Below are 41,987 nucleotides of genomic sequence, written 5' to 3'. Positions count from 1 at the left end.
GCGGGGGGCGGGTGAGGATCGGGGGGACCGGTCGGGTGCCTGGGAGTGGTGGAGGATGGCTGAGCAGCTCGGGGAGTCGCGGGCGGCGTTGTCCTCGCGCCTGAACCGGCTGCGGGCGGCGGTGCTGGGGGCCAATGACGGTGTGGTGTCGACGGCCGGGATCGTGACCGGGGTGGCGGGTGCGACCGGCTCGCGGTCGGCGCTGCTCGCGGCGGGGGTGGCCGGGCTGTCGGCGGGGGCGATGTCGATGGCGGCCGGCGAGTACGTGTCGGTCAGCACCCAACGGGACACCGAGCGGGCCGCGTTGGCGAAGGAGCGGCGGGAGCTGGCGGAGGACCCGGAGGGGGAGCTCGACGAGCTGACCGACTACTACCGGGGCAGCGGGCTGGCGGACGAGCTGGCCCGGGACGTGGCGGTGGCGCTGACCGAGCGGGATGCGCTCGCGGCCCACGCGCAGACCGAACTCGGCATCGACCCCGAGGCGTTGACCAACCCCTGGGAGGCGGCGCTGGCGAGTGCGGCCGCGTTCACGCTGGGCGCGCTGGTGCCGCTGCTGGCGGTGCTGCTGCCGCCGGAGTCGTGGCGGCTGTCGGTGACGGTGGTGGCGGTGGTGGCCGCGCTCTCCCTGTCGGGTTGGGCGGGTGCCCGGATGGGCGGGGCCGGCCCGGCCCGGGCGGTGGGGCGCAACGTGGCGGGTGGGCTGCTGGCGATGGCGGTGACGTACAGCGGCGGTGTGCTGCTGGACCACTTCACGGGATGACGGTCATACCGAGTGACGGTCGTACCGGGTGACGGTCGCACGGGTGCCGGAGCCGTCCGGCTCGACAGGCGGGGGCACGAGGCCTGTGTTTGTGTGGCTGCAAACCGCTTGGGAAAGGTGAATTGCCGTGACCATGCCCCCGTTCGGCTCGAACGATCCGTTCTCCGACCTGCTCAGCCGGTTCTTCGGGATGAGCCCGCTGGCCTCCCCGCCCGCCGTGCAGCGGGTGCCGATCGGGCGGCTGCTCAGCGAGTCCTCGCAGGAACTGCTTGCGCTGGCCGCGCGGCGTGCGGCGGAGGACGGCTCCCGGGACCTGGACACCGCGCACCTGGCCTGGGCGGCCACCCGGGTGGAGCCCTCGCGCCGGATGCTGGAGCGGGCGGGCATCGACCCGGACCGGCTGTCCGGCGACCTGGAGCACGCCCTGCCGTCCGGCAACCCGGACGCGGTCGACGGACAGCCGGCCCTCACCCCCTCCGCCAAGCGCGCGCTGCTCGCCGCGCACGCCCGCTCGCAGGAGGTCGGTGCCTCGTACATCGGGCCGGAGCACATCCTGGGTGCCCTGCTGGACCAGGAGCGTTCGGGCGCGGGTACGGCGCTGCGCAACGCGGCGCCCTCGCAGGAGGCGTTGAAGTCGGTGCTGGAGGGGCGCGGCACCGGCGGCGAGCGCAGCAGCACGGGGGCGCACCCGAGCGAGACGCCGACGCTGGACGAGTACGGCCGCGACCTCACCGAGGAGGCGCGCTCGGGCCGGCTGGACCCGGTGGTCGGGCGGGCGGAGGAGATCGAGCAGACCGTCGAGATCCTCTCCCGGCGCACCAAGAACAACCCGGTGCTGATCGGCGAGCCGGGCGTCGGCAAGACCGCGATCATCGAGGGCCTGGCCCAGCGGATCGTCTCCGGGGACGTGCCGCAGAGCCTCAGGGAGAAGCGGGTGGTCACCCTCGACCTGACCGCGCTGGTGGCCGGCTCCAAGTACCGGGGCGAGTTCGAGGAGCGGCTGAAGAACGTGATCGACGAGGTCACGGCGGCCGAGAAGAGCGTGATCCTGTTCCTGGACGAGCTGCACACCGTGGTCGGCGCCGGCGGTGGCGGCGAGGGCTCGATGGACGCCGGCAACATCCTCAAACCGGCGCTCGCGCGCGGCGAGTTGAGCGTGGTCGGCGCGACGACGCTGGACGAGTACCGCAAGCACGTGGAGAAGGACGCCGCGCTGGAACGCCGCTTCCAGCCGGTACTGGTGCCCGAGCCGAGCGTCGAGGAGACCATCGAGATCCTGCAGGGGCTGCGCGACGCGTACGAGGCGCACCACCAGGTGCGGTTCACCGACCAGGCGTTGGACGCGGCGGCGCGGCTCTCCGACCGCTACGTCAGCGACCGCTTCCTGCCCGACAAGGCGATCGACCTGCTGGACCAGGCCGGTGCGCGGGTGCGGCTGCGCAGCCTGAGCGGGTCCACCGAGGCGACCGGGGTGCAGGACCGGATCACCAAGCTGAAGCGGGAGCTGGACGAGGCCGTCACGGACGAGGAGTTCGTCCGGGCCGCCAACCTGAAGACCGAGCTGCGGCGGACCGAGGACGAGCTGGCGGCGATCGCCGAGTCCCGCGAGGAGGTCGTCGACGTGACGGCCGACGACATCGCGCAGGTGCTCTCCTCCCGGACCGGCATCCCGGTCGCGGAGCTGAACGCGACCGAGAAGGAGCGGCTGCTCAAGCTGGAGGAGCACCTGCACGAGAAGGTGATCGGCCAGGAGGAGGCCGTCACCGCCGTCGCCCAGGCGGTGCGCCGCGGCCGGGCCGGGATGGGCGACCCGGAGCGGCCCACCGGGTCCTTCCTCTTCCTCGGGCCGACCGGCGTCGGCAAGACCGAGCTGGCGAAGGCACTGGCGGCGCTGCTGTTCGGCGACCCGGACCGGACGATCCGCTTCGACATGAGCGAGTTCCAGGAGAAGCACACCGTCTCCCGGCTGGTCGGCTCCCCGCCCGGGTACGTCGGCTACGACGAGGCGGGGCAGCTGACCGAGGCGGTACGCCGCAAGCCGTACAGCGTGCTGCTCTTCGACGAGGTGGAGAAGGCGCACCCGGACGTCTTCAACCTGCTGCTCCAGGTGCTGGACGACGGGCGGCTGACCGACTCCCAGGGGCGTACGGTCGACTTCCGCAACACCGTGGTGATCATGACCAGCAACCTCGGCTCGCAGCGGATCCTCGACCACTCGGGAAATGTCGACCAGATCCGGGACGACCTGATGCGCGACCTGCGCCAACAGTTCCGGCCGGAGTTCCTCAACCGGATCGACGAGGTGATCGTCTTCCACGCGCTCACCCGGAAGGACCTGCTGTCGGTGGTGGACCTGCTGCTGGACCGCAGCCGGCGGCGGCTGCGGGCCCAGGACGTCCGGCTGGACGTCACCGAGGCGGCCAAGGAGTTCCTGGTCAACCGCGGCTACCAGCCGGAGTTCGGGGCCCGGCCGCTGCGCCGGACGATCCAGTCGGAGCTGGACAACCGGATCTCCAACCTGCTGCTGGACGGTTCCGTGCGGGAGGGGGACACGCTGATCGCGGACGTGAGCGACGGCGAGCTGGTGGTGACGCTGGCGCGGCCGGAGGCGTCGGCGACCTTCGAGGAGGCGGAGGAGAAGGCGGGGGCTGCTGCGGGCGCGGAGCGCTGACCGGGACGGGGGCCTTCGGGCTGGGGCTCGGGCTTCCGGCTTCGGACTCCGGCTCGGATGCGGGCGGGCGCGGATTCGGGCGGTTTCGGGTGCGGGCGTACTCCGGCGGGAGTACGCCCGAACGCCACTGGTGGAGGACGCGTGAGGGCGGGGCGCGGGTCTAGCTTGTGGGCATGATGCCGCCCACCTCGCAGCCGCCGGAGCCGTCCCGGGAGGGGCCCGCCGTGCCGGGGCCGCCCGCGTCGGGGCGCCCGCCGTGGGCGTGGGTGGCCGGGGCGGGCGTGCCGCTGGGGCAGGCGGCGGTGGTCGCGGTGGTCCAGGTGGTCGGTTCGACGTTCGCCGCGCACAACCAGCACGGCCGGGCCCCGCTGGACGCCTTCGGCTACCTCCTGCTGCTGCTCGGGCCGGCCCTGCTGGTGCTGCGCCGCCGGCGTCCGGTCGCGGTGGTGGCCGGCACCTCGCTGGTCACCGCCGGGTACCTGGCCGCCGGGTACCCGTACGGGCCGGCCTTCGTGAGCTGGCTGATCGCCTGCTGCGCCGCGATCGGCGCCGGGCACCGACGGGCGGCCTGGGCCGGGCTGGCCGGGGTCTACCTGGTGCACGTGCTGGCCACCTTCGTGCTGCCCGCCGACTGGCAGCGCGCCGCCCCGCCGTCCGGCTCCGCCTGGCTGCCGGAACTCGGGCTGCTGGCCTGGCTGTTGCTGGTGGTGGCGGGGGCCGAGCTGGTGCGGTTCCGGCGGGAGCGGATCGCCGCCCACCGGGCCTACCGGCAGCAGCTGGAGGAGCGCCGGGCCAACGAGGAACGGCTCAGGATGGCCCGGGAGTTGCACGACATCCTGGCCCACAGCCTGTCGCTGATCAACATCCAGGCGGGGGTCGCGCTCGCCCTGCTGGACCGGCGGCCGGCGGAGGCCCGCACCGCGCTGGTCACCATCAAGTCGACCAGCAAGGAGGCGCTCGGCGAGGTCCGCCAGGTACTCGCGACGCTGCGCGGGCCCGGGGCGGCGCCGCGCGGGCCGGCTCCCGGGCTGGACCGGCTGGACGAACTCACCGAGCAGGCCGACCGGGTGGGCCTGGAGGCGGAGGTGCACGAGCGCGGCGAGCGGCGCGCGCTGTCCGCCACCGTCGACCTCACCGCCTTCCGGATCGTCCAGGAGGCGCTGACCAACGTGGTCCGGCACTCGGCGGCCCGGCAGGCGGTCGTGGTGCTGGACTGGACGGACCCGGCGGTGCTGGTCGTCCGGGTCGAGGACCCGGGCCCTGCCGTGCTCGGCGACGCCGGCGGGTCGGGCAGCGGGCTGGTCGGGATGCGCGAACGCGCGGCCGCGTTCGGTGGCACCATCACGGCGGGGCCGCTGCCCGACGGCGGCTTCCGGGTCCGGGCGGAGCTGCCGACACCGAAGGCGGAGAGTGAGTGATTCGGGTACTGCTGGCGGATGACCAACTGCTGGTCCGGGCAGGCTTCCGGGCCCTGCTGGACCTCCAGGACGACCTCACGGTGGTCGGCGAGGCGGACGACGGGGAGGCGGCGCTGCAACTGGCCCGCGACCTGGTGCCGGACGTGGTGCTGATGGACGTCCGGATGCCGCGGATGGACGGTCTGGAGGCGACCAGGAGGATCGCCGAGGACCCGGCGCTGTCCTCCGTACGGGTGGTCGTGCTGACCACCTTCGAGCTGGACGAGTACGTCTTCGAGGCGCTGCGCTCGGGGGCGGCGGGCTTCCTGGTCAAGGACACCGAACCGGCCGACCTGCTGCGGGCGATCCGGGTCGCGGTGGCGGGGGACGCGCTGCTCTCGCCGGGGGTGACCAGGCGGCTGATCGGCGAGTTCGCGGCCCGCTCGAAGGCGCCCGAGGCGGGGCCGGAGGGGCGGCTCCGGGACCTCTCGATGCTGACCGAGCGGGAGCGCGAGGTGCTGGCGCTGGTCGGGATGGGGTTGTCCAACGAGGAGATCGCCCGGCGGCTGGTGGTCAGCCCGCTGACGGCGAAGACGCACGTCAGCCGGGCGATGGTGAAGCTCGGCGCGCGGGACCGGGCGCAGCTGGTGGTGCTGGCGTACGAGTCGGGGCTGGTGCGGCCGGGTTGGCTGGGCTGAGCCCGCCCGGCGCGGCCCGGCCCGGCGGGGCTGCGTCGGCCGCCGGTGCCGGCGTCGGCCGTCGGCGCCGCTACTTCCGAGGCGGCGTGTCGCGGGGCGTTCGTACTCTCCGGGGAGTATCCCAACTGCCGCTGCTGGTAGGACGCGTGATGAGACTCCGGTGCGGGACGCTCGGGACATCTCGGGAACCGCCCGAGGTCCTGGAGGCCCACCACCGAGGAGTTGAACCACCATGTACACGCAGCTGGCCGATTGGCACGGGCCCGGCCCCTGGATCCTGCTGGTCCCCCTGATCTGGATCGCCGTGGTCTTCCTGGTGATCGTGGTGCTGCGCCGGACGCTCTGGCGGCGGCGCGGCTGCGGCCTCGGGTACGGAGCCGGCCCGGCCGAGGAGCACCCGCTGGCCGTCCTCGGCCGCCGCTACGCGGAGGGCGATATCGACGCCGAGGAGTACCGGGCCAAGCGGGCCGTGCTCAGTGAGCCATCCCGGGACGACAGCCGAGGAGGTGGCGGTGGACGGTGACCACCGTGATCCGGAGGGTCACTCCGTGGCCTGCGGGAACACCTCGCGCAGCAGCGGGTCCGGCAGGCCACGCTTGCGCCACTCGCGCGGGTAGCCCAGTGAGACCTCCTCGAAGGGGACACCGTCGTAGCTGGTCCTGCGGGGGATGTGCAGGTGGCCGTAGATCATCGCCGCGGTGTTGAAACGGCGGTGCCAGTCGGCGGTCAGCTCGGTGCCGCACCACTGGGCGAACTCGGGGTACCAGAGGATCTCGGTGGGGTTGCGGACCAGCGGGTAGTGGTTGACCAGGACGAGCGGGACGTCCGGGTCGCAGGCCGCCAGCCGCTCCTCGGTCAGTCGGACGCGCTCGCGGCACCAGGAGTCGCGGTCCGGGAACGGGTCCGGGTGGAGCATCCGCTCGTCCGCGCAGACGACGCCGCTCTCGTAGGCGGCCGCCAGGGACTCCTCCTTGGTGGTCGTGCCCGGCGCACGGAAGGAGTAGTCGTACAGGAGGAAGAGCGGAGCGATACGGACCGGTCCGTCGGGGCCCTCCCAGATCGGGTACGGGTCCTCGGGGGTCAGCACGCCGAGGGCGCGACAGCGCTCCACCAGGTGCTCGTAGCGGGCCACACCGCGCAGCTGGACCGGGTCCTCGGGGTGGGTCCACAGCTCGTGGTTGCCGGGCACCCACACCACGCGGTCGAAGCGATCCGCGAGCAGGCGGAGGGCCCACTCGATGCTGGTGGTGTGTTCGGCGACGTCACCGGCGACGAGCAGCCAGTCGTCGGGGTGGGTGGGCTGCAGCTTCTCCACCAGGTCGCGGTTCTCCTGGTAGGAGATGTGCAGGTCGCTCACCGCGAGCAGCCGTCCGCCCGTCGGGGCGAGCCGTGCCGACTGTGCGTCGCTGCGGTTCTCCGTAGTCACTCCTGCCCCCTGAGGTCATCCGGCCGATGGGCCCCACCCTACGTGGCGGGTCGAGGGAGCGGGGCGGGTTGCCGGGATCAGTTGTTCCAGGCCCCGGGCGGGAGTTGAGGACGGCTCAGGAGCCGAAGTCCATGAGCACGCCGTGAGAGGTGGCGGTGGTGACGGCGAGGATCGCCAGCGAGGCGATGCCGAGCACCAGGCCGAGGACGGCGCGGCCGCGTCGGCCGGTGCCGCGGACCAGGGCCAGGGTGGCCAGGGTGATGGCGATCGGGCCCAGGACGATGTTGAAGAGCAGCAGGCCCGGGAGGCCGAGGAGGAAGGAGGCGATGGCCAGGCCGTCGGCTTCGGTGGTGTTCCGGGAGGTGTTCCGGACGGTGGTCTGGCGGGTGGTGACGGTGCTCATGGCGGTGTGGGTCCTCTCGTGTCGTGGAGTGGACGCGGGCGTGGTCCGGGGGAGCGTCCGGGTCAGCGGTGGCGCAGGCGGGAGATGCCCTCGCGGGCGCCGAAGGCGAGCAGCCAGGCGGTGATGGCGGCGGAGGCGGCGAGGAAGACCGGGAGGGAGGTGTGGGCGGCGGTGCCGATCAGGACGCCCATGGCGATCAGGGCGGAGAGCAGGATCACGGCTGACTCCTTCGGCTGAGGCTGGAGCTGGAGTTGGGGCTGACGCTGGAGTCGGGGCTGAAACCGAGGCAGTGGCTGCGGCGGGGGCAGCGGCTGCGCCGGTTTCGGTTGACAAGTGTTTACCGACTTCGGTCCCACTGTACGCCCGGCTGGCCAAGTTCGGCAAACGACTGTTTACTGAATGGCGTGAGTCACACCGTTGGGGCCAGACAGGCCCAGAAGCAGCAGAGTCGGCGGGCCTTGCTGGACGCGGGGTTGCACCTGCTGGCCGATCAGAACCTGGCCAGCCTGGGCGTCCGCGAGGTCACCCGGGAGGCCGGGCTCTCCCCGGCCGCGTTCTACCGGCACTTCCCGGACCTCGCCGCCCTCGGCGTCGCACTGGTCGAGGAGTCGCTGGCCAGCCTGCACGTCATGATCCGCTCGGTGCTCGCCGAGGCCGGCGGCGCCGAGGAGGTGATCGACCGCGCGGTGGACGTGATCGAACAGCACGTCCGCGAACACCGCTCGCACGTGCGGTTCCTGTCGCGGGAGCGGCACGGCGGGGTCCGGCAGGTGCGTGAGGCGATCGATGCCGAACTCGGCCGCTTCGCCACCGAGGTGGGGGCCGCGCTGGCGCTGCAGCCGGTGTCGCGGGGGTGGAGCGAGCGGGACCTGCGGATGCTCGCCGAGCTGTACGTGGATCGCATGGTGTCGACGGCCTCCGCCTTCCTGGAGGCGCAGGAGTCCGGCCCGGCCCGGGAGCGCGGGATCGCCGACGCCGCGCGCTTTCAGCTGCGCCTGATCAGCCTGGGTCGGCGCCACTGGCAAGGGAGTTGACCCGGGCCCACCCGGCGGGGCGGTGAGTGGCGGCTGGTGGTCGGCCAGGGTGGCCGGCCATGGTGATCGGCCATGCCGATCGGGATGGTTTCTTGGTCTTGCTTTGACTCTTGACAGTGGGTCATGTCCGCGACAGTTTTGGTGGACCCCCACACCGAGAGGTCTCTCATGAAGAAGCCGCTCATCGGCGTGCTCGCCACGGCCCTGATCGCAGGCGCCACCGCCCTTGCCGGAGCCTCCCCCGTCCAGGCCGCCCCCACGGCCACCGTCACCTTCGCCGGGACGGTCGGGCTCAGCAACTGCTCCGGCTCGCTGGTGCGGATGCCCGGCTCGGCCGCGAGCGACCCGGCGCTCGTGCTCTCCAACGGCCACTGCCTGGAGTCCGGCATGCCCGGCCCCGGCGAGGTGGTCCTCAACCAGCCCTCCAGTCGGACCTTCACCCTGCTCAGCGCCACCGGTGGCCGGCTCGCCACCCTGCGCGCGACCAAGGTGGTCTACGGCGCGATGACCGACACCGACGTGTCGATCTACCAGCTGAACACCAGTTACTCCTCGATCCAGTCGCGGTACGGGATCGCCCCGCTGACCGTCGCCGCCGGCCACCCCGTCCAGGGCACCTCGATCAAGGTCGTCTCCGGCTACTGGAAGAAGATCTACTCCTGCTCGATCGACGGCTTCGCCTACCGGCTGAAAGAGGGCGACTGGACCTTCAAGGACTCGGTCCGCTACACCTCCGGCTGCGACGTGATCGGCGGCACCTCCGGCTCTCCGGTGGTCGACGCCTCGTCCGGCCAGGTGGTCGCCGTCAACAACACGATCAACGAGAGCGGCGAGCGCTGCACCCTGGACAACCCCTGCGAGGTGGACCAGAGCGGCGCAGTGACGGTGCATCAGGGAATCGGCTACGCCCAGGAGACGTACGGGATCCCGGCCTGCTTCGCCGCCGGCAACCGGTTCGACCTCACCCTCCCCGGCTGCACCCTGCCCCGCCCCTAGCCGCGCACCCCGTAAGCCAGGAACCCGGCCAGCCAGGAACCCGGCCAGCCAGAACCCTGCTCCTAGCCGCGCACCCCGCCGGCAGGGCAAGGAAACCCCATTGACCAGCACGTCTCCCCCGATGGGCCATCCGCCGACGGCGGGTGGCCCATTCGGTCGTCCACCGGGCGGCCGTCGCACCGTTCGCACCGCAGAGTCGTCCTGACAGGCGGCATTCATGTCCGTTGACCAGATGGAGAGTTGATGACCACCACAGTGAGAAGGCTGCTGGTTTCCGCCCTGCTGATACCGCTGCTCGCGTTCGGCGGCCTGGTGTCCCCGGCGCTGGCCGCCGACGCCCAGGGTGCCCAGGGGGCCGGGGCCGCCCACGGCCGGAGCCCCGCCGACGACCCGAACGCCGACATCAAGGACCGCCTGGCGGCGATCCCCGGGGTCACCATCACCGAGGAGAAGCCGACCACCACCGGTCACCGCTACTTCATCGCCACCTACACCCAGCCGATCGACCACCTCCGTCCCTGGCTGGGCACCTTCCAGCAGCGCTTCAGCGTGCTGCACCGCGGCTACGACCGCCCGACCGTCTTCTACACCAACGGCTACACCCTGGGCACCAACCCGTCCCGCACCGAGCCCACCCGGCTGGTGGACGGCAACCAGGTCTCCATCGAGTACCGCTACTTCACCCCCTCCCGCCCCGAGCCGGCGGACTGGTCCAAGGCCGGCATCCGTCAGGGAGCCGCCGACTCGCACCGGCTGGTGACCGCGCTCAAGCGGATCTACGACCAGGAGTGGCTCTCCACCGGCGCCAGCAAGGGCGGCATGTCCTCCACCTTCTACCGCCGCTTCTACCCCGACGACGTGGCCGGCACGATCGCCTACGTCGCGCCGAACAACACCGATGTCAACGACTACGCGGCCTACAGCCACTTCTTCAGCACCGTCGGCACGCCCGAGTGCCGGACCCGGCTGAGCGACGCCCAGCGCGAGCTGCTGGTGCGCCGCGACCGCCTGGAGGCCCGCTACGTCGCCGACAACAAGGCGGCCGGTTCGACCTTCAACACCGTCGGCACCCCGGACCGCGCGTACGAGGCCGGCGTGCTGGACGTGGTCTGGGCGTTCTGGCAGTACAGCCTGGAGGCGGACTGCGCCAAGGTCCCGGTGGCCGCCACCGCGACCGACGACGAGCTGTACGCCTGGTTCGACGCCCAGTCGGGCATCACCGGCAACAGCGACCAGTCGCTGGCGAAGTACACCGCGTACTACTACCAGGCCGCCACCGAGCTGGGCGCGCCGTTCTTCGACGTCTCGTACCTGAAGGACCTGCTGCACTACGACTACAAGGAGCTCTACTCGGCCCGCACCTACGTGCCGAAGGAGATCCCGACCGTCTTCAACCCGTACGCGATGTCCGACATCGACCGCTGGGTGAAGCGCGAGGGCGAGCGGATCATGTACGTCTACGGCGGCAACGACCCGTGGGGTGCCAAGCCGTTCCGCCTCGGGCGGGGCAGTGAGGACAGCTACGTCTACACCGTGCCCGGCGGCAACCACGGCTCCAACATCGGCAAGCTGCCGGCCGCGCAGTCCGCGGAGGCCACCGCCAAGGTGCTGGAGTGGGCCGGTCTGGGCGACCAGGACTCCGCCCGCTCGCTCGCCAAGTCGCCGCACCTGATCCCGGACTTCGGACCGCTGGACGTCGAGGGCCAGCGGCTGGAGCAGGAGCACCGCCCGCTGTAACACCTGAGCGACCAGGGCCACCCAGGACAGGAGGCCGCCCCGCTGCCCGGGGCGGCCTCCTGTCGTCGTCGGCGGTTGTCGGAGGGGCGTCGGACCCCTCCCCGAAGCACTGAATCAGTGCTTCAATGCTTCCATGGCCTACCGACGCACGCCCGCCGTACAAGCCCGCCTGGACGCCCAGCGCGAGGCGGTACTGCAGTCGGCGGTCATGCTGCTCGCCGAACGGGGCTACGGCGGCTGCACGATGGCCGCGGTGGCGGACCGCGCCGGGATCGCCACCGGCAGCGTCTACCAGCACTTCGCCAACAAGGCCGAGCTGTCGGTGCAGTTGTTCCGCCGGGTGGTCACCCGCGAGATCGAGGCGGTGAACGAGGCGCTCGCCCAGCGGGACACCCCGCAGCAGCGGATCGCCGCCGTGGTCGAGACCTTCGCCGCCCGCGCCCTGCGCGCACGCCGGTTGGCGTACGCGCTGCTGGTCGAGCCGGCCGACGCGGTGGTGGACGGCGAGCGCCTGGTGTTCCGGCGGGCGTTCCGGGATGTGATAGCCACCGAGATCGCCGCCGCCGTGGCGAGCGGCGAACTGCCCGAGCAGGACCCGGTGCTGACCGCCGCGGCGCTGGTCGGCGCGGTCGGCGAGGCCCTGGCCGGCCCGCTCGCGGCAGCCCCCCACAGCGGCAACCAGTACAGCGACAACCAGTACAGCGGCAACCAGCACAGCGACAACACCACGGTGGTCCCCGCCTTGGTCTCCTTCACCCTGCGTGCCCTGGGAGGACGCGATGACAGCGACGCATGAGGTCACCAACCAGGTGCCACTGCCGTACGGGCACGACACCGCCGCCGACCCCACCCTGCTCGCCGCCCTGGACCGGGCCGGCGCCGGTTGGGCCGAGCCCGAACTGCGCGAGCTGGGCCGGCTGGCCGGCTCCGAGCAGGCCGCCGACTGGGGCCGGCTGGCCAACGAGAACCCGCCCGTGCTGCGCACCCACGACCGTTTCGGGCACCGCGTCGACGAGGTCGAGTTCCACCCGGCCTGGCACGAACTGATGCGCACCGCCGTCTCGTACGGCCTGCACGCCGCGCCCTGGCGCGACGAGCGGCCCGGTGCCCACTCCGCCCGCGCCGCCAAGTTCCTCGTCTGGGGCCAGGTCGAGGCGGGCCACACCTGCCCGATCTCGATGACCTACGCCGCCGTCCCGGCGCTGCGCGCGAACCCCGCCCTGGCAAGCGAGTTGGAGCCGCTGCTGGTCGCGCGGGAGTACGACTACGGGCTGCGCGAGCCGCGCACCAAGCGCGGGCTGATCGCCGGCATGTCGATGACCGAGAAGCAGGGCGGCTCGGACGTCCGTACCAACACCACCACCGCGGTCCCGCAGCCGGACGGCACCTACCGGATCACCGGCCACAAGTGGTTCACCTCGGCGCCGATGTCCGACCTGTTCCTGACGCTCGCCCAGGCGCCCGGTGGCCTCAGCTGCTTCGTGCTGCCGCGGGTCCTCCCGGACGGCAGCCGCAACCGCCTCCAGCTGATGCGGCTCAAGGACAAGCTCGGCAACAGGTCCAACGCCTCCGCCGAGCTGGAGTACGACGACGCGGTCGGCTGGCTGGTCGGCGAGGAGGGCCGCGGGGTGCCGACCATCATCGAGATGGTCAACATGACCCGCCTGGACTGCACCACCGGCGCCGCCTCCGGCATGCGGTACGGCGCCACCCGGGCCGTCCACCACGCCCTGCACCGGCGGGCGTTCGGCAAGGCGCTGGTCGACCAGCCGCTGATGCGCAACGTGCTCGCCGACCTGGTGGTGGAGTCCGAGGCGGCCACCATCGTCGCGATGCGGCTCGCCCACTCCACCGACCTCGCCCTGGCCGGGGACGGAACCGAGGCGCTGGTCCGGCGGCTGGGCCTGGCGGTGGCCAAGTACTGGGTGTGCAAGCGGGGGCCGGCGCACTCCGCCGAGGCGCTGGAGTGCCTGGGCGGCAACGGCTACGTGGAGGAGTCCGGGATGCCCCGGCTCTACCGCGAGGCGCCGCTGGTGTCGATCTGGGAGGGTTCCGGCAACGTCGCCGCCCTGGACGCGCTGCGCGCCATGGCCAAGAGCCCGGAGAGCGTCGAGGCCTTCCTCGGCGAACTCGACGCCGCCGCGGGCGCGGACCGCCGGCTGGACGCGGCCGTCGCCGCGCTGCGCAAGGACCTCACCGACCCGACCGACCTGGAGTTCCGCACCCGCCGGCTGGTCGAGTCGATGGCGCTGGCCTTCCAGGGCTCGCTGCTGGTCCGGTACGGCAGCCCGGCGGTGGCGGACGCGTTCTGCGCGAGCCGGCTGGGCGGCGACCACGGCGCGGCCTTCGGCACCCTGCCGGCCGGGGTCGACACCGAGGCGATCATCGACCGCGCCCGGCCGGTGCCGGCGTGAGCGAAACCCGGGAGGTCCGTGCGTTCTGGCAGGCCCTGGGCCTGCCCGGACTGGTCGACGTGCACACCCACTTCATGCCGAAGAACGTCCTCGACAAGGTGTGGGCGTACTTCGACGCGGCCGGCCCGCTGATCGACCGGCCCTGGCCGATCACCTACCGCGAGGCCGAGGCCGAACGCGTGCGGCGGCTGCGGGAGTTCGGCGTCCGGGCGTTCACGTCCATGCTCTACCCGCACAAGCCGGGCATGGCCGCCTGGCTGAACGCCTGGGCCGTCGACTTCGCCGCCCGCACCCCGGACTGCCTGCACACCGCGACCTTCTTCCCCGAACCCGGGGCGGCCGGCTACGTCGCCCGGGCGATCGAGGACGGCGCCCGGGTGTTCAAGGCGCACCTGCAGGTCGGCGGCTACGACCCGACGGATCCGCAGCTGGACGAGGTCTGGGGGATGCTCGCCGAGACCGGCACCCCGGTGGTCAGCCACTGCGGATCCGGGCCGGTGGCGGGCAAGTTCACCGGCCCCGGCCCGATCGGGGAGGTGCTGGACCGGCACCCGGGGCTGGTCCTGGTGGTCGCCCACCTCGGCATGTCCGAGTACCGCGAATTCCTCGACCTCGCCGAGCGCCACCCGTCCGTCCGACTGGACACCACCATGGCGTTCACCGACTTCGTCGAGGGCGAGGACCCGTTCCCGCGCGAGGAACTGCCGCGACTGCGCGGGCTGCAGGACCGCATCCTGCTCGGCAGCGACTTCCCGAACATCCCGTACCGCTACGTCCACCAGCTGGAGGTACTGGCCGGGCTGGGGCTGGGGGAGGAGTGGCTGCGGGCGGTCTGCCACGACAACGGCGCCGGGCTCTTCGCGCTCGACCCTGCCTTCGGGCTCGACCCGGCTTTCGGGCACGATTCGGCAGGCTGATCACCGCACCACGTGATCACCGCGCCAGCTGATCACCGCACCGCCCGCAGTACCCCCAGTGCGTCGGCGTGCAGCCCGGGCGCGGCAGCGAGGAAGCTGTCGGAGCCGGCCGTCCAGGCCGCCCCGGCGGCGTCCGTCACCGCCGCGCCCGCCTCGCTCGCGATCAGCGCGCCGGGCAGCAGGTTGCCCGCGTCCGGGCCGTACTCCCAGAACAGCGCCAGGTGCCCGGAGCCGACCTGCGCGACCTGAAGCGCCGTCGGGCCGAGGTTGCGCACCGCCAGGACCGCGCCCGCCATGGCGGACAGCGACTCGCCGGCCCGGCGCAGCGCCACCGGGTCCCCGGCCACGCCCGGCGGCTGGCTGGTGGCGGCGACGGTGATCGCCAGGTCGCGCGCCAGCGGTGCGACGGCCCGCCCGTCCAGTTCGGCCCCGCCGCCCAGCACCGCCCGGTAGGTCCGCCCGCCGTCCAGCTCCGGGGCGTGCACCACGGCGAGCACCGCGGCGCCGTCCCGCACCAGCGTGGCGGTGACCGCCCAGTGCGGTTGGCCGAGCAGGTACTGCACCGCGCCGTCGGTCGCGTCGCACAGCCACCACTCGCCCTCGGCGGGCACCGCACCGTCGAACTCCTCCGGCACCCAGCCGGCCTGCGGGCGCAGCGCGGTCAGCCGCTCCCGCAGTTCGGCGGCGGCCGGGCCGTCCAGCTCCGCGAAGCGCACCCCCGCCTCCGCGAGGGTCCGCGCCGTGGTGGGCTCGGTGGACCGGCGCGCCGCCAGCTCCGCGCCGACCGCGCGCACCGCGGCCTCCACACCCTCCGCCAGCGCCCACAGCTCGGCCGTCTCGCCCTTCTCGCTCGGCTCGTTCGTCTTGCTCAGCTCGTTCGTCTCGTTCGTCTCGTTCGTCTCGTTCGTCTTGTTCGTCATGGCGACCCTCCTCGCTCCGGAGGGCCGGTCCGCTCCGGCCCCGCAGGACAAGGTGTACCGTCAGTGCGGCCGAACAGGACGCTCCAGCAGCCGGAAACGACGGAGATCGGACAGCATGGACCTCGCCACGACCGATCCGGACAGCGTGCTGGACGCCCTCGACCGCCGTCTGGTCTGCGCCCTCCAGGTGGACGGACGGGCCGAGCCCGGTCGGATCGCCGAGGTGCTGGGCGTCTCCGCCCGCACCGTCACCCGCCGGCTGGCCCGGATGCGGCAGGCCGGCGTGCTGCGGGTGGTGCGGATGCCCGACGTCGAGGACGCCGCGGTGGGCGCGCTGCTGCTGCGGGTCCGGGTGCTGAGCGGCCGGGTCGACGCCATCGCGCAGGCGCTGGCCGAGCGCCCCGACGTCCCCTTCGTCGACGTGATGCTCGGTGGTCACGAGGTCGGCGCCGTGATGCTGACCGACGCCGGGGCCCGCGACCGGCTGCTGTACGGGCAGTTGCCCGCGACAGGCGCCGTCACCGAGACCACCACCCACGCCGTGCTGCACGCCTTCGCCGACGCCGGGCAGTGGCGGGCCGGCCGGCTGACCGAGGAGGAGGCCGCCGCGCTCGCCCGGCCCGCCGTCCCGCGCCCCGCCGTGCCCCCGGTACTGGACACCCTCGACCGCGCGCTGCTGGACCGGCTGGGCGAGGACGCCCGGCAGTCCCACGCCGTCCTGGCCGCGGCCGTCGGCGCGCCCGAGTCGACCGTACGGCGCCGGCTGCAGCGGTTGGACGGGCTCGGGCTGCTGCGCACCCACGTCACCGTCGACCCCGGGCTGCTCGGCATGGCCGTGGACGCCAACCTCTGGCTGGACGTGCCGCCCGGCCGCCTCGCCGAGGTCGGCGCGGCGCTGGCCCGCCACCCGCAGGTGCACGGCGTGTTCGCCACCAGCGGCCCGACCAACCTGCTGGCCACCCTGTTCTGCGCGGACCACGGCGAGCTGTACCGCTTCCTCACCGACACCCTCGGCCCGCTCGGGGCCGCCCGCGTCGAGACCACGATCACCGCCCGCGCGGTGAAGCGGGCGGGCGTCCTGCTCCGGCAGCCGCCGCGGAGGCCGTAGACCGCGGACCGGAGATCGGAGACCCGAGACCGTAGGCGGTGCGCCGTTACCTGCGGGGTAATCGACGCCCGCCGCCCCGCCGGGCAGGGTGGAGGCACCCGGTGCGGCCGCCACGGCCCCGGGGCCCCACCCCCGAACAGGAGGCGATCCGCCATGTCCGCCCACGCGAACACCCTGACCCCCGCCCGGCCGGGCTCGGCCCTCTCGCCGTGGACGGTGCGCGGCGCGCTCACCCTGGACGCCCTGGTCACCGGCGGCAACGGCCTGGCCTACCTGGCCTTCGCCGGCCCGCTCGGCGACCTGCTCGGCATCGGCCGGGGCACCCTGCTCGACCTCGGGCTCCTCCTCACCGGCTACGCCCTCGCGGTCGGCGCGCTGGCCGCCCGGCGGCAGCCGTCGCGGCTCGGGGTGCGGGCCGTGATCGACGTCAACCTCGGGTGGGTGGTGCTCAGCCTGACCGCGATGGAGCTGTGGCTGCGGCCGACCACCGCCGGGTTCGTCTGGATCCCGCTGCAGGCTGCGGCGGTGGCCCTGTTCGCCGTCCTGCAGTTCACCGCCCTGCGCCGGAGCGAGCGGGGCGAGCGGAGTGACCGGGTCGGCCCCGACACGCCCTAGCGTTCCGGCCCCACCGCGGACTGCAGGAACCGCACCGTCTCCGGGTCGGCCGGGAGGAAGGTCTCCATGGCCAGCTCGGAGACGGTCACGTCCAGCGGCGTGTTGAAGGTCGCGATGGTGGAGAGGAAGGAGAGGATCCGCCCCTCGTGCCGGATCCGCATCGGCAGCGCGAACGGGAAACCCTCCTCGCCCGGGCCGTCCGCCGGGTCGTCGGCCGGCTCGGGGTAGCCGCGGACCTCCTCGTACAGCCGCCGCAGCGGCTCGGAGCGGACCAGCTCCAGCTGCTGCTCCATCCGTTCCAGCAGGTGTCGGCGCCACTGCCGCAGGTTGACGATGCGTGGCGCCAGCCCGTCCGGGTGGAGGGTGACCCGGATCGCGTTGAGCGGCGGCTGCAGCAGGTGCGGGGCGACGCCGTCCAGGAGCAGGCCGAGCGAGCGGTTGGCCGCCAGCACCCGGAAGCTCCCGTCGACGACGACCGCCGGGTACGGGTCGTGGGCGGCGAGCAGCCGCTCCATGCCGCCGCGCAGCGCGTCCATCGAGGGGTCGTCCAACGGGGTCTCGGGGTAGTGCGGGGCGTAGCCGGCGGCGAGCAGCAGCGTGTTGCGCTCGCGCACCGGGACGTCCAGTTGCTCGGCCAGCCGCAGCACCAGTTCCCGGCTCGGGCGGGAGCGGCCGTTCTCGACGAAGCTGAGGTGGCGGGCCGAGGAGTCCGCTCGCAGGGCCAGTTGCAGTTGGCTGAGCTGTCGTCGTTCCCGCCAACCGCGCAGCAGTGGTCCGACGCCGGTTCCCGTCGGGCTGCCCATGCCCGCCATGATCGTCATGGCCCAGGACGGTACTCGAACGAGCCCGGTCGGCGGGAGGGGGCGTGGGGACCGGGGGATACCGGGCGATCGGGGGGATGCCGGGGGCGGATCAGACGCCGGTGCTGGAACCCGGCCGGACGACCATCAGCACCACGACCACGGCCCACAGCAGGTTGAACACCCCGGCCGTCATCGGCAGCAGGCGCAGGCCGCCGACGGCCTTGGTGCGCCGCTCGTCCGCCGGGTCGAGGTCGAGCGCGTCCACGGCGGCCTGCTGGCCGGGCAGGACGAAGAGCAGCAGCGAGAGCGCGGCGATCGCGGTCAGCACCATCGAGACGATCAGCCAGGACTGACCGATCACGTCCATCACCTGGGCCAGGCCGATGCCCAGCACCGGCACGGCGACCCCCAGCAGCGCGTAGACCTGGGTGATCCGGTGCAGGACGCGCAGCACGCCCGCGTCGGAGGCCTGGTCCGGCCCGCCGGCCAGCGCGGCCTTCGCCCGGCGCGGGAACATGCTGACGGCCACCGCGACCGGGCCTATGAACAGGACCGACACGAGGACGTGCAGGCTCAGCAGGAACTTGGCCATGGCGGGGCACCCTTTGATCCGGTGGGCAGTTGGGGTCGGCGGGCGCACGGTCGGCGTGCCCACGACCAGGCACGCTAACACCGCTTATCCACACGCCCGGCGCGCGGGTCCCGCTCAGGCCCCAGGGCCTCGCTCAGGCCCCCGGGCCGCGCTCGGGCTCCGGGCCCCGCTCGGCGCGCGGGCCCGGTTCAGCCCGCGGCCGTCAGCTCCACGATCCGCGGCGGGGCGGTGCTGACGGCCGCGACTGCGGCGCCGTGCTCGGGGTCGGTCCAGTCGACCAGGTGCAGGTCCTCGTGCCGGCTGCGCAGCGGGGGCCCGGGCGGGACGGCCAGCGGCAGGGCGGAGAGGTCGATCCGGCCGAGGGTGTCCAGGGTGGCCCGGCCGATCTTGATCAGCGACTCCTTGCGCACCCACTGCCGCAGGAACGCCCGGTCCGGCTCGGGGTCGGCCTCGACCGCGGCCAGCTCGGCCGGGGTGAGCACCCGGCGGGCGACCGCGCGCAGCGAGCCGCCCCGGGCGGACAGCTCGACGTCCACGCCGATCGGCTGGTACCCGGCGCCCGCGGCGACCACGCCCCGGGTGTGCGACAGGCTCACGTGCACCTCCGGGTGGTCCGGCAGGTACGGCTTGCCGTGGTCGGCCAGCCCGCAGTCCGGGCACTGCTGGGCGAGCACCAGACCGTCGGCCGGGACGCCGAGCAGCCGGGCGGCGCAGAGCCGTACCAACAGGTGCCCGGCGGTGAAGTCGATCCGCCCGGACTCGTGCCGGAAGCGTGCGGCGCGCTCCCGTTCGAGCGCGGTCAGCAGGTGCTCGTCCGCCTCGGGGTGCCGCAGCACGGCGTCGGCGGACGCCACGGCGACGAGCGGCGTGCTCCGGTCCTGGGCCTCGGTGGTCATGCCTCCAACCTAGCCCCCAGCCGGCCGGGGGAGCGATTGCACCGTTCGTGGGAACTCCGGATCCGATCTGAGGGTCCCTGGGATGCGAATAGTCCGTTTCAGGGTTGGATGTCCTGGACTTGTGGGATGGTCAGCAAATATCACAGAACATGGCACGTCATCCGGGCCTGCCCTTTTCCATGCGCGGAGGAATTGTCGATGGGCCAGGCGACCGGTTCGCCGGATCGCAGAACGACCGCCGTGAGGACAGCCGCCACTCGCGGCCGCCGGGTCGTCCGGGCCGCGGTGGCGACCACCGTCGCCGCGCTGCCGTTGGCCGCCGTGCTGACGGTCGGTTCGGCCGCCCCGCTGGCCCCGCCGCTGGGCGCCTGCACCGGACCCGACTGCCCCGCCACCTGGCCGTCGGCGAACAACGGCGACTTCACCGGCCGGGATCCTCACCTCGCCCAGCGGCGGGCCCGACCGGGCATGACTCCACCAGCCACCACCCCGGTGGCGGCGGTGAGTTGCCCTCCGCCGGTGCGGGCAACGCCCCGCTGGTGTTCGGCCTGGCGGGCGCCGGCCTGCTCGGTCTCGGCGGCTTGGCCGTGATGGTCGTCCGCCGTCGCGGCCGTCACAGCTGACCATCGGCCCAGGCCGCCCGCGTCGACCCGACCGGGCGGCCTGCGTCGTTCCCGGGTGCCGTGCCGTGCCGTGCCGTGCCGGGTCGGCCCTACCGGGCCGCCGGGTAGTCCGCGAGCCCCGAGGCGAGCAGGCCGAAGGCCCGTTCCACCGCCTCCTCGACCCGCGTCCGCACCGCCTCGGCCGGCTCCCCGGCCACCATGGCCCGCCGGATCTCGCCGAGGACCGCCCGGTGGGCCCCCGCGACGGCCCCGGCCAGCACCTGGGGGAGCGGGTCGCCCGGGGCGGTCTCCGACTCCTCGGCCAGGACGGCGGCCAGCGCCGCTTCGGACCGTTCGCCGAGTTCCAGCAGCCGGGCCCGCAGTGCGGGGCTGTCCGCGACGATCCGCCAGAACGCCGCCATCCGGGGGTTCAGCCCGACCGTCGGCTCCCCGTCCGCGACCGCCGCGAGCAGGTCGGCTCGGACGGCGTCCACGGCGGAGCTGCCGGCGGGGCGGTGTCGGACGACCTCGGCGAGGTGGGCGACCACGGCGTCCTGCCGGTCGAAGAACAGGTCTTCCTTGGTCGGGAAGTAGTTGAAGACCGTGTTCGGCGAGACCCCGGCGGCCCGGGCCACGTCGACCACCGTGACCTGGTCGAACCCGCGCTCCGCGAACAGGCCCATGGCGGTGTCGGCCAGGAGCTGCCGGGTCTGCTGCTTCTTGAGTTCGCGAAGTCCCATGGCGGGATCCTAAGGGGGAATCATGATGTCGCACCAAACTTGCAGTGACACCAAAAATATCGGCTACGGTGGCGGCATGACCTTCACCTTCGGCATCTACCCCGGCGGACTGCTCGGCGACGAGACCGGCCTGCTCGCGCCCGTCAGCCCCGACGACCCGGCGTCGATCACCGCCGCCCTGCGCGAACTCCAGGGCGACGCACCCGAGTTCCTGGTCCGCGCCTACCGCTCGTACGCGGACCCCGGGCGTGCCCCCGAACGGCCCGAGCAGTACGCCGTCGACGGCCGCAGGCTCGACCTGGTGCTCCAGTACCGGGAGCGCAGCGGGGAGTTGGCGGGCTGGCTGGACTTCGTCCGACGGACGGTCCGGACCGAGGGCCACCGCATCGCCCTGCTCCAGATCTGCGAGGAGCCCAACCTCGACCTGCCGCCCGTGGACGGCAGCATCCCGAACGTCCGCCGGGCGGTGGTCGAGGGCGTGGTCGCGGCCAAGGAGGAGGCGCTGGCCTGCGGTTACGGCGATCTGGCCGTCGGCTTCAACGCGGTGCCGTCCTTCGACCCCGCGGACACCTTCTGGCCCGAGCTCGGAGAGCTCGCCGACGAGCGCTTCCACCGTGCTCTGGACTACGTCGGCCTGGACTTCTTCCCGGACGTCTTCCGGCCCGTCCCGCCGGGCCGACTCGCCGACGCGGTACGGGCGGTGCTGACCGGATTCCGGCGGGACTCGCTGCCCAGGGCCGGGATCGGGGCCGCCGTCCCGCTGCGGATCTGCGAGACCGGCTGGCCCACCGGCCCCGGGCGGAGCGAGGCGCGGCAGGCCGAGGTGGTCGAGGAGGTGGTCCGGACGGTCGCCGGGCTGTCCGCCGAACTCGCCGTCACCGGTTACGCGTTCTTCGCCCTGCGGGACACCGACAGCGCGGGCTCGGGGCTGTTCCCCCACTTCGGCCTGCTGCGCGACGACTACTCGCGCAAGCCGGCCTTCGCCACCTACCGGAAGCTGGTGGCCGAACTGACCTGCTAGGACGGCTAGTTGGCGTCGAAGAAGCGGTCCACCGTGCGGCGCCGGGCGGCGACGGCGTCCACCGGCTCGCCGACCACGCGGCCGGCCAGTGCGACGGCCAGCTCGCCGACGTCCTGCCGGAGCCGGTCGGCGGCCACGGCCCGGTCGGCGGCGATCCGCGCGCGGCCGGTGGCGAGCAGCGCGTCCCGGGCGTGCAGGCCCTCCGCGCGGGCCGCCGCGATCGCCGCCGCGCCCCGCTCGGCGTACTCCTCGCGGATCCGGGCCGCCTCGTGCCGGGCCGCGCCGATCTCCTGCAGTGCGGCGTCCCGGACGGCCTCGGCCTCGGAGCGGACCGCCTCCGCGCGTTCGGTGCGACCCTCGGTCGCGTCCCAGCGTTCGGCGCGCACCCGCTCGATGCGCGGGAGCAGGCCGACGCCGAGTATCCACATCATCAGGAAGAACAGCGCCAGGCCGAGAACCAGCATGGAGGGATCGGGCTTGAGCGGGCCGAGTTCGATGTTCACGCGCAACCTCCCCTTGACATGATGGGCAGTCAAGAGTGAAGGTTCCCCCGCGTGATGGCGGTCGAACGTTCACTCGACCATGACCTGTGTCACGTCAGGTGTGCGGGCAGGCGCAGCGCGAGGGCCCGCTCGGTGCGTTCCCGGCGTCCGGCCGTGATCGCGTCGAGCGGGCCCTCGCGGGCGCCGGGGCCGCCTGCCCCGGTGCCCGGTTACGTCACCGCGCCCCGCCGGGAGAAGCGCTCCGCGCGCCACTCGCCGCTCTCCAGCACCTCGGCCAGCTGCCGGGCGGCGTCCCAGACCTCGGTGTACGAGAGGTAGAGCGGCGTGAAACCGAAGCGCATCAGGTCCGGCGCGCGGAAGTCCCCGATCACCCCGCGCTCGATCAGCGCCTGCACCACCGGGTAGCCGTCCGCGTGCCGCAGCGCGACCTGGCTGCCGCGCCGGGCGTGCTCGCGCGGGGTCACCACCTCGATGCCGTCCAGGCCCTCGGTCAGTGCGATGAACAGGTCGGTCAGCGCCAGGCTCTTCGTCCGCACCGCGGCGAGGTCGGCCCGCTCCCAGACGTCCAGCGAGGTGTCCAGGGCCGCCTGGCCGAGCAGCGAGGGCGAGCTGGTCAGGAAGCGGCCGATGCCCGGCTTCGGGTCGTACCCGGGCTCGAAGGCGAACGGGCGGGCGTGGCCGAACCAGCCGCTCAGCGGCTGCAGCGGACCAGCTGCCAGGTGCCGCTCGGCGACGTACAGGAAGGCCGGCGAGCCGGGGCCGCCGTTGAGGTACTTGTAGGTGCAGCCGATCGCGAAGTCCGCGTTCGCGGCGCCGAGTTCGACCGGCAGCGCGCCCACCGCGTGGCACACGTCCCAGATCATCAGCGCGCCGGCGGCCTGCACCCGGGCGGTGATCCCGGGCATGTCCAGCAGCTCGCCGGTGCGGTAGTCCACGTGCGAGAGGACGACCGCGGCGACGTCGCCGTCCAGGTGCCGGTCCAGCTCCTCCGGCCGGACCAGCACGCTGCGCGCCCCCTCGACCAGGCCGGCCACGCCCTCGGCGATGTACAGGTCGGTCGGGAAGGCCTCGGCGTCACCGAGCAGCGTGCGCCGCCCCGGGCGCAGCCGCAGCGCCGCCGACAGCACCTTGAACAGGTTCACCGAGGTGGTGTCGCAGACGACGACCTCCGCCGGATCGGCGCCGATCAGCGGCGCGATCCGCCGCCCCAGCCGGTACGGCTGCTCGAACCAGCCGGCGTCGTTCCAGCTGCGGATCAGCTCCCGGCCCCACTCCTCCTCGACCACCTGGCGCACCCGCTCGGGCGTGCGCACCGGCAGCGCGCCCAGCGAGTTCCCGTCCAGGTAGATCACCCCGTCCGGCAGGGCGAACTCCTTGCGGAACGCCGCCAGCGGGTCGACGGCGTCCAGCGCCGCGCACTCCTCGCGCGTGGTCATGCCCGTTCCCATTCCTTCGCTCCCCTCGCTCACAGCTCGTCCCGGATCGTCCACAGCTCCGGGAACACGTCCTGCTCGGCCGACTTGCGCAGCCAGGTCAGCCCGCTGGAGCCGCCCGAGCCGGGCTTGCCGCCCATGGTCCGCTTGACCGCGGACAGGTGTCGCTGCCGCCAGCGGGTGACCCGCTCGGCGACGTCCAGCAGGGCCTCGCCGAGCGGCTGCAGCGCGGCGAACTCCGGCTCGGTGTATACCCGCCGCCACGCCGCCGCGACCTCGTCGGTCGGGCGGTAGCGCTGCTCGGAGGGCTCCGGGCGCAGCGCCAGGCCGCGTCGCGCCAGCAGTGCCAGAGCCTCGTCGTACAGCCCGGGGGAGCGCAGCGCCTCGGCCAGTTCGTCCCGCGTCCGCGGCATCCCGTCGTACATCGCCAGCAGTGCGGCGTTCTTGTTGCCGAGCAGGAACTCCAGGTGCAGGAAGGCCGCGGACTGGAAGCCGGAGGCCTCGCCGAACAGCGAGCGGAAGGAGTTGAACTCCTGCGGCGTCATGGTGGCCAGCAGGTCCCAGGAGTCGACCAGGACGTCCTGGGCGTGGGTGCCCCGGCGCAGCGCGGCCAGCGCGGCCGGCAGGTCGTCCTCGCGCAGCGCCCGCCGGGCGATCGTCCACTCGTGCCGCAGCAGGTCGAAGAGCAGCTCCATCACCTGGGTGGTGATGATGAACGACAGCTCGGCGGGCTCCTTGCCGCGCGGGTGCTGCAGGTCGTGCAGCTCCTCCAGGCGCACGTACTGGGCGTACGGGGTGCTCCGACCCGGCACCCCACCCCGACCGAACGACAGGTTGGGTGTCTCCACCGTGTCGTGCCCCATCCGATGCCTCCTGATCCGTCCGGGCTCCCTCGCCCGCTCCGGCGAACCAGACGGAGTGCCTGATTCCACCGGGGTGCCCATTGTGCGGCGGTGGAGGCCCCGGCTTGAATGGTCGACGGGCACCGCAACCGCCCTTGGAGCTGTCGTTCGCGAGGCGTTCGGCCGATCCGCTTTACGAATGGAAAACCCTTGATCCCGACCACCCGGGGAGTCGCCATGGACGCCGTCGACCGCCGCCTGCTGGCCGAGCTGCAGGCCGACGCCCGGCTCTCGTACAACGAACTCTCCCGCCGGGTGAGCCTGTCCGCACCCGCGGTGGCCGAACGGGTCCGCCGGCTGGAGGCCGAGGGCGTGATCAGCGGCTACCACGCCCACGTGGACCCCACCCGGGCCGGGCTGCCGATCACCGCGCTGGTGCAGATCCAGTGCTACGGCCCGCGCTGCGTGCTGCGCGACCCCGAGGTGCCGACCTGGCCGGAGGTGCTCCAGCTGCACCGGGTCACCGGCGGCGCCTGCTGCGTGCTGCTGGTCGCGGTCGCGACGATGGCCGAGTTCGAGGCGCTGTGCGACCGGCTCGGTGGCTACGGCCAGCCCGCCAGCTCGATGATCCTCTCCAGTCCGGTGCCGTGGCGCCCGCTCGCGCCGCGCTGACCGCGAGTAGGGGTGGCCGCGAGTCTGGGTGGCCGTGAGTGCCGTGGCCGCCGCTCGCCTTGACGTGGACGTCAAGGAGTAGGTTCCTCGGCATGTCGAACGAGCGCCACATCCTGCTGCTGCCGGGGAGCCTGCGGGTCGGCTCCACCAATGAGACGGTGCTGCGCACCGCGGCCGTCGTGGCCGCCGCCACCCCGGGCCTGCGGACCACGTACTACACCGGGCTGGGCGGGCTGCCGCACTTCAACCCGGACCTCGACACCGACCCGCTGCCGGAGCCGGTGGTCGCGCTGCGGGCCGCGATCGAGGCGGCCGACGCGCTGCTGGTCTGCACCCCCGAGTACGCCGGGACGCTGCCGGGCTCGTTCAAGAACCTGCTGGACTGGACGGTCGGCGGGGTCGAGATCTCGGACAAGCCCACCGCCTGGATCAACGCCGCCGGGCCGGGCCGCGGCGGCGGCGCCGAGGCGACCCTGCGCACCGTCCTCGGCTACACCGGCGCGGCCGTGGTGGACGCGGCCTGCCTGCGGATCCCGCTGGAGCGCGGGGCGGTCGGCCCGGACGGGCTGGTCGCCGACCCGCTGGTGCGCGAGCGGATCGGCGCGGTGCTGGCCGAGCTGGCCGCCGCCTGACCGCCGCGCTGCCGGCCGGGCTCAGTGCGCCTCGGGCAGGTGCACCCCGAGCCCGGCCAGGCCGGACAGGAACAGCTCCACGCCGACCGCCGCCAGCAGCAGCCCGAGCAGCCGGGACAGCACCTCCAGCGACGTGCGGTGGGTGCGCTGCATGAGCGGCGCGAGCAGGGCCACGCAGACGTAGTTGATCACCGTGACGGACACGTACGCCCCGGCGACGGTGGCCTTCCAGCCCCAGTCGTCCTCGTTGAGCGAGGCGACCAGGACGGCCGTCACCGCCAGCGGGCTGGCGATGTACGGCAGCAGCAGCTCGCGGATGCCGTCGACCAGCGGGTTCGGCAGGTGCTCGTCGTCCTCGTCCGCGCCCCCGAGGTGGACGCCGAAGACCAGCGCGACCGCGTAGACGAAGAAGATCAGCCCGCCCGCGAGCTGCAGCGACTGGTCGCTGATGTGGAAGAGCGTGCTGACCTCGTCCGCCGTGAAGCCGAGCACCAGGCCGATCACCGCCGAGATGACCGTGCTCCACGCCGCCAGCCGCCGCAGCTCCCGGGTGCTGCGGCTGGGGGCCAGCCGGGCGAAGGCCAGCAGGGTCTTCGGCGGGCCGACCACGGCGAAGAAGGTGATGAAGGCGCTGCTCAGGTTGAAGACGAACATGGGCCAAGCATGACCGCGGCGCCCGGGGCGGCCGGTCCGCCACACGGCCCGCGGCCGGGCGTGGCGTGGATCTCCCCGGCACCCGTGCCGACCCCGTTCGGCGGTTCATTCCCGACCGGCGGCGAATTCGCCCGGATGGCGGCCCCGGCTCGAACGGGTGCGCGCTGTCGGTTGCCATGGAGACAGGACTGCCATCGAGACAGGGCTGCCGGAGACAGGACTGCCACCGAGGCAGGGACCGCTCCGCCGCGGAAACGAGGATGCGACATGTGCCTGAACCGTAAGGACCTGGGCCTGTTGGCCCTGCGCAGCGCGGTCGGCGGGGTGCTGATCGCGCACGGCGCCCAGAAGCTGTTCGGCTGGTTCGGGGGCGGCGGCCTGGAGGCCACCACCCAGGCGATGGACCACATGGGCTTCCACCCGGCCCGGCAGAGCGCGATCGCGGCCGGCCTCGGCGAGGCGGGCGGCGGCGCGTTGCTGGTGGCCGGGCTGGCCACGCCCGCGGCCGGGGCGGTGGTGGCCGGGACGATGGCGGGCGCGGTGTCGGTGCACGCCCCGGCCGGGTTCTTCGCCATGTCCGGCGGCTACGAGTACCCGGCCTTCCTCGGCGCGACCGGGCTGGCGATCGGCCTGGCCGGCCCCGGGCGGTACTCGCTGGACCACCTGACCGGCCACGTCTTCGACCGGCAGTGGGTCGGCCTGCTGTCCTTCCTGGGGAGCGCGGCCGCGGCGTACGGCGTGGTGGCGCGGCGCTGGCAACTGATGCGGCTGCGCGAGGAGCGGGCCGCGGTGGAGGCGGACGAACAGGAGGGATCGGGGCTGTCCTGAGCGGGCCGGCGCCGAGGGGCCCCGGGGGTCCGTGGGCTGAGGCGTCCGTGGGCCGAGGGGCCCGGCGCCGTCCCGAGGGCTGATCCGCGGGCCGTCCCGAGGGCCCCGGGGCCCGTTCACCCGGAGGCAGCAGCCCTGCTGGCGGCCGCCCCCGGGCCCTCGGAGGGTGGGCGGGGAGGCGTGCCGGGCAGCCCGGCGCCGACCGGAATCGAGGGACCGCATGGACCGCCAGCCGCTCACCCGGGCCACCCCCCGGACCCCGTCGAGAGTCACCGTGCAGGACCTGGACGTGCCGCCGCTGCGCCGTCAGCGGCGGCCGGTGGCAGCGGTGTTGATCGCGGCGGTGGTCGGTGCGGTGGTGGGTGCGGCGGCGCTGGCGGGCTGTTCCTCGGGCAAGAGCGCGAGCAGTGTGGCCTCCGAGGCGGCGTCCGCGGTGGAGAAGGGCGCGAGCGCCGCCGCCTCCGCCGCCTCGGCGCTGGCCTCGGTGGTGGGCGGGGCGGGGTCGGCGATCGCCTCGGTGGAGGCGCAGGCCTCGGCGGCGGTGTCGGCGGCCTCCTCGGCCGTCGCCGGGATCAAGGGCGGGCTGGACGCCAAGGGGGACGTCACCGCCGGGCCGGTGACCAGCGGCGCGGACGGCAAGGCGCAGGTGCAGTTGACCGTCACCAACCACGGTCAGCAGTCGTACCGGTACGTGATCCAGCTGAACTTCACCGACGAGTCCGGGAAGGTGCTCGACGCGACCGCGGTGACCGTCCAGGACGTGGCCGTCGGGCAGAGCGCCCAGGCCACCGCGCAGAGCAACCGGGGCCTCTCCGGCACGGTCAAGGCCGACGTGGCCAACGCGGTCCGCTACTGAGGCGCAGCTCAGCGTGGGGCGGAACCTTAAGCGGGGCTCAAGGCCCAACAGGACCCCTTGACGGGTGAGTTGGTCTAGTCCATTTTTATTGCCCAGGTGCAGGGAGCCCCTGAACCGGCGTCAACGGTCTCGTGCCGCGGGCGCCGGTTCGGCGCATCCCGGTGTCCGTCATGGCCTGATCCCGCTCGATTCCCCACCCTTTCCTGTCATGTCCCGGTCGTCCGGCCCCACCCCGGACGCACCCCCCCGGGCCCGACGGGAACCCCCACAACCAGGAGTCACGCACCCATGCTGCGCTCACGCATTGAAAGGGCCGGGACCCCGGCTCCGCAGGGCGGCCGTCGACGCCGCCCCAAGAGCCTGGCCGCCGTCGCGGCCGGCACCACCGCCTCCCTGCTGCTCGGCGCGGGCCTCGCGCTGTCCGGCGGCGGCGCGGCCGACGCCGCGACCACCAACAGCACCGGCGCGCCCGCCACCAGCGGCGGCATCAAGGTCGCCTACTTCGACCAGTGGTCGGTCTACGCGAACGCGTACTACCCCAAGACGATCCAGGACACCGGCGTGGCCGGGAAGCTGGACTACCTGATCTACGACTTCGCCAACATCCACCCGACCGACCTGGGCTGTTTCGAGGCCACCAAGGCCGCCGACACCAACGACAACAACCCCAACGCCGGTGACGGCGCGGGCGACGCGTTCGCCGACTACCAGAAGAGCTTCGGCACGGACATCTCGGTCGACGGCGTCGGCGACGTCTGGAACCAGCCGATCGCGGGCAACTTCAACCAGCTGAGGAAGCTGAAGGCGAAGAACCCGAACCTCAAGGTCCTGCTCTCGCTGGGCGGTTGGACCTACTCCAAGTACTTCTCGGCGGCGGCCGCCACGGACGCCTCGCGCAAGCACCTGGTCTCGTCCTGCCTCGACATGTTCATCAAGGGCAACCTCCCGTCCGACGCCGGCTTCGGCGGCCCCGGCTCGGGGGCCGGCGTCTTCGACGGCATCGACATCGACTGGGAGTACCCGGGCGGCGGCGGCCACACCGGCAACCTCTCCAGCCCGGCCGACAAGCAGAACTTCACGGCGCTGCTCAAGGAGTTCCGCACCCAGCTGGACGCGCAGGGCAAGGCCGACAACAAGACCTACGCCCTGTCGGCGGCGGTCGGCGCCGGCCAGGACAAGATCATGAACGTCGAGACCGACAGGATCGGTCAGTACCTGACCTTCCTCGACGTCATGACCTACGACATGCACGGCGGCTGGGACGCGCAGGGCCCGACCAACCACCAGGCCCCGCTCTACTCCGGCCCGAACGACCCGTCGACCCCGGCCAAGCCGGGCAACGGCAAGTACTCGATCGACAACGCCGTCAAGGCGTGGACGGTCGGCGACGCGCAGTACGGCATCCCCGGCGGCTTCCCGGCCAACAAGATCAACATGGGTGTGCCGTTCTACTACCGCGGCTGGACCGGCGTGAAGGACAACGGCCAGCACGGCCTCTTCCAGCCCGCCGCCAGCCCGGCGGCCGGTGCGGCGATGTCCGGCAACGTCCCCGGCATCCAGATGTACAAGGAGCTCGCGGGCTTCGTCGACAACCCGTCCAAGACCTTCTGGGACGACGCCGCCAAGGCCACGTACTTCTACGACGGCAACACCTTCTGGAGCGGTGAGGACGCCAAGTCGATCCAGGCCAAGCTCGACTACGCGCACTGCAACGGCCTCGGCGGCTCCTTCGCCTTCTCGCTGTACGACCTGGGGACCAGGACCGCCCTGTTCGACACGATGGTGAACGCCACCAACGGCTCCGCCGCCGGCTGCCCGGCCCCGCCGACCGGCACTCCGACCCCGACCCAGACGCCGACCGGCACCCCCACCGGTACGCCGACCGGTACTCCGACGGGCACCCCGACCGGCACCCCGACCACGCCGGCCACCTGCTCGGCCGCCCCGAGCTGGGACCCGAACGCCACCTACGCGGCCGGCGGCACCAAGGTCTCGTGGAAGGGCCACTACTACACCAACAAGTGGTGGACCAAGGGCGAGGACCCGAGCCTGAGCGGCCAGTGGGGCGTCTGGGCCGACAACGGTCCCTGCTGACGGCCTGAACCACCGGGGGCCCGACGGACCCCCGCAGCACCCGAAGTCATGAGTCCGGCCCGCCGGGGGAGCACCCCGGCGGGCCGGACTCGTCCGTTCCCCGGCCCGCTAGCCCTGGTCGGCGGTGCGGCCGGGCGCGTCCGGCCGGCTCTCCTCGATCCGCCGCAGCATCCGGGCCAGCAGGCCGGAGAGCGCGGCGCGCTCCTCGCCCGTGATGTCCTGGAGCAGGCCCTCCTCGAAGACCGCCGCCATCCGCATCGATTCGAGCCACTTGTCGCGGCCGGTCTCGGTCAGCTCGATGATCACCCGCACTCGGTTGGACTCGTCCCGATCCCGGGTGACCAGGCCGTCGGCCACCATCCGGTCGATCCGGTGCGTCATCGCCGCCGGGGTGAGCCCGAGCCGCTTGGCCAGCTCGCCCGGCCCCAGCCGGTACGGGCTGCCGGAGACCACCAGGGCCTTGAGCACCTCCCACTCGGCGGAGGTGATTCCGAGCACAGTCAGCTGGCGGTCGTACGCCACGCCCATCCGCCGGGAGACCCGGTTGAGGGTCTGCACGATGGTCTCCACCTGGGGGTCCACGGTGGGGAACTCCCGCTGGTAGAGGGCCACCTGCTCGGCGATGCCGAACTCCAGGGGGGTGGCCGGGGCGGGCCTGTCGGCAGCCGGCGCCGGCTTGTCCGTAGTCATGCGGACCAGTGTCGCACGAGCGTGCACCCCTTAAGCCTTTGACTCCGCACTCTTCCGGTGCTAAGACTTTATCTCGTCAAACTTTAGCTCTGAAATCTTCTGGACTTAAGAGTGTCGGCCTCAAGAGTGTGAGGCTGAAGACTGTCCAGTCGAAACCAGGAAGGGATGTGCACGGTGACCGGCACGGTGAAGCAGCAGAGGCAGCAGCGACGCGGGGCGGGCGGCCCGCTGCGCCGCGTCCAGATCGGCAACGCGCTCAGTGCGTTCGGCAGCGGGTTCACGATGCCGTACATGTTCGTGTACGTGGACCAGGTGCGCGGGCTGGGTTCGCTGGCGGCCGGGATGGTGTTCACCGTCTTCGCGCTGGCGGCCCTCGCCGTCCTCCCGTTCACCGGGCGCGGCATCGACAAGTACGGTCCCCGCCCGGTGCTGCTGGCCGGTACGGCGCTCGCCGCCACCGGCGCGTTCGCCTTCGGCCACGCCACCGGCACCCCGGCCCTGCTGGTCTCCTCCTTCCTGTTCGGCGCGGGTGTCACCACCTGCCAGCCGGCGCTCGCCACGATGATCGTCCGCTGCTCGACGGCGGCGACCCGCGCGCACGCCTTCGCGCTGCAGTTCACCCTGGTCAACCTGGGCATGGGCATCGGCGCGCTGGTCGGCGGGCAGATCGTGAACGTCTCCGACCCGGCCAGCCTGACCAGGCTGTTCACCATCGAGGCGGCGACCTTCCTCGGCCTGGCCCTGGTCACCGGCACCGCCCGGATGCCCAAGATCGTGCTGACCGCCGTCCACGGGAAGAGCGACGGCCCGACCGGCCTGCGCGCGCTGGTCGCCGACAAGGCGATGCTGCGGCTCTGCCTGCTCGCCGGGCTGATCTTCTTCACCTGCTACGGCCAGTTCGAGTCCGGCGTCGCGGCCTTCGCCACCGACACCGTCGGCACCGCGCCCTCCACCCTGGGCTTCGCGATCGGCGCCAACGCGCTCACCATCGTGGTCCTGCAGATGTTCATGGTGCGGATCACCGCGCGCCGCCGCCGCACCACCGCGATGGCCGCGGCCGGCGTGGTCTGGCTCGGCGCCTGGGCGATGGCCCTGGTGGCCGGCCTGATCCGGACCGAGACCATGGCCGCCACGGTCGCCATCGTCTCGATCTACGCCCTCTTCGGCGTCGGCGAGTCACTGCTCGCGCCCACCATGGGCCCGATGGTGGCCGACCTCGCCCCGGCCCGGCTGCTCGGCACCTACAACGCCGGGTACGCCCTGGTGAAGCAGATCGCGATCGCGGTCGGCCCGGCCGTCGGCGTGCTGCTGGTCGGCTCCGGCACCTGGCCGCTCTACCTGGCGGCGATGGCGGGCTCGACGCTGCTGATCGTCACCCTGGCGCTGCGGCTGCGCCGGCACCTCACGCCGGAGCAGGACAACGCCGCGCCGGCCGTGGTCCACACCGTCCCGGTCCGCGAGCTGCAGACCGCCGCGTAGCGGACCGCCGGATGGCGGAAGGGCACGTCGCGGAAGGGCACGTACGAGCGTTCGGAACGGGCGCCGACCAGGTCACCTGGTCGGCGCCCGTCGCGCTTGGCTTCGCGAGCACCGCCACATAGTGTCAGTGCCTGTTGACCGCCCGGATCCGGCCGCAACGCCGGGCCCGGGCAGAGCAGACAGGCGAATCGGCGAGGCACATGACGCAAGCGGCGCTCACGCACCCCCCGGCGGCTCCGGCCCCCGCCGCCCCCGCACCGGCCCCGCTCGGGGGCGTGGTCCGCTGGGCGGCCGACCGCTCCGGCTGGCTCGGGCCGATCGGCGTGGCGCTCTTCGCCGGCCTGCTGCGGTTCTGGAACCTCGGCTACCCCAACGCCTTCGTCTTCGACGAGACGTACTACCCCAAGGACGCCTGGTCGCTGCTCCGGCAGGGCTACGAGGGCAGCTGGCCCGACCACGCCAACGCCGACATCCTGGCCGTCCCGCAGTCCATCCCGCTCGGCTCCGCGCCCGAGTTCATCGCGCACCCGCCGCTCGGCAAGTGGGTGATGGCGATCGGCGAGCAGCTGTTCGGCATGCACCCCTTCGGCTGGCGGTTCATGACCGCCCTGCTCGGCACCGTCACCGTGCTGATGCTGGCCCGGATCGGCCGCCGGCTCTTCGGCTCCACCCTGGTCGGCTGCACCGCCGCGCTGCTGATGTCGGTGGACGGCCTGCAGCTGGTGATGAGCCGGATCGGCCTGCTCGACGGCATCCAGATGTTCTTCGTGCTCGCCGCCTTCGGCAGCCTGCTGATCGACCGCGACCACGCCCGCGCCCGGCTGGCGCGAGCAGCGGACGGCGACCGGGTGCGGCTCGGCGCGCGCCCCTGGCGGATCGCCGCCGGGGTGTTCCTCGGCGCCGCCTGCGCGGTCAAGTGGAACGGCGCCCCGATCCTCGCCGCCCTCGGCATCCTGACCGTCCTGTGGGACCAGTCCGGCCGCCGCGCGGCCGGTGCCCGCCACCCCTGGCGCTCCATGCTGCGCCGGGACGCCGTGCCCGCCTTCCTCGCCATGGCCGGCTCCGCTCTGGTGGTGTACGTCGGCGCCTGGGGCGGCTGGCTGGCCAGCGGCGGGGCCGGCGAGGGCGGGTACGACCGGCACTGGGCTGACGGCCGCGCCGGGCTCTCCCCGGACAGCGTCCTCGGCATCCCGCTGCCGCAGGTGTCGATGAGCTGGGTGCCCGCGCCACTGCGCAGCCTGTGGCACTACCACTCGCAGATGTACGACTTCAACACCGGCCTGAGCACCCCGCACACCTACCAGTCCAACCCCTTCGCCTGGCTGGTCGACGGCCGCCCGGTCTCCATGTACTGGGAGCAGGTCCCCGACGGCACGCGCGGCTGCACCTCCTCCGGCGGCTGCTCGGCGCAGATCCTGGGCCTGGGCACCCCGTTCCTGTGGTGGGCGGCCTGCTTCGCGCTGGTCTACCTGCTGTGGCGCTGGTTCTTCCGGCGGGACTGGCGCTCGGGCGCGGTGCTCTGCGCGGTGGCCGGGATCTACCTGCCCTGGTTCCGCTACCAGGAACGGACGATCTTCTCCTTCTACATGGTCGTGCTGGTGCCGTTCCTGTGCCTGGCCGTCGCCCAGATGCTGGGCGCGGTGCTCGGCCCGCCCGGCTGCAGCCCCCGGCGCCGCCGGATCGGCGCGATCGGGGCCGGGGCCGTCGTGCTCGCGATCGTCGGCTGCTTCGCCTTCTTCTATCCGCTCTACACGGCGGAGGTGATCCCGACGTCGTCCTGGCAGGACCGGATGTGGTTCACCAGCTGGATCTGATGGCCTCGGGGCCTGTCCGACAGGCCCTTGCGGCCTCCGGCGGCCAGCTGCTGCCCGTCACCCCGGTGCTCGGGGTGGTCACCGCCGTGCTGCTGGTGGCCGCCGTCGCCGTCGCCGGGCGGGGCCTGCTCGGCCACGGGCACGCGGTGCTGCGGGCCGGGCTGCGGGCGGTGGTGCAGCTGGCCGGCGTCGCCGCGGTGATCACCTGGGTGGTCGGCTCGCTCTGGTGGTCGGCGCTGTTCGTCCTGCTGATGTTCACGGTCGCGGTGCGCACCGCCGGGCGGCGGATGACCCCAGGGCCCGGCTGGGTCTGGGCGGCCGCCCCGATCGGGGCCGGGGTGCTGCCGGTGCTGGCCCTGCTGCTGGGCGTCGGACTGCTGCCGCTCCAGGGGCTGTCCGTCATCCCGGTCGCGGGCATCCTGATCGGCGGCGCGCTCTCCGCGACCTCGCTGGCCGGGCGGCGCGCCCTGGACGAGCTGCGGCAGCGGCGCGGCGAGGTGGAGGCGGCGCTGGCGCTCGGCTTCGAGGAGCGGGACGCGCGGCTGGAGATCTGCCGTACGGCCGCGGCGACCTCGCTGGTCCCGGCGCTGGACCAGACCCGGACGGTCGGTCTGGTCACCCTGCCCGGGGCCTTCGTCGGAATGCTGCTCGGCGGGGCCTCGCCCGTCCAGGCGGGGGCGGTGCAGTTGTTCGTGCTGGTCGGGCTGCTGGCGGTGGAGTCGGTGGCGATCGTGGTGGTGCTGGAACTGGTCGGCCGGGGCCGGGTGGCGGCGGGGGCACCGGGCGAGGGCTGAGGCTCGGGGGTATTCGGTAGTGTCGGGTACCCTTGGGGTCGTTGAAGGGGAGTAGCCCTCCACCGGACCGTCGACATACTGGCCCCCAGGGGCCCGGCGCCCGGGGCACCGCTCGAAGAGCGTTGCCGGCGAGACCTTCGGCCGCAGTGCTGTGACCATGACCAGTGCTGTCGGGCCGAAGCGTCCCCTGGCGGAGCTGCGGAGGCCGGGCAGCCCGACCGAGGAACCTTCCTGATGAGTTTCACCGTTGCCGCGTTGACCTTCGGCATCATCTTCCTGGCCGAACTGCCGGACAAGACCGCGCTGGCCAGCCTGGTGCTCGGCACCAAGTACCGGGCGAGCTACGTCTTCGCGGGCATCGCCGCCGCCTTCGCCCTCCAGGTGGGCATCGCGCTGGTCGCCGGGCACCTGCTCTCGCTGCTCCCGCACCGGTGGGTGGAGGGCGTCACCGGCGCGCTCTTCCTGGCCGGCGCGGCCATGCTGCTGTTCCACGGCGGCGGGGACGAGGACGAGCACGCGGCCAAGGAGCCGTCCTCGAACAGCTTCTGGAAGGTGGCCGGGGCCAGCTTCGTGGTCGTCGCGATCGCCGAGTTCGGCGACCTGACCCAGATCATGACCGCCAACCTGGCCGCCAAGTACGCCGATCCGCTGGCCGTCGGCATCGGCTCCTGGCTGGCGCTCTGCGCGGTCGGCGGGGTCGCCATCGTGGGCGGGCAGAAGCTGCTCAAGTACGTGCCGATGAAGCTGATCATCCGGGTGGCGGCGGCGATCATGGTGGTGCTGGCGGGCGTCAGCATCTTTGGGGCGATCACCGGCTGACGGCCGCGGACCGTTCACCGGCCGACGGCCGCGGACCGACCACCGACCACCGGTTGACGGCCGACGGGCGGGGCCGGGGTCAGCAGCCCGGGTCGGCGGTGAGGACGGCCTGGGTCTTGGGGCCGTAGACGCCGTCCTCGCCCTTGATCCGGTTCTCCTTCTGGTAGCTGCTGAGCACCGACCGGGTCCAGGAGTCGAAGGTGCCGGTGACGATCGACTTGTCGACGAATCCGCATTCGGCGACGTACAGGCGCTGCTGCAGGTCCTTGACGTCCGGGCCGTTCATCCCGAGCTGCAGCAGGCGCGGGGTGGGCGCCTGGGTCGGGGTGGGCGTTGGTGTCGGGGTGGGGGTCGGCGTGGGCGTTGGTGTCGGGGTGGGCGTCGGCGTCGCGGTGGCGGTGGGCGTCGGCGTGGCGGTCTTCGTCGGGGTCGGCTTGCGGGTGGGCGTCGCGGTCGGGCTCGGCGCCTCGCTGGTCGGGGCCGCCGTGGTCGGGGCGGGCGCGGACGGGGTCGGGTCCACCGGTGCGGGTGCCAGGGTGGTCGGCAGCGGCTGCGCCTGCTTGGCGTCCGGCTCGGCGGAGGGCGTCACCGCGTACGCGACGCCGATGGTGAGCGCCACCAGCGCGGCGCCGACCCCCGCGAGCAGCCCCTTGCGCTGGGCGAGCGGGTTCTTCGCGGCCTGCTCGGCCGCCCGGCGCGCGGCCCGGCCGCCGGCCTCCGGCTCGGGCTCGGACGGGGCGTTGTCGAAGGGGAAGAGGCCGATCTCGTCGCCGGGCCCGCGCCCGGGGCCCTGCCCGTGTCCGTGTCCGGGCCCCTGCCCGTACCCGGGCCCCTGCCCGGTGGGGGACTGCGGCGGCGCGGCCTCGTACGCGCCCGGTCCGGAGGGCGGCACCGGCGGCAGCACGGTGGTCGCGTAGGCGTCGGCGTCCGGCCCGAGCGGGGCCCGACCCATCGGGACGGGCGGCAGCACGGTGGTGGCGTACGCGTCCGCGTCCGGTCCGAGCGGGGGAGCGACCGGCCCCGCGGGTGCGCCCGGCTGCCCCGGGGCGACCGGCGGCAGCACGGTGGTCGCGAACGGGTCCACGACCGGGGCGTCCGCCGGCGGCTCCTCGGCCAGTTGGTCGGCGGTCTGCGGGACGTACGGCCGGACCAGCGGCGGGCCCTCGACGTGGGGGAGGACGGCGGTCTCGGTGAGGCTCGGGTCCGGGACGCAGCCGCACCCGGTTGAGCGTGCGGTGCCGCACGTCGGGCAGTGCTGGTCCGGCATCGGCCGGTCCTCCTCGGTTTCGCGTCGGTGCCGCGGGTGATCTCGCGGGCGGTCTCGGTGGCTCCGGGGCGGGGCCCGGGCGCACGATCGCGCCTGATTATGCAGGACGGCCCGGAGGGTGGACAGGGGCGTCCGGCCCCGGGCGGGGGTGTTGTGCCGGTTGGTGCCGGTTGGCCCCTCCGAGAACGGTCCGGACGCCCCTGACGTCCCCCGTGCTTACGTTCGGCTCAACCCGGCGGAACAAATCGGGGCGAATCTGCCAGCATGGTGAGCTGGGAGTGATCATCCGCACGGACCCGCGAGCCGGGGCCGCGACCCTACGGAGACGCCTTGGCCACCCGAGATCCGCTGGAGACGCCATGACGGATCCGCTCGCCTCGTCCGACCCGAGCCCGGCGTCCGACCGGAGCCCGGCGTCCGACCGGAGCCCGGCGTCCGACCGGAGCCCGGCGTCCGACCGGAGCCCGGCGTCCGACCGGAGCCCGGCGGGCGAGCCCGGTCCGCCCGCCGCAGCCGTCCCCAACCTGTGGGTGCCGATCGGCGCCCTGCTGCTGGCGATGCTGCTCGCCGCCCTCGACCAGACCATCGTCTCCACCGCGCTGCCCACCATCGTCAGCGACCTCGGCGGCCTCGACCACCTCTCCTGGGTGGTCACCGCCTACATCCTGGCCGCCACGGCCGCGACGCCGCTCTGGGGCAAGCTCGGCGACATGTACGGCCGGAAGCGCTTCTTCCAGGCCTCCATCGTGATCTTCCTGCTCGGCTCGGTGCTGTGCGGAATCGCCCAGAACATGGGCGAGTTGATCGCCTTCCGGGCGCTGCAGGGCCTGGGCGGCGGCGGGCTGATGGTGCTCTCCCAGGCGATCGTCGGCGACCTCGTCCCGCCCCGGGACCGCGGCCGGTACCAGGGCCTGTTCGGCGCCGTGTTCGGCGTCACCAGCGTGCTCGGGCCGCTGCTCGGCGGGCTGTTCGTCGACCACCTCAGCTGGCGGTGGGTCTTCTACGTCAACCTGCCGATCGGCGTCGTCGCCCTGCTGGTGATCGCGGCGGTGCTGCACGGGCTGGAAGTGCGGCGCGAGCACCGGATCGACTACCTCGGCACCGTCCTGATCGCGGCCGTCGCCACCTGCCTGGTCCTGATGACCTCGCTCGGCGGCACCACCTGGGCCTGGAGCTCCTGGCAGATCGTCGGCCTCGGCGTGCTCGGGCTGGTGCTGCTGCTCGCCTTCGCCCTGGTCGAACGGACCGCGCCGGAGCCCGTCCTGCCGCTGCGGCTGTTCCGCTCGCAGACCTTCAGCCTGGTCGCGGTGATCTCCTTCGTGATCGGCTTCGCGATGTTCGGCGCACTCACCTACCTGCCGACCTTCCTCCAGGTCGTCATGCAGGTCTCGCCGACCATGTCGGGCATCCACATGCTGCCGATGGTGCTCGGCATGCTGCTCACCTCGATCGGCTCCGGCCAGATCGTCGCCCGCACCGGCCACTACCGCGTCTTCCCGATCGCCGGCACGGCGGTGACGACCGTCGGACTGCTGCTCCTCTCCCGGCTGGACGAGCACAGCAGCACCGCCGAGATGAGCGGCTACTTCCTGGTCTTCGGCCTCGGGCTGGGCCTGGTGATGCAGGTACTGGTGCTGATCGTGCAGAACTCGGTCGGCTACGAGGACCTCGGCGTGGCCACCGCCGGCGCGACCTTCTTCCGCTCCATCGGGGCCTCCTTCGGCGTCTCCATCTTCGGGACGATCTTCGCGAGCGGCCTGCGGGACCGCCTCGCCGACGCCCTGGCCGGGGTGCCGCTGCCACCCGGGTTCCGGCCGGAGGCCGTCACCACCGACCCGAGGGTCATCCCCCGACTGCCGGCCGCCGTCCAGGCGGGGGTCTACCACGCGTACGCCGAGTCGATCACCCGCGTCTTCCTCTACGCGGTGCCCGTCGCGGCGGTCGCCTTCGTCCTGTCGCTCTTCCTGCGCGAGCAGAAGCTGCGCTCCACCGTGACCGCACCGGACCTGAGCGAGTCCATCGGACTCAACCCGGTGGAACGCACCTCCCTGGACGAGATCGCCCGCGCGCTCTCGGTGCTGACCACCCGCGAGGCCCGGCGCGACCTCTTCCGGCGGATCACCGCCACCGCCGGCCTCGACCTGCTGCCCGCCTCCAGCTGGCTGCTCCTGCAGATGCACCAGCACGGCTCGGTCGAGCCGGCCGAGCTGGCCGAGCGGCGGATCGTCCCGATCGGCGTCATCGAGGAGGCCGTCCGGGAGCTGGAGGGCCGGGGGCTGGCCGCGCGGACCGGCGGGCTGCCGCTGCGGCTCACCGAACCGGGGGAGCAGACGGCGCTCCGGCTGGTCGCCGCCCGGCGCACCCAACTCGCCGACCTGCTGGGGGACTGGGACGAGAAGCAGTACGCCGATCTCGCCGAACTGCTCACCAGACTCAGCTCCGCCCTGTGCGCCGACCGGAGGGACCGGCCCGACCCGGTCGGGCCGCAGGCGCCCTACCGGGGCGAGGGGAGATCGTTCTGATCACCGCCAAGGGGCTTGCCGGTGAGGCGCGTTGGCGTATCGTCGCCATGGCGTCGGGGGCGCGGTCGGGGGCGCGGTCGGCCGTGGCGGCGTCGACGTTGTCGCCGGACTTGAGGGATCCGGCCGGACCAGGACGGGAGGGTGCGGTATGCCGCTCGAAATCGAGCGCAAGTTCCTGCTGACCGCCTTCGTGCCACCGGAGACGGCGGTGCGCCGACGGATCGAGCAGGGCTACATCGCGATCAAGGACGACGGGACGGAAGTCCGGCTGCGGCGGATCGGCGGCAGCTGCGTCCTCGGCGTCAAGCGGGCCACGGCCGGGGCCGCGCCCGTCCGCGTCGAGGTGGAACGCGAGCTCGGGGAGCGGGAGTTCGAGGAGCTCTGGCCGGCCACGGCCGGGGCCCGGCTGGTCAAGGACCGGTACACCTTCGATTCGGCCGGTGTCACCGTCGAAGTCGACGTCTACCGGGGCGAGTTGGCCGGACTGCTCACCGCCGAGGTGGAGTTCGGCTCGGTGGCGGAGGCGGAGGCCTTCACCCCGCCGGACTGGTTCGGCGCCGAGATCACCGGCGTCAAGGCGTACAAGAACCAGCGCCTCGCGGTCCGAGGGCTCCCCGAGTCCTGATGCCTGCACGGTAGTTGTGCGCCCGCGGCCCCGGCTCCGGCCTCTGGGTGCGCCCCGGCCCCGGCCCCGGCCCCGCCCCGGCCCCGGCCTCAGGGCGCGCCGAACCAGCGGGGCGTGTCGAGGCGGAACGGGTCGCCGGGGGCGAGCCGGCGCAGCCCGTCCTCCACCTGGCGCAGCTGCTCCTCGCCGAGGGTCGCCGACCACTCGGCGCGCAGCTCGTCGAAGATCCGTGCCGAGCGGACCAGGCAGTCCACGCCCCGGTCGGTGAGCCGGACCACCTTGCGGCGGGCGTCGGCCGGGTCGCTGCCGCGCTCGACGTAGCCGAGCTGCTCCAGGCCCTCGACGGTCTTGCCCGCGGCCTGCTTGGAGACGCCGAGCCGGCGGCCGAGTTCGACGGCGGTGGTGCCGTGCGGCCCGATCGCCTGGAAGACGAAGCCGTGCATCGGGCGCAGGTCCGGGTGTCCTTCGCGGGCGATGCGCTCGTGCAGCTCGTCGATGATCGTCCGGAAGGCGAGCAGCAGTCGCAGCGGCAGCTCGAAGCCCGGCGGGGTCGGTTCACTTGACACGATAGACAACCTCATTGACCATATAGACAACTTCATTGTCCATCTTAGGGGGTTCCTTCGCCATGCCCGTGATCCACCGATCCGACGCCCGCCGCACCGAGACCCCGAACGCCACCATGACCACCCTGGGCTCGCCCACCCAGGGCTCCATCGCCCTGGCGATGTGGCAGGTCGAGATGCGGCCGCACGCCCAAGGCCCGCTGCACGCCATGGACACCGAACAGATCTGGACCCTCCTCACCGGCTCCGCCACCGTCGCCCATGGCGGCGACACCCTCACCCTCTCCGCCGGCGACACCCTCGTCCTCCCCGCCGACACCGCCCGCCGCATCGCCACCACCGAAGGCTTCACCGCCGTCGTCGCCTCCACCTCCCCCTCTCACGCCTACAACCCCGACGCCCGCACCCCCGAAGACGCCTGCGCCCTCGCCCCCCGCGACGACCAGCGCGTCCTCCCGCCGTGGATCGCCTGAACCGCCCGGCGTGAGGTGTAGGACACTGCTCGCAATGACCCGGCCGACGGCCCGCACCCGGGCCCCGGCGAACCGATAAGGAGCGGCATGTCCGTCGTCAAGATCAACGTACTGACGGTCCCGGCCGAACAGCGCGAGGTGCTGGAGCAGCGCTTCGCCTCCCGCGCCGGCGCGGTGGAGAACTCGGACGGCTTCGAGTGGTTCGAACTCCTCCGCCCCGTCGAGGGCACCGACCAGTACCTGGTCTACACCCGCTGGCGCAGCGAGGAGGACTTCAAGGCCCGGCGGCGAGGGCGAGGCGCCCAAGCGCCCGGCCGCCTCCGGCTCCACCCTCTGGTCCTTCGAGGTCGTCCAGTCGGCTGGCCCCAAGGCCTGACGCTCGTACGGCGGTTGCGTGCCCCGGGGTTCCCACCGGACCCCGGGGCACGCGGCTGTCCGGGGGCGGCCGGTGGCTCAGGCGGAGGCGGCGTAGAGGACTTCGCGGAGGCCGGGGACGGTTTCGCGGTCGGCGCGCCAGACGAGGCGGAGGTGGAGGGGCGGGGGTGGGGGTGTGAGGGGGAGGCGGATGAGGGTGCCGGCGGCGAGGGCGAGGCGCCCAAGCGCCCGGCCGCCTCCGGCTCCACCCTCTGGTCCTTCGAGGTCGTCCAGTCGGCTGGCCCCAAGGCCTGACGCTC

42 protein-coding genes and 2 pseudogenes are annotated in these 41,987 nt (G+C 73.2%); 29 read left to right on the top strand and 15 right to left on the bottom strand.

Annotation, left to right across the window (positions count from 1 at the left end; all coding sequences use genetic code 11):
* Positions 1-55 precede the first annotated feature (55 nt).
* The 5 genes from OP86_RS22715 (at position 56) to OP86_RS22695 (ending at position 6,049) form a co-directional block, all read left to right on the top strand.
* Positions 56-760, top strand: a complete 705-nt coding sequence (locus tag OP86_RS22715; protein ID WP_030058696.1) for a VIT1/CCC1 transporter family protein — start codon at positions 56-58, stop codon at positions 758-760.
* Positions 761-893: 133 nt separating this feature from the next.
* On the top strand, positions 894-3,431 hold the full coding sequence (locus OP86_RS22710) for an ATP-dependent Clp protease ATP-binding subunit (RefSeq protein WP_418952620.1): 2,538 nt from the start codon (positions 894-896) through the stop codon (positions 3,429-3,431).
* 173 nt (positions 3,432-3,604) lie between these two features.
* Complete coding sequence (locus OP86_RS22705; RefSeq protein WP_234434981.1) at positions 3,605-4,849, top strand: sensor histidine kinase; 1,245 nt, start codon at positions 3,605-3,607, stop codon at positions 4,847-4,849.
* Complete coding sequence (locus OP86_RS22700; protein ID WP_030258369.1) at positions 4,846-5,526, top strand: response regulator; 681 nt, start codon at positions 4,846-4,848, stop codon at positions 5,524-5,526. Before OP86_RS22705 ends, OP86_RS22700 begins: the two co-directional genes overlap by 4 nt.
* A 232-nt stretch (positions 5,527-5,758) precedes the next feature.
* The gene (locus OP86_RS22695) at positions 5,759-6,049 is read left to right on the top strand and encodes an SHOCT domain-containing protein (protein WP_030058691.1); all 291 of its coding nucleotides are present in this window, start codon (positions 5,759-5,761) and stop codon (positions 6,047-6,049) included.
* An 18-nt stretch (positions 6,050-6,067) separates the two neighbouring features.
* Here OP86_RS22695 and OP86_RS22690 read toward each other — a convergent pair whose 3' ends face one another.
* The 3 genes from OP86_RS22690 to OP86_RS36830 form a co-directional block, all read right to left on the bottom strand.
* Complete coding sequence (locus tag OP86_RS22690; protein ID WP_051830430.1) at positions 6,068-6,952, bottom strand: metallophosphoesterase family protein; 885 nt, start codon at positions 6,950-6,952, stop codon at positions 6,068-6,070.
* A gap of 115 nt (positions 6,953-7,067) precedes the next feature.
* On the bottom strand, positions 7,068-7,355 hold the full coding sequence (locus tag OP86_RS22685; protein ID WP_030058689.1) for a hypothetical protein: 288 nt from the start codon (positions 7,353-7,355) through the stop codon (positions 7,068-7,070).
* A 62-nt stretch (positions 7,356-7,417) separates the two neighbouring features.
* Positions 7,418-7,573: a hypothetical protein gene (locus tag OP86_RS36830; protein ID WP_157849816.1), complete on the bottom strand. Its 156-nt coding sequence runs from the start codon at positions 7,571-7,573 to the stop codon at positions 7,418-7,420.
* 186 nt (positions 7,574-7,759) lie between these two features.
* Here OP86_RS36830 and OP86_RS22680 point away from each other — a divergent pair, with 186 nt between their 5' ends.
* The 6 genes from OP86_RS22680 (at position 7,760) to OP86_RS22655 (ending at position 14,453) form a co-directional block, all read left to right on the top strand.
* Positions 7,760-8,389 (top strand): TetR family transcriptional regulator, encoded by a 630-nt coding sequence (locus OP86_RS22680; protein WP_030058688.1) that lies wholly within the window; start codon positions 7,760-7,762, stop codon positions 8,387-8,389.
* 168 nt (positions 8,390-8,557) lie between these two features.
* Positions 8,558-9,385 carry a trypsin-like peptidase domain-containing protein gene (locus tag OP86_RS22675; RefSeq protein ID WP_030058687.1) on the top strand — a complete coding sequence of 276 codons (828 nt, stop codon included), beginning with the start codon at positions 8,558-8,560 and terminating at the stop codon, positions 9,383-9,385.
* A 243-nt stretch (positions 9,386-9,628) separates the two neighbouring features.
* A complete protein-coding gene (locus OP86_RS22670; RefSeq protein ID WP_051830429.1) occupies positions 9,629-11,122 on the top strand; it encodes a S28 family serine protease in 1,494 nt (497 codons plus the stop codon).
* A 133-nt stretch (positions 11,123-11,255) separates the two neighbouring features.
* Positions 11,256-11,918 (top strand): TetR/AcrR family transcriptional regulator, encoded by a 663-nt coding sequence (locus tag OP86_RS22665; RefSeq protein ID WP_030258376.1) that lies wholly within the window; start codon positions 11,256-11,258, stop codon positions 11,916-11,918.
* Positions 11,902-13,536: an acyl-CoA dehydrogenase family protein gene (locus OP86_RS22660; RefSeq protein ID WP_030058683.1), complete on the top strand. Its 1,635-nt coding sequence runs from the start codon at positions 11,902-11,904 to the stop codon at positions 13,534-13,536. Before OP86_RS22665 ends, OP86_RS22660 begins: the two co-directional genes overlap by 17 nt.
* The gene (locus OP86_RS22655; RefSeq protein ID WP_051830428.1) at positions 13,533-14,453 is read left to right on the top strand and encodes an amidohydrolase family protein; all 921 of its coding nucleotides are present in this window, start codon (positions 13,533-13,535) and stop codon (positions 14,451-14,453) included. Before OP86_RS22660 ends, OP86_RS22655 begins: the two co-directional genes overlap by 4 nt.
* A 32-nt stretch (positions 14,454-14,485) precedes the next feature.
* On the opposite strand, the gene OP86_RS22650 is transcribed toward OP86_RS22655, so the two are convergent.
* Positions 14,486-15,373: an inositol monophosphatase family protein gene (locus tag OP86_RS22650; protein ID WP_078588945.1), complete on the bottom strand. Its 888-nt coding sequence runs from the start codon at positions 15,371-15,373 to the stop codon at positions 14,486-14,488.
* 115 nt (positions 15,374-15,488) lie between these two features.
* Here OP86_RS22650 and OP86_RS22645 point away from each other — a divergent pair, with 115 nt between their 5' ends.
* Together OP86_RS22645 and OP86_RS22640 are read left to right on the top strand one after the other, a co-directional pair.
* A complete protein-coding gene (locus OP86_RS22645) occupies positions 15,489-16,481 on the top strand; it encodes an Lrp/AsnC family transcriptional regulator (RefSeq protein ID WP_030058676.1) in 993 nt (330 codons plus the stop codon).
* A 153-nt stretch (positions 16,482-16,634) separates the two neighbouring features.
* Positions 16,635-17,096, top strand: coding sequence for a hypothetical protein (locus OP86_RS22640; protein WP_234434982.1), 462 nt, complete (start codon positions 16,635-16,637; stop codon positions 17,094-17,096).
* Here OP86_RS22640 and OP86_RS22635 read toward each other — a convergent pair.
* The 3 genes from OP86_RS22635 to OP86_RS22625 all read right to left on the bottom strand — a co-directional run bounded on the left by OP86_RS22635 (position 17,093) and on the right by OP86_RS22625 (position 19,387).
* Positions 17,093-17,917: a helix-turn-helix domain-containing protein gene (locus OP86_RS22635; RefSeq protein WP_030258386.1), complete on the bottom strand. Its 825-nt coding sequence runs from the start codon at positions 17,915-17,917 to the stop codon at positions 17,093-17,095. The two genes, OP86_RS22640 and OP86_RS22635, sit on opposite strands and share 4 nt — an antisense overlap.
* A 91-nt stretch (positions 17,918-18,008) precedes the next feature.
* Positions 18,009-18,491 (bottom strand): membrane protein, encoded by a 483-nt coding sequence (locus OP86_RS22630; RefSeq protein ID WP_030058673.1) that lies wholly within the window; start codon positions 18,489-18,491, stop codon positions 18,009-18,011.
* A 188-nt stretch (positions 18,492-18,679) separates the two neighbouring features.
* Positions 18,680-19,387 carry a 4'-phosphopantetheinyl transferase family protein gene (locus tag OP86_RS22625; protein ID WP_030058671.1) on the bottom strand — a complete coding sequence of 236 codons (708 nt, stop codon included), beginning with the start codon at positions 19,385-19,387 and terminating at the stop codon, positions 18,680-18,682.
* Positions 19,388-19,627: 240 nt separating this feature from the next.
* On the opposite strand from OP86_RS22625, the gene OP86_RS37230 reads away from it, so the two are divergent.
* Positions 19,628-19,978 (top strand): hypothetical protein, encoded by a 351-nt coding sequence (locus OP86_RS37230; RefSeq protein ID WP_167344226.1) that lies wholly within the window; start codon positions 19,628-19,630, stop codon positions 19,976-19,978.
* A gap of 121 nt (positions 19,979-20,099) precedes the next feature.
* Here OP86_RS37230 and OP86_RS22615 read toward each other — a convergent pair whose 3' ends face one another.
* On the bottom strand, positions 20,100-20,729 hold the full coding sequence (locus tag OP86_RS22615) for a TetR family transcriptional regulator (RefSeq protein ID WP_030258390.1): 630 nt from the start codon (positions 20,727-20,729) through the stop codon (positions 20,100-20,102).
* A 76-nt stretch (positions 20,730-20,805) separates the two neighbouring features.
* Between OP86_RS22615 and OP86_RS22610 the strand changes: the two genes are divergently transcribed.
* The gene (locus tag OP86_RS22610; protein ID WP_030058668.1) at positions 20,806-21,750 is read left to right on the top strand and encodes a hypothetical protein; all 945 of its coding nucleotides are present in this window, start codon (positions 20,806-20,808) and stop codon (positions 21,748-21,750) included.
* A 5-nt stretch (positions 21,751-21,755) separates the two neighbouring features.
* Here OP86_RS22610 and OP86_RS22605 read toward each other — a convergent pair whose 3' ends face one another.
* From OP86_RS22605 to OP86_RS22595, 3 genes are all read right to left on the bottom strand, one after another.
* On the bottom strand, positions 21,756-22,253 hold the full coding sequence (locus OP86_RS22605; RefSeq protein ID WP_234434983.1) for a F0F1 ATP synthase subunit B family protein: 498 nt from the start codon (positions 22,251-22,253) through the stop codon (positions 21,756-21,758).
* A 209-nt stretch (positions 22,254-22,462) separates the two neighbouring features.
* Positions 22,463-23,689, bottom strand: coding sequence for a kynureninase (kynU, locus tag OP86_RS22600; RefSeq protein WP_030258396.1), 1,227 nt, complete (start codon positions 23,687-23,689; stop codon positions 22,463-22,465).
* A 29-nt stretch (positions 23,690-23,718) separates the two neighbouring features.
* A complete protein-coding gene (locus OP86_RS22595) occupies positions 23,719-24,549 on the bottom strand; it encodes a tryptophan 2,3-dioxygenase (RefSeq protein ID WP_030058664.1) in 831 nt (276 codons plus the stop codon).
* Positions 24,550-24,765: 216 nt separating this feature from the next.
* Here OP86_RS22595 and OP86_RS22590 point away from each other — a divergent pair, with 216 nt between their 5' ends.
* Positions 24,766-25,200 carry an Lrp/AsnC family transcriptional regulator gene (locus OP86_RS22590; protein WP_030058663.1) on the top strand — a complete coding sequence of 145 codons (435 nt, stop codon included), beginning with the start codon at positions 24,766-24,768 and terminating at the stop codon, positions 25,198-25,200.
* A gap of 92 nt (positions 25,201-25,292) precedes the next feature.
* The gene (locus OP86_RS22585) at positions 25,293-25,832 is read left to right on the top strand and encodes an NADPH-dependent FMN reductase (protein WP_030058662.1); all 540 of its coding nucleotides are present in this window, start codon (positions 25,293-25,295) and stop codon (positions 25,830-25,832) included.
* A 21-nt stretch (positions 25,833-25,853) separates the two neighbouring features.
* On the opposite strand, the gene OP86_RS22580 is transcribed toward OP86_RS22585, so the two are convergent.
* The gene (locus OP86_RS22580) at positions 25,854-26,486 is read right to left on the bottom strand and encodes a MarC family protein (RefSeq protein WP_030258399.1); all 633 of its coding nucleotides are present in this window, start codon (positions 26,484-26,486) and stop codon (positions 25,854-25,856) included.
* A 267-nt stretch (positions 26,487-26,753) separates the two neighbouring features.
* On the opposite strand from OP86_RS22580, the gene OP86_RS22575 reads away from it, so the two are divergent.
* From OP86_RS22575 to OP86_RS22565, 3 genes are all read left to right on the top strand, one after another.
* On the top strand, positions 26,754-27,314 hold the full coding sequence (locus OP86_RS22575; protein ID WP_030058658.1) for a DoxX family protein: 561 nt from the start codon (positions 26,754-26,756) through the stop codon (positions 27,312-27,314).
* Positions 27,315-27,534: 220 nt separating this feature from the next.
* Positions 27,535-28,170, top strand: coding sequence for an FxLYD domain-containing protein (locus OP86_RS36820; RefSeq protein ID WP_051834194.1), 636 nt, complete (start codon positions 27,535-27,537; stop codon positions 28,168-28,170).
* A gap of 288 nt (positions 28,171-28,458) precedes the next feature.
* Entirely contained in the window at positions 28,459-30,264 is a 1,806-nt protein-coding gene (locus OP86_RS22565; RefSeq protein WP_078588947.1) for a glycosyl hydrolase family 18 protein, read from the top strand.
* Between the two features lie 108 nt (positions 30,265-30,372).
* On the opposite strand, the gene OP86_RS22560 is transcribed toward OP86_RS22565, so the two are convergent.
* Complete coding sequence (locus OP86_RS22560) at positions 30,373-30,954, bottom strand: MarR family winged helix-turn-helix transcriptional regulator (protein WP_030058654.1); 582 nt, start codon at positions 30,952-30,954, stop codon at positions 30,373-30,375.
* 174 nt (positions 30,955-31,128) lie between these two features.
* Here OP86_RS22560 and OP86_RS22555 point away from each other — a divergent pair, with 174 nt between their 5' ends.
* The 4 genes from OP86_RS22555 (at position 31,129) to OP86_RS22540 (ending at position 35,860) form a co-directional block, all read left to right on the top strand.
* Positions 31,129-32,433 carry an MFS transporter gene (locus tag OP86_RS22555; RefSeq protein ID WP_234434984.1) on the top strand — a complete coding sequence of 435 codons (1,305 nt, stop codon included), beginning with the start codon at positions 31,129-31,131 and terminating at the stop codon, positions 32,431-32,433.
* Between the two features lie 200 nt (positions 32,434-32,633).
* Positions 32,634-34,247, top strand: coding sequence for a dolichyl-phosphate-mannose--protein mannosyltransferase (locus OP86_RS22550; protein WP_078588950.1), 1,614 nt, complete (start codon positions 32,634-32,636; stop codon positions 34,245-34,247).
* Positions 34,247-35,041: an ABC transporter permease gene (locus OP86_RS22545; protein ID WP_051830425.1), complete on the top strand. Its 795-nt coding sequence runs from the start codon at positions 34,247-34,249 to the stop codon at positions 35,039-35,041. The genes OP86_RS22550 and OP86_RS22545 overlap by 1 nt, the downstream gene beginning before the upstream one ends.
* Positions 35,042-35,272: 231 nt before the next feature.
* The gene (locus OP86_RS22540) at positions 35,273-35,860 is read left to right on the top strand and encodes a TMEM165/GDT1 family protein (RefSeq protein WP_030058648.1); all 588 of its coding nucleotides are present in this window, start codon (positions 35,273-35,275) and stop codon (positions 35,858-35,860) included.
* Between the two features lie 79 nt (positions 35,861-35,939).
* Here the strand turns inward: OP86_RS22540 and OP86_RS38855 are convergent, their stop codons facing one another.
* Positions 35,940-37,127: a peptidoglycan-binding domain-containing protein gene (locus OP86_RS38855; protein WP_030058647.1), complete on the bottom strand. Its 1,188-nt coding sequence runs from the start codon at positions 37,125-37,127 to the stop codon at positions 35,940-35,942.
* A 359-nt stretch (positions 37,128-37,486) separates the two neighbouring features.
* Between OP86_RS38855 and OP86_RS22530 the strand changes: the two genes are divergently transcribed.
* Positions 37,487-39,649, top strand: a complete 2,163-nt coding sequence (locus OP86_RS22530; RefSeq protein ID WP_078588952.1) for an MFS transporter — start codon at positions 37,487-37,489, stop codon at positions 39,647-39,649.
* Positions 39,650-39,797: 148 nt separating this feature from the next.
* Positions 39,798-40,274, top strand: a complete 477-nt coding sequence (locus OP86_RS22525; protein WP_030058642.1) for a CYTH domain-containing protein — start codon at positions 39,798-39,800, stop codon at positions 40,272-40,274.
* Between the two features lie 89 nt (positions 40,275-40,363).
* Here OP86_RS22525 and OP86_RS22520 read toward each other — a convergent pair whose 3' ends face one another.
* On the bottom strand, positions 40,364-40,855 hold the full coding sequence (locus OP86_RS22520; RefSeq protein WP_030258414.1) for a MarR family winged helix-turn-helix transcriptional regulator: 492 nt from the start codon (positions 40,853-40,855) through the stop codon (positions 40,364-40,366).
* A 47-nt stretch (positions 40,856-40,902) separates the two neighbouring features.
* On the opposite strand from OP86_RS22520, the gene OP86_RS22515 reads away from it, so the two are divergent.
* From OP86_RS22515 to OP86_RS37540, 3 genes and pseudogenes are all read left to right on the top strand, one after another.
* Positions 40,903-41,313: a cupin domain-containing protein gene (locus OP86_RS22515; RefSeq protein ID WP_030058640.1), complete on the top strand. Its 411-nt coding sequence runs from the start codon at positions 40,903-40,905 to the stop codon at positions 41,311-41,313.
* 87 nt (positions 41,314-41,400) lie between these two features.
* Positions 41,401-41,689 (top strand): annotated as a pseudogene (locus OP86_RS33025) (antibiotic biosynthesis monooxygenase family protein).
* Positions 41,690-41,883: 194 nt separating this feature from the next.
* Positions 41,884-41,982 (top strand): annotated as a pseudogene (locus OP86_RS37540) (antibiotic biosynthesis monooxygenase); the annotation flags it as partial.
* Between the last annotated feature and the right edge of the window lie 5 nt (positions 41,983-41,987).

Origin of the sequence: Streptomyces novaecaesareae (genome assembly GCF_000716875.1) — a bacterium.
GTDB lineage: Bacteria > Actinomycetota > Actinomycetes > Streptomycetales > Streptomycetaceae > Kitasatospora > Kitasatospora novaecaesareae.
Note: the sequence above shows the minus strand (reverse complement) of the source record. Positions and strands in the feature narration are given on the sequence as shown.

Coding starts and splice junctions, on each gene's coding strand:
- OP86_RS22530 (WP_078588952.1), top strand. CDS start 37,487: ATGACGGATCCGCTCGCCTCGTCCGACCCGAGCCCGGCGTCCGACCGG.
- OP86_RS22580 (WP_030258399.1), bottom strand. CDS start 26,486: ATGTTCGTCTTCAACCTGAGCAGCGCCTTCATCACCTTCTTCGCCGTG.
- OP86_RS22595 (WP_030058664.1), bottom strand. CDS start 24,549: ATGGGGCACGACACGGTGGAGACACCCAACCTGTCGTTCGGTCGGGGT.
- kynU (WP_030258396.1), bottom strand. CDS start 23,689: ATGACCACGCGCGAGGAGTGCGCGGCGCTGGACGCCGTCGACCCGCTG.
- OP86_RS22515 (WP_030058640.1), top strand. CDS start 40,903: ATGCCCGTGATCCACCGATCCGACGCCCGCCGCACCGAGACCCCGAAC.
- OP86_RS22615 (WP_030258390.1), bottom strand. CDS start 20,729: ATGGGACTTCGCGAACTCAAGAAGCAGCAGACCCGGCAGCTCCTGGCC.
- OP86_RS22630 (WP_030058673.1), bottom strand. CDS start 18,491: ATGGCCAAGTTCCTGCTGAGCCTGCACGTCCTCGTGTCGGTCCTGTTC.
- OP86_RS22635 (WP_030258386.1), bottom strand. CDS start 17,917: ATGACGATCATGGCGGGCATGGGCAGCCCGACGGGAACCGGCGTCGGA.
- OP86_RS22715 (WP_030058696.1), top strand. CDS start 56: ATGGCTGAGCAGCTCGGGGAGTCGCGGGCGGCGTTGTCCTCGCGCCTG.
- OP86_RS22525 (WP_030058642.1), top strand. CDS start 39,798: ATGCCGCTCGAAATCGAGCGCAAGTTCCTGCTGACCGCCTTCGTGCCA.
- OP86_RS22610 (WP_030058668.1), top strand. CDS start 20,806: ATGACCTTCACCTTCGGCATCTACCCCGGCGGACTGCTCGGCGACGAG.
- OP86_RS22710 (WP_418952620.1), top strand. CDS start 894: ATGCCCCCGTTCGGCTCGAACGATCCGTTCTCCGACCTGCTCAGCCGG.
- OP86_RS22550 (WP_078588950.1), top strand. CDS start 32,634: ATGACGCAAGCGGCGCTCACGCACCCCCCGGCGGCTCCGGCCCCCGCC.
- OP86_RS22660 (WP_030058683.1), top strand. CDS start 11,902: ATGACAGCGACGCATGAGGTCACCAACCAGGTGCCACTGCCGTACGGG.
- OP86_RS22640 (WP_234434982.1), top strand. CDS start 16,635: ATGTCCGCCCACGCGAACACCCTGACCCCCGCCCGGCCGGGCTCGGCC.
- OP86_RS22645 (WP_030058676.1), top strand. CDS start 15,489: ATGGACCTCGCCACGACCGATCCGGACAGCGTGCTGGACGCCCTCGAC.
- OP86_RS22685 (WP_030058689.1), bottom strand. CDS start 7,355: ATGAGCACCGTCACCACCCGCCAGACCACCGTCCGGAACACCTCCCGG.
- OP86_RS22590 (WP_030058663.1), top strand. CDS start 24,766: ATGGACGCCGTCGACCGCCGCCTGCTGGCCGAGCTGCAGGCCGACGCC.
- OP86_RS22520 (WP_030258414.1), bottom strand. CDS start 40,855: ATGAGGTTGTCTATCGTGTCAAGTGAACCGACCCCGCCGGGCTTCGAG.
- OP86_RS22665 (WP_030258376.1), top strand. CDS start 11,256: ATGGCCTACCGACGCACGCCCGCCGTACAAGCCCGCCTGGACGCCCAG.
- OP86_RS22585 (WP_030058662.1), top strand. CDS start 25,293: ATGTCGAACGAGCGCCACATCCTGCTGCTGCCGGGGAGCCTGCGGGTC.
- OP86_RS22565 (WP_078588947.1), top strand. CDS start 28,459: ATGCTGCGCTCACGCATTGAAAGGGCCGGGACCCCGGCTCCGCAGGGC.
- OP86_RS22705 (WP_234434981.1), top strand. CDS start 3,605: ATGATGCCGCCCACCTCGCAGCCGCCGGAGCCGTCCCGGGAGGGGCCC.
- OP86_RS22545 (WP_051830425.1), top strand. CDS start 34,247: ATGGCCTCGGGGCCTGTCCGACAGGCCCTTGCGGCCTCCGGCGGCCAG.
- OP86_RS22695 (WP_030058691.1), top strand. CDS start 5,759: ATGTACACGCAGCTGGCCGATTGGCACGGGCCCGGCCCCTGGATCCTG.
- OP86_RS22560 (WP_030058654.1), bottom strand. CDS start 30,954: ATGACTACGGACAAGCCGGCGCCGGCTGCCGACAGGCCCGCCCCGGCC.
- OP86_RS38855 (WP_030058647.1), bottom strand. CDS start 37,127: ATGCCGGACCAGCACTGCCCGACGTGCGGCACCGCACGCTCAACCGGG.
- OP86_RS22575 (WP_030058658.1), top strand. CDS start 26,754: ATGTGCCTGAACCGTAAGGACCTGGGCCTGTTGGCCCTGCGCAGCGCG.
- OP86_RS22670 (WP_051830429.1), top strand. CDS start 9,629: ATGACCACCACAGTGAGAAGGCTGCTGGTTTCCGCCCTGCTGATACCG.
- OP86_RS36820 (WP_051834194.1), top strand. CDS start 27,535: ATGGACCGCCAGCCGCTCACCCGGGCCACCCCCCGGACCCCGTCGAGA.
- OP86_RS22675 (WP_030058687.1), top strand. CDS start 8,558: ATGAAGAAGCCGCTCATCGGCGTGCTCGCCACGGCCCTGATCGCAGGC.
- OP86_RS22625 (WP_030058671.1), bottom strand. CDS start 19,387: ATGACCACCGAGGCCCAGGACCGGAGCACGCCGCTCGTCGCCGTGGCG.
- OP86_RS22650 (WP_078588945.1), bottom strand. CDS start 15,373: ATGACGAACAAGACGAACGAGACGAACGAGACGAACGAGACGAACGAG.